This is a genomic window from Streptomyces sp. NPDC057877 (assembly GCF_042796855.1).
GTDB lineage: Bacteria > Actinomycetota > Actinomycetes > Streptomycetales > Streptomycetaceae > Streptomyces.
In genome coordinates, this window is sequence record NZ_JBHVMS010000007.1 from 56,747 (window position 1) to 112,635 (window position 55,889).

The window sequence follows — 55,889 nt, forward strand, 5'->3', positions numbered from 1 at the left end:
GGGCGCCTCGCGCACCGGCTGCTGGTGCACGAGCTGCCCGCCTCCGTCGACCGGGCCTTCGGCAGCGCCTCCTGCGCCCACGGCAGCCATGGGCCGTACGCGCCCGGTGGTCCCGGCGGCCCCGGTGCGCCGCTGCCGCCCGAGCCGCCGCGCCGGGGGCGGGGGCTGCTCGCGGGCTGCGCGGTGTGGGCGGGGCTGGCCTGCACGTGCCAGATGTGCTGCGGGGAGTACGACAGCCCGTGGACGGGGGAGCGCAAGGAGGGGCTGTGCCAGCGCCATGGCGACAACTGCTCCGACTGCTGCGAGTGCTGTGACTGCTGCGGGAAGTGCTGCGACGGCTGTGAGTGCTGCGGCTGTGACTGCTGACGCGGGCTCAGGCCTCGGAGCGCGGCGTCGGCCGACGTAGGAATACACCCGCTTTCCGGCGCGCTCACCCTGCCATGACCACGGACGCGTCCGAGGAGTGGCGGCGCTGGCACGAGCGCCGCAGGGAAGCGGTGTCCGCTCCCTACGGGCCGCTCGCGCTGACCGGCACGCACTGGCTGGCGGACCATCCGGAGGGGCAACTTCCGGACATCCCGGGGCGCTGGACGGCCGACGGTGACGCGGTCGCGCTCACGGCCGTCGAGGGGGACGGCCTGACGGTGGACGGGGCGCCCTTCGCCGGGCGGGTGCGGCTCACGGCCGACCGGGGACCGGTCGCCGGGGCCCGGGTGGCGTACGGGGCGCGGCGGCTGGCCGTGCTGGTCCGGGAAGGGCTGTGGGGCGTACGGGACTTCGACCCGGCAGCCGTGGCCCGGCGCCGGTTCGCCGGGATCGAGGTGACTCCGTACGACCCGCGCTGGTCGGTGCCGGGGCGCTTCGTGCCGTACGACGAGCACCGCACCGTGCGGGTGCCGAACGTGGACGGCCGGGTGCGGGGGCTGCCGCTCGGCGGGGAACTGGCCTTCACGCTCGACGGGCGGGAGTCGGCGCTTCAGGTGTCGGTGGAGGCGGACGGGTCGCTGTGGGCCGTGTTCGCCGACGCCAGCAGCGGGAGGGGCAGTTACCGCTTCCGGTTCCTGCTGCTCGGGGTGCCGGACGCGGACGGCCGTACGGCCGTGGACTTCAACCGGGCCATGCTGCCGCCGTGCGCCTTCGCGGACGCCTTCGTCTGCCCCCTCCCGCCGCCGGGGAACACGCTGGGCTTCGCGGTCATCGCGGGGGAACGCAGACCGGTCTGACGGGGTGACAGAGGGCAATTGCGGGCAGGTGTTCCTTAGGCGGTCACATCGCTACGACACAGGCCGGAGGCCGAAAGGCGCCCTTGCGCCGACCGGCCGTTCGGCCGAATACTCCCCCTCAGCGCTTGTCAGGGGCACGTCGTGTTCGGGATCCGGACACGCTGTCCCCGGCTGCGCCTCACGGGCCCCGACCCCACGCGGGCCCCCTACTTCCCATGTGGAGGAACGAAAAGTGAGGATCGAGCGCACCACCCCTCGCAGCGGCATATCGAGACGGTTCCGGCTGATCGCCGTGTCCACCGGACTCGTGGCCGCAGCCGCGATCGCGGTCCCCAGCGCGAACGCGAGCGACGCCACCACGTTCAGCGCCACCCAGCTCAACAAGGCGGGCGACGCGGTCATGCAGGCCGATGTCGCGGGTACCGCCTGGGCCGTCGACGCGAAGACCAACCGGGTCCTCGTCACCGTCGACAGCACGGTCTCCCAGGCCGAGATCGCCGAGATCAAGGACAAGGCCGGGGCCAACTCCGGGGCGATCACCATCAAGCGCACCCCGGGCAAGTTCAACAAGCTCATCCAGGGCGGCGACGCCATCTACGCGAGCAGCTGGCGCTGCTCCCTCGGCTTCAACGTCCAGAGCAGCAGCGGTACCCAGTACTTCCTGACCGCCGGTCACTGCACCGACGGCGCGGGCACCTGGTACTCCAACTCCGGCCGCACCACGGTCATCGGGTCCACCGCCGGTTCCAGCTTCCCCGGCAACGACTACGGCATCGTGCGCTACTCCGGGTCCGTCAGCCGCCCCGGCACCGCCAACGGTGTGGACATCACCCGCGCGGCCACGCCCGCCGTGGGTACCACCGTCATCCGCGACGGCTCCACCACCGGTACGCACAGCGGCCGGGTCACCGCCCTGAACGCGACCGTCAACTACGGCGGCGGCGACATCGTCTCCGGTCTGATCCAGACCACGGTCTGCGCCGAGCCCGGCGACTCCGGCGGCCCGCTCTACGGCAGCAACGGCACGGCGTACGGTCTGACCTCCGGCGGCAGCGGCAACTGCTCCTCCGGCGGCACGACCTTCTTCCAGCCCGTGACGGAGGCCCTGAGCGCCTACGGCGTCAGCGTCTACTAGGCCTGCCCCTCCCTCGGGCCCGGTCAACGGCAGTACAGGCGAGCCCCCGTACGTCAATGGCGTGCGGGGGTTCTCCCTTGCCCTCGCGGGGCCGCGTGCCCGAGCGCGTTTGCAGTGCGAACCACTCTCGCCGGGCGGGCGGAGTGGTGAAGGAGACGGGGGCGCACGGTGGTTACCGTGTGCGCGTACGGAAGTCGACCTTGTGTGCACCCTGTGCGGTTCGGAAGAGTGGGCGCTCGTCAACCAAGCCTTCCGGTCCCTGGCGGCCCCCACAGCCGTATGGACCGACCCCCCACAGGAGGACATGAGTTGAAGCACCGACGCATACCCAAGCGGCGGGCCGCCGTGGCAGGTGCGGGCATCGCCGCACTGGTCGCCGCGGGAGTCACTTTCCAGAGTGCGAACGCCAGCGAGCCCACCGAGCCGACGGCGCCGCACACCCTCTCGGCGCCCGCGGCCGGAAAGCTCGCCTCGATACTCGGCGCGGACCTCGGCGCCGACGCGGCGGGTACGTACTACGACGCGACGTCGAAGAACCTCGTGGTCAACGTCCTCGACGAGGCCGCCGCCCGGACCGCCGAGGAGGCGGGCGCCCGGGCCCGGATCGTCGAGCACTCCCTCACCGAACTGACGAGCGCCCGGACCACCCTGGGCGAGGACGCGGCCGTCCCCGGCACCTCCTGGGTGACCGACCCACGGACCAACAAGGTCGTCGTCACCGCCGACCGCACCGTCTCCAAGGCCGAGTGGGCGAGACTCACCAAGGTCGTCGACGGGCTCGGCACGGTCGCCGAACTGAAGCGCACCAAGGGTGAGTTCACCCCGTTCATCGCGGGCGGCGACGCCATCACCGGCGGGGGCGGGCGCTGCTCGCTCGGGTTCAACGTGGTCAAGGGCGGCGAGCCGTACTTCCTGACCGCGGGGCACTGCACCGAGTCCATCTCCACCTGGTCGGACTCCGCCGGCACGGTGATCGGCGAGAACGACACCTCCAGCTTCCCCGGCGACGACTACGGCCTGGTCAAGTACACGGCCGACGTCGACCACCCGAGCGAGGTGAACCTCTACGACGGCTCCACCCAGTCCATCACGGACGCCGCCGAGGCCACCGTGGGCATGCGGGTCGTCCGCAGCGGCTCCACGACCCAGGTGCACGACGGCACGGTCACCGGCCTGGACGCCACCGTGAACTACGGCAACGGCGACATCGTCAACGGCCTCATCCAGACCGACGTCTGCGCCGAACCCGGCGACAGCGGCGGCTCCCTCTTCTCCGGCAGCAGCGCGATCGGCCTCACCTCCGGCGGCAGCGGCGACTGCACCTCCGGCGGGCAGACGTTCTTCCAGCCGGTGACGGAGGCGCTGTCGGCGACCGGCACGCAGATCGGCTGATCCACCCCGGCACACCGTGAAGTCCCGCCCCGCGCGCGAGGGGCGGGACTTCACCGTCAGGAGGCCTGGGTGGGCAGCTCCGCCTCCGCCCGTCTGAGGCGCAGTACCGCCGCCAGCATGGTGATCGCGACGCCCGCGACCGCCCACGCCCACAGCACCAGCAGCGCCACGGTGGTGTCGTTGCCCTTGAAGTACGCGATCGAGCGGGCCGTCCAGGTCCCCGCGCCCGGCGGCAGCGCCGGGCCGATCGCCTTCCAGAACGGCGGCAGCATCGGCAGCGGGAAGGCACCGCCCGCGCTCGGATTGCCCGCGATCACCACGAGCAGGATCGCCAGCCCGATGCCGACGATCCCGAAGACGCCCTGAAGGGCGAGCGTGGCGGCGCCCACGGCGAAGGTGATCAGGGCACCGAGCCCCCACAGGTCCACCACACTGCCCGGCAGCGCGTCCAGGACCGGCCCGACGATCACCGCCCCGCCGAGGCCGCCGACGATCGCGACCAGGGCCATCACCAGCAGCCGGATGGCCGCGCGGCGCGGGTCCGCGGGCCGGGCCCCGGTGCTGATGGCGAGGATCGAGGCGCAGAGATAGCCGCCGACGCACCACCCCACGACCAGGTAGAAGGACGACAGCCCGTCGAAGTCCCGGGCCGAGGCCGGGGCCACGTCGACGGTCCGCACGGTCCGCCCCTCGGCCCGCTCCAGCTCGGTGACGAGGTCCTCGAGGGTGGTGGCGAGGGCGCTGCCGCCTCCCGTGGCGACCAGCAGGGTGTCCCGGTCGCCGCCGGGGTTCACGATCAGCGCGCCGTCGATGTCCCGGTCCAGGATCTGCCGCCGGGCCGTCGCCTCGTCGGCCACCGCGCGCGGGTCCAGCGGATCGCCGGGCAGCCGCTCCAGGCGGGTCACCGTCTGCTCCGCCGCGGCCCCTGGCGCGACCACCCCGAAGGGCACGTCCCGGGGCCTCGGGTCGTGCAGCGCCCCCACGTACGAGGCGATGAACAGCAGCTGGAGGGCGATCACACCGAGCACGAGCAGCGTGGCACGCGGAGTGACGGCGTCCCTCACCTCACGGAGGAACGGGGTCTGTGTCATGTCCCCACAGTCCGGGGCGGGGGGCGTTTACGCAGGTGGGAGGGGTCCGAACGGTTGTCGTACGGATGTTCGAGATTTGGTCTATGGTGGGGGTGAGCAGGTTGGGAACGGATGTTCGAAAGCGGTCGACGGTAGGAGGTGCGGATGCCGGGCTTCACGCATCTGCACACCGTCTCCGGGTTCTCCTCGCGCTACGGAGCCTCACACCCGGAGCGGCTGGCGGAGCGTGCCGGGGAGCGGGGCATGGACGCCCTCGCCCTCACCGACCGGGACACCGTCGCGGGCGCCGTCCGGTTCGCCAAGGCCTGCGCGAAGGCGGGCGTCCGCCCGCTGTTCGGCGCGGAACTGGCGGTGACGGCCCCCGAGCCGGACGCCGTACGGCCGGAGAAGCGCCGTCGGGCCCCGGTGCGCGGTGGTGCCTTCATCGACGAGTCGACACCCCGCGTGACCTTCCTCGCCCGGGACGGCGCCCGCGGCTGGGCCGATCTGTGCCGCCTGGTCACCGCCGCCCACCGGGCCCCCGACCTGCCCCTGCTGACCTGGCCCGACAACCACGCCGACGGCCTGACCGTGCTGCTCGGCCCCGACTCCGACGTGGGCCGCGCCCTCGCCGCGGGCCGCCCCGACCGCGCCGCCCGGCTGCTCGCGCCCTGGCGGGAGGTGTACGGCGACGCCCTGCGCCTGGAGGCCGTCTGGCACGGCCGCACCGGCACCGGGCCCGGCTCGCTGCGGCTGGCCGCCCGTACCGTCGGCTTCGCCGCCGAGCAGGGCGTCCGCCCGGTGCTCAGCAACGCCGTCCGCTACGCCGATCCCGGCATGGGCCCGGTCGCCGACGTGCTGGACGCCGCCCGCCGACTGGTCCCCGTCGACCCGGCCAAGGGTCTCGACTCCGGTGAGGCCTGGCTCAAGGACGCCGGGGCCATGCTGGGCGCCGCCGAGCGGGTCGTGGAGGCCGCGGGCTTCCGCCGCGAGGCCGCCCACCGGCTCCTCGAGCAGACCCGGGCGACCGCCGCCGAGTGCCTGGTCGACCCCGAGGACGACCTCGGCATCGGCACCGTCCACTTCCCCGAGCCGCACCTGGTCGGCGCCGGGCGGCGCACCGCCCAGCGGGTGCTCGCCTCCCGGGCGGCGGCGGGCATGGTGCGGTACGGGTACACCGGCCGCCGCGCCTACTGGGAGCGGATGCACCAGGAGCTGGACATCATCGCCCACCACGGCTTCGCCTCCTACTTCCTGACGGTCTCCCAGGTCGTCGACGACGTACGGGGGATGGGCGTCCGGGTCGCCGCGCGCGGCTCCGGCGCGGGCTCCCTGGTCAACCACCTCCTCGGCATCGCGCACGCCGACCCGGTGGAGCACGGGCTGCTGATGGAGCGGTTCCTGTCCAAGCGCCGCCTGGTGCTGCCGGACATCGACATCGACGTGGAGTCCGCGCGCCGCCTGGAGGTCTACCGCGCGATCATCGACCGGTTCGGCACCGAGCGGGTGGCGACGGTCGCGATGCCGGAGACGTACCGGGTGCGGCACGCGATCCGGGACGTCGGCGCGGCCCTGTCCATGGACCCGGCCGACATCGACCGGATCGCCAAGTCCTTCCCGCACATCCGCGCCCGCGACGCCCGCGCGGCCCTCGACGAACTGCCCGAGCTGCGCGAACTCGCCGGTCAGCGGGAGCGCTACGGCAGGCTCTGGGAGCTGGTCGAGGCGCTGGACGCGCTCCCGCGCGGGGTCGCGATGCACCCGTGCGGGGTGCTGCTCTCCGACGCCTCCCTGCTCTCCCGTACGCCGGTGATGCCGACCAGTGGCGAGGGCTTCCCCATGTCGCAGTTCGACAAGGACGACGTGGAGGACCTCGGGCTGCTCAAGCTGGACGTCCTCGGGGTGCGGATGCAGTCGGCGATGGCGCACGCGGTCGCCGAGGTGGAGCGGGCCTCGGGGGAGCGGGTCGACCTGGACGCGGTGCCGGACGGCGACCCGGCGACGTACCGGCTGATCCGGTCGGCCGAGACGCTGGGCTGCTTCCAGATCGAGTCGCCGGGCCAGCGGGACCTGGTGGGGCGGCTGCAGCCCGCCACCTTCCACGACCTGGTGGTGGACATCTCCCTCTTCCGGCCCGGGCCGGTCGCCGCGGACATGGTGCGGCCGTTCATCGAGTCCCGGCACGGGCGGGCGCCGGTGCGCTATCCGCACCCGGACCTGGAGGGGCCGCTGAAGGAGACGTACGGGGTCGTCGTCTTCCACGAGCAGATCATCCACATCGTCGACATCATGACCGGCTGCGGGCGCGGGGAGGCGGACCGGGTGCGGCGCGGGCTGTCCGACCCGGAGTCGCAGGGGCGGATCCGGGTGTGGTTCGCCCAGCACGCGGCGGCCCGGGGCTATGACGCAGAAACGATTCAGCGCACCTGGGAGATCATCGAGGCCTTCGGCTCCTACGGCTTCTGCAAGGCGCACGCGGTCGCGTTCGCCGTACCGACGTACCAGTCCGCGTGGCTGAAGGCGCATCACCCCGCCGCGTTCTACGCGGGGTTGCTCACGCACGACCCCGGGATGTACCCGAAGCGGCTGCTGCTGGCGGACGCGCGGCGGCGGGGGGTGCCGATCCTGCCGTTGGACGTGAACAAGTCGGGGGCCGCCCACAGGATCGAACTGGTGTCTGAATCCCCTTCTGTGGCAGGGGTGTGGGGGCTGCGCCTGGCCCTCTCCGACGTGCACGGCATCAGCGAGGCCGAGGCCGCCCGGATCGCCGGGGCGCAGCCGTACGCCTCCCTGCTCGACTTCTGGGAACGGGCCCGCCCGAGCCGCCCCATCGCCGGGCGGCTGGCGCAGGTCGGCGCGCTGGACGCGTTCGGCGCCAACCGGCGCGACCTCCAACTGCACCTGACCGAGCTGCACCGGGGCGCCCGCGGCGGACGCGGCGACCAGCTCCCCCTCTCCGGGGGCCGCCGTACCGCCTCCGCCGGGCTGCCCGACCTGTCCGAGGCGGAGCGGCTCAGCGCCGAGCTGGGCGTGCTGTCGATGGACGCCTCGCGCAATCTGATGGACGACCACCGGGTCTTCCTCGACGAGCTGGGCGTCATCTCCGCCCGGCGGCTGCGCGAGGCGCGGCACGGGGAGACGGTGCTGGTCGCGGGCGCCAAGGCGGCCACGCAGACGCCGCCGATCCGGTCCGGCAAGCGGGTCATCTTCTCCACCCTCGACGACGGCACCGGCCTGGTCGACCTCGCCTTCTTCGACGACTCCCACGACACCTGCGCGCACACCGTCTTCCACTCCTGGCTGCTGCTGGTGCGCGGGGTCGTGCAGCGCCGCGGCCCGCGCAGTTTCAGCGTGGTGGGCGCGGCGGCGTGGAACCTGGCCGAGCTGCTGGAGGTACGGCGGGAGGAAGGGCTGGAGGGGGTCGCGGCGCGGCTGGCCGAGCAGCCGTCCGGCGCCGGTCCCGGCGACGGCTCCGAGGCCGAGGAGCAGGGGGAGGACCGGAAGATCCGCATGTCCACGGGGTACGAGATGCACCCCTGGGCGGATCTGCGCCCCGCGGGCGAAGGGTCCGCGGTGGGAAGGAAGTTGTGGCACCAGAGTCCGGGGAGTGCGGGATGACGATCCTCTGCGTACGTTTCCAGCTGCCGCCGATGTACGAGGCCGCCCTGCCGGGGCTGCTCGGGCTGCTGGAGGAGTTCACACCCGTCGTCGAGGCGCTGCCACCCGACGGGGCGCTGGCCGATCTGCGGGGCGCCGAGCGGTACTTCGGGCGTACGGCCGTCGAACTGGCCGCCGTCATCCGCGTCCGCGCGCTCGCGCTGCACGGCGTGGACTGCGTGATCGGCGCCGGGCCCGGACCGATGCTGGCCCGGATGGCGCTGGGCACCGCCCGCCCCGGCGTCACCGGCGTGCTGCCCGCCGGACCGGAGGGCATCGCCGACCTGCCCGTCACCGCGCTCCCCGGCGTCGGCACCGCGACCGCCCGCACCCTGTGCGAGTACGGCCTCGACACCCTCGGCCGGGTCGCCGCCGCGCCCCTGTCCACGCTCCAGCGGCTGGTCGGCGCGAAGGCGGGCCGCGAACTGCAGGAGAAGGCGAACGGCGTCGACCGAGGCCGCGTGGTGCCGAACGGCGTCTCCCGGTCCCTGGTCGAGGAACGCCGCTTCGACCGCGACGAGCTGAACCCCGAACAGCACCGTCGCGCGCTCGTCTCCGCCGCCGAGGAACTGGGCGCCCGCCTGCGCGCCGTGGAGAAGGTCTCCCGCACCCTGACCCTGACCGTCCGCTACGCCGACCGCTCGGCCACCGCCCGCACCCGCACCCTCGCCGAGCCGACCGCGCACTCACCCGCCCTGACCGCGACGGCCTACGGCATGTACGACGCGCTCGGCCTCCAGCGCGCCCGGGTCCGTGCGATCGCCCTGCGCGCCGAGGGGCTGAGGCCCGTCGAACAGGCCTCCCACCAGCTCACCTTCGACCCCGTGGACGAGAAGGTCCGCCGTATCGAGGAGGTCGCCGACCGCGCGCGGGCGAGGTTCGGGCCACGGGCGGTGATGCCGGGGAGGCTCGCGGCGTAGGACGGGTCAGTGGGTCCAGGGCGGGGTGACGCGGGTGCCGTCGGCCAGTTCCGCCGTCATGCCGAGGGAGGTGGTGACCCAGGTGGTGGCGGTCCGGTCGGTGGGGTTCTCCACGGCGAAGACGGAACCGGCGTTGACGACCACCGTGTCACCTGCGGTGACGCGCTCGGTCTGCCCGTCGAGGGTGACCAGCAGTTCGCCGTCGAGCAGGTGCAGGACCTCCTCCCGGCTGACCGAGTGCGCGGGTGCCCGGGTGGCGGCCGGTATCTCACCGCGCCAGGCGCACAGTTCCTTGCCGCCGGTGCGGGGGGTGACGTACGAGACGAAGCGGGCGCCGTGCAGGTCGTGGGTGACGGCTTCGGAGGGGCGGATGACGGGCATGTGCGGTTGCCTTCCCTGGGGAGCTACTAGTCAAGTAGCTTGACTACTTCTCTCGCCTTCATGGTCAAGCTGCTTGACCAATTAGTCAAGGGTGTTTCAATGCCCTGGTGCAGAACTCCGATGCCCTGTCCCTGACCGTCACCCTGCTCGCCGCGGCGGGGGAGCTGACGCGCCGCATCAACGAGGGTGTCGTCGCCCGTGGGTTCGAGGGGCGGCCCGCCTACGGGTTCGCCTTCACCCGGCTGGCTCCGGACGGTGCCACCGTCACCGACCTCGCGGTGCACCTCGGGGTGACCAAGCAGGCCGCCAGTCAGCTCGTCGACGAGCTGGTGCGCAAGGGGTACGTCGAGCGGCGCGCGCACCCCGAGGACGCCCGGGCCCGGCTGGTCGTGCTGACCGGGCGGGGATGGGCGTGCGCGCGGGCCGCGGAGGAGGCGGCGGAGGAGGTCGTGGCGGAGTGGGGTGCGGTGCTGGGCGAGGGGGAAGTGCGGGCGCTGGCGGCGCGGTTGGGGCAGGTGGCGCCGGGTGGGCCGCTGAAGCCCGTGTGGTGAGGCGGGGCGGTGTTGTTCGGTATTGCCGGTTAGCGGTGGAAGTTTTTACTGGTACGTAGCTTCTCAAATATGGCTACTCGCCCGTAACTTGACGAGTGAACAGCATCCCGTGATCCGGATCACAGGGCGTACGGCAGTCCCCACTCCCTTGAGCCGCAAGGAGATCACTCGATGCTGCCCTGGAAACGAGCGACGAGATCCATCGCCGCGCTGCTGCTCACCGCCGCGGTCGCCGTCGTTCCCGCCGCCACCGCCGCGCACGCGACCGACGCCCCGTCATCGGGGTCCCCCCTGATCGAGCAAAGCCAAGAGCTCGGGGGAGGCTGGAACGACTACTCCTGCAAGCCGTCCGCCGCGCACCCCCGCCCCGTCGTCCTGGTGCACGGCACCTTCGGCAACTCCGTCGACAACTGGCTGGGCCTCGCGCCCTATCTGACCAAGCGCGGCTACTGCGTCTTCTCCCTCGACTACGGCCAGCTCCCGGGTGTGCCGTTCTTCCACGGCCTCGGGCCCATCGACAAGTCGGCGGAGCAACTGGACGCGTTCGTCGACAAGGTGCTCGACGCGACCGGCGCCGCCGAGGCCGACCTGGTCGGGCACTCGCAGGGCGGCATGATGCCGCGCCACTACCTCAGGTTCCTCGGCGGCGCCGACGAGGTCAACGCCCTGATCGGCATCGCCCCCAGCAACCACGGCGCCACCCTCAGCGGCCTGACCAACCTGCTGCCGTTCTTCCCCGGCGCCGAGGACCTGCTCTCCGCCACCACCCCGGCCCTGGCCGACCAGATACCCGGCTCCGCCTTCCTCACCAAGCTCAACGAAGGCGGCGACACCGTGCCCGGCGTCCGCTACACCGTCATCGCCACCCAGTACGACCAGGTGGTCACCCCCTGGCGCAGCCAGTACCTGGACGGGCCGGACGTACGCAACGTTTTGGTGCAGGACCTGTGCCCGGTGGACCTCTCCGAGCACCTGGCGATCGGGCTGCTGGACCGGATCGCCTTCCACGAGGTCGCCAACGCCCTCGACCCGGCACACGCCAGAACCACCACCTGCGCGTCGGTCTTCAACTGACGGCCCGTCCGGCCATGCCGCCGGGGTCCGACCGGCCTGAGCCGCCGGTCGGACCCCGCGCGGAGTCCCCTGAGGTCAGCGGCCGTGCCGTCCGCCGCCCACCGCGCGCCGCCGCACGGAGGCGAACAGGGCCGCCGCGCCGACGGCCAGCGCCGCGGCGCCGCCGACCGCGAGGTACGGGGTGGTGCTGTCGCCGCCGGTCTCGGCGAGGTTCGCCGTACTGCCCGCGGCCTTGGGCTGGTTGGCGGTCGCGGTCGCGGCCTCGGCCTCGGCCTCGGCCTCGGTCTCGGTCTCCGCGGTGGCCGGTTCGGCGGAGGTCTTCGGGTCGTCGTCGCCGTGGCCGTGGTTCTCTACGGTGGAGTGCTCGGCGGCTTCCTCTATCTGCTCGTCGGTGGGGGCGGTGGGGGCGGGGGCTTCCTGGGATGGGGTTTCTCCCTCGGAGGTGTCACCGCCTCCGCCGTTGTCGCCGCCGAAGGTGACGTCCGAGCAGGAGTAGAACGCCTCCGGGCTGTCCGAGCGCTGCCAGACCGCGTACAGCAGGTGCTGGCCGGAGCGCTCGGGCAGGGTGCCGGAGAACGTGTAGAAGCCGCCCGTCGCGGCCGGGTCGGTGGCGGTCGCCACCGGGTTGGCCAGATCGAGGTCGTCCCAGGCCAGCGGCTGCGACGGGTCGTAGCCGGGCTTGGTGAGGTAGACCTTGAAGGTGCCCCTGTGCGGGGCGGTGACACGGTACTTGAAGGTGTACGCGCCACTGCTGACGCCGGTCGAGGGCCAGTCGGCGCGGGCCAGGTCCAGCCCCTTGAACTGGTCGTTGTTCGCGCTGCACAGCCTGCCGTCGGGGATGAGCGTCTGGTGCTGTCCGGCGGCGTTGCCGATGCGGATGCCGTTCCAGTCGTAGAGCGCCTGGGTGCCGCCCGCCGCGACCGCCGCCTTGCACGCGTCGGAGCGCGGGTTCTCCGGACCCTCCGCGTGGCACTGCGAGACCCGGCTGACCGGGTCGCCCATCGAGCCGTGCGCCACGGCGGGGGCGGCGGTGAGCGCGGTCAGGGCGAGCGGGGTGATCCCGAGGGCGGCTGCGGCGGCTGCCTTGCGGCGTGCGGGCATGGGGGACTCCTGATCGGAACGGACGGGGTGGACGGGGGTCGAATCCCGTGGGGTGATCAGAAGCTAGCCCCAACGAGCGGCGGAATCGCCTGCTGGGAGCGGCGTGCGGAGATCCTTATGGTCGCTTTAAGGAAGTGCTCAGGCTGGGCTGAGGTAGTTACCGTGCGGGCATGGCAGATGACGTGATCCGGCTGGCCGAGGCCGCCGACGTACCGGCCGTGCGGGCCGTCACGGACGCGGCGTACCAGCCCTATGTCGCGCGGATCGGGGTGGTGCCGCAGCCCATGCGGGCGGACCACGCGGCGGACGTGGCGGCGGGGCGGGTGTTCGTGACGGGGGAGCCGGTGGTGGGCCTGGTCGTGCTCGAGGCGCACGCGGACCACCTGTTCCTGGACAGCATCGCCGTCCGTCCCGACGCGCACGGCACGGGCGTGGGACGGCGGCTGCTGCGGTTCGTGGACGCACGCGCGCGTGCGCTCGGTCTGACCGAGGTCAGGCTCCACACGAACGCGATGATGTGGGAGAACCAGCGGATCTACCCGAAGTACGGGTACGAGGTCGTGGAACGGCGCGTCGACGGGCCGTACGACCGTGTCCACTACCGCAAGCGGCTGGACCCCGGCGCGCGCTGAGGCCTATGGTCGCTCGCCGTCCGGCCACCAGGTGCGGGCGATGTCCTTGCGCACCTCGGGACGTCCCGCCGGGGACTCGTCCGCCTCTTCGCGGAGCCGACGGGCGTCCGTCTTCCTCGGGGGCTTGTGCACGGTCACTCGGCGCATGGCTGCCTCCTTCAGTGACTACCGTGTTCCGTGTTCGCACGGAGGTAGACACTTTCGGCGAGGGTTCCTCATCGGTGCGGGTCTGTCAGTGGCGGGTGTCACTCTTGGGCCATGACGGAACACGTGGACTGGGATGCGCAGGCCGCCGCCTTCGACGACGAGCCTGACCACGGGCTGCGCGATCTGGCGGTGCGCGGCGCCTGGGCGCAGCGGCTGCGCGGCTGGCTGCCCGAGCGGGGCTGTGACCTGCTCGACCTCGGTTGCGGCACCGGGAGCCTGGCACTCCTCGCGGCCGAGCAGGGACACCGGGTCACGGGCGTCGATCTCTCCCCGGCGATGGTGGAGCGGGCGCGCGCCAAGCTCGCCGGGCGTGACGCGGCGTTCCTGGTCGGTGACGCGGTGGCACCGCCCGTGGGCGAGCAGCGCTTCGACGCCGTGCTCGTCCGGCATGTGCTGTGGACCCTGCCCGACCCCGGCCGCGCCCTGCGGCACTGGCGGGGGCTGCTGCGGCCGGGTGGGCGCCTGGTGCTGGTCGAGGGCGTGTGGGGCACGGTCAGCCCCGTCGGCATCCCCGCCGAGCGGCTGACCGCGCTCCTGGCGCCCCTCGCCGAGCGGATGGAAGTGGAGCGGCTGTCCGACGATCCGCTGTTGTGGGGGAGGGAGGTCGACGACGAGCGGTACGTGGTCGTGGCGGGCGGGCAGGTCCGATGAGCGCGCGGTCGGAGGGACGGGCCTGGGTGTGCTGTCCCGGGACGTTGGTGGGTGACAGGCCCTAGCCGAGCAGGGCCTCGAAGTCGCCCCCACGCGCCCTGGACTCCAGCTCGTCCAGGGCCGCCGACGCCGCCCTCGCGGCCTCCGGGTCGCTCGTCAGCAGGCCGCTGGCGGTGAACTCGTCCTCGTCCAGGCGGCGTACGTCCGTGCCGTCGGCGGAGCGCCAGAGGTCGAGGTCGAGGTCTTCGACGAGGAGTCCGGTGTCGGTGAGGGTGGCGGGGCGGGTGATGTCGCAGTACCAGCCCTTCAGGGTGCCGGTGGCGGTGCGGACCTCCTTCACGGAGTACCAGCGGTCCCGCCAGTAGTACTCGGTGAAGACGTCACCCGGCTCGAAGCGTACGAAGCCGAAGTCGCGGGTGCCGGAGCCCGCCCAGGGGGCCCGGACGGTGACGCGGGTGCCGTCGTCGGACAGCAGCTCCGCCGGGTAACGGATCTTCGTGCGGCCCGCCTTGACCAGGACGACGTCCACCTGGGGCGGCCGGTCAGCCGAGTTCGCGGACATGGCGTACCTCCGTGGCGCAGATGTCGTAGCCGAACCACTTGTTGATCGCGAGCATCGGCTCGTTCCCGGCGTCGTTGCCGGTGAACGCCTCCGTGTACCCGGCGGCGCGGGCCCGGTGCAGGGAGTCGTTCTTGGCGAGCTTGGCCAGGCCGCGGCCCCGGAAGGCACGGGCCGTGCCGGTCATCGCGGTGGCGTAGCGCGAGCCGCCGTCCGTGTACGCCACGCTGAACGCGGCCGGGCGGCCGTCGACCACCGCGACCGAGGTCAGCTCGAGGTCGAGGAGCGGGTGCCGCCAGGTCTCCGTCAGCCAGGCCTCGTAGTCGGTGAACTCGACGTCGATGTCGCTCGGTTCGTCGGAGGACGTCTCCGCGTCCAGCTCGAACATCGGGCGGGGGTCGGACGCGTAGTCCGCGGCCGTGCGCAGCTCGACGCCGGGCGGCGGGTCCTGACGCGGCGGCAGGGTGCCGTGCGCCAGGTCCAGGCGCAGGAAGTGGGCCGAGCGGCTGGCGCGGTAGCCGTGCGCCTCCGCGAAGGCGCGGTTGCCCGGCGCGTCCAGCACCCAGCTGTGGAGCCTCGTCGCGCCGTACGCCGCCAGGTGCTCCTCCGCCGTGCGCACCAGCAGCGAGCCCGCGCCCCGCCGGGTGTGCTCCGGATGCACGTACACGTTGACGTAGCCCTGGCCCGGCTCCGGGCTCTCATGGGCCAGGCCCGCCTGCGCGGTGCCGATGACCTCGCCGTGCCGCTCGGCGACGAGGGCGAGGTAGTGGGCGTCCGGGTGGGCGTGGGTCACGCTGTGGGCCACGGAGGCCGGGGTGGACAGCATGTACGGGAGCGCGAGGTGCCGGACGTGGGTGAACCCCTCGACGTCGGCGGCGGCATCAGGGCGCAGGGCGCGCACGATCACTGTCATAGGGCGGCACGCTACGGGGCGACCTGCCGGGATGCCTCCCATTTTCCGGTGGTGCGGGACAATCGGGCCGTGACCTTGAAGATCGAGATCGATGAGAGTGCCACGGCGGGGCCGCCGTACGAGCAGGTGCGGGCGCAGATCTCCGCGCAGGCGCGGTCGGGGGCGCTCCCGGTGGGCTACCGGCTGCCGACCGTGCGGGGGCTGGCCGAGTCGCTGGGGCTGGCCGCGAACACCGTCGCCAAGGCGTATCGCACGCTGGAGACGGACGGGGTGGTCGAGACGCGGGGGCGCAACGGGACGTTCGTCGCCGCGGCGGGGTCGGCCGCGGAACGGGAGGTCGCCGGGGCGGCGCAGTCCTACGCTCAGCGGGCCCGGCGGTTGGGGGTGTCGGAGGAGGAGGCGTTGGGCGCCGTGCGGGATGCCCTGCGGGCCGCTTACGGGGAGTGAGGTGGTCATGCCGGGTGCGGGTGCGGGTGCGGGTGCGGGTGCGGGTGTGTCGTGGCTGGTCGCGCGGTTCCCCGCGCCCCTAGGCGGGTGGGTGTGACCGTCAGTCCCCGCGTCTCCGTCAGTCCGGCGAAGGTTGCCGCGTCCCTCACCGCTGCCGCGCCCGGGTCGTTGTTGAAGTACGCGTAGACGTCGCGGTGGTTCTCCGGGAACGCCGTCGCGACGCGTTCCGCCCAGGACAGGAGCGCCCGGCGTCCGTAGTGGGGCCATGGGTGGGCCCGGCCCTGGTGGAAGCGGACGTAGCCCCAGTCGGTGGTGCGCCACAGGGGGGTCACGGGGCGGGAGAGGACGTCGGCCCAGCACAGGGCGGCGCCACGGGACTCCAGTACGCGGCGCACCTCGGGTGTCCACCAGGAGTCGTGGCGGGGCTCGACCGCGACCCGGACGGCAGACGGGAAGCACGCCAGGCAGGTGTCCAGCAGGCCGGGGTCGGCGCGCAGGGTCGGGGGGAGCTGGAGGAGGACCGGGCCGAGCCGGTCGCCCAGGCCGTAGGCGTGGGTCAGCAGCCGGTCCACGGGTTCCCCGGGGTCCCTCAGCCGCTTGATGTGGGTCAGATAGCGGCTGGCCTTGACCGCGACGACGAAGTCCGGCGGCACCCGCTCCCGCCAGGCCTCGAAGTTCTCGCGGGTCGGCAGCCGGTAGAAGGCGTTGTTCAGCTCCACCGTCGCGAAGTGCGCCGCGTACTCCTCCAGCCACAGCCGCACGGGTACGTCGGCCGGGTACAGGACGCCCTTCCAGTCCTTGTACTGCCAGCCCGACGTGCCGACGAACAGGGTCATACCTCCAGGGTCACAGATACAGCCCCGCTTCCGCCCCGCCGCGCGGCTCCGGCAGCGACGTCGGCGAGGTGCCCCGGCGCAGCGCGTACAGCTCCGCCAGGGTGGCGCCCTCGCGGCCCAGGCCCTCCTCGGTGCCGAGCCAGTTCACCGCCTCCGCGCGGGTCAGCGGGCCGACCTCGATGCGGGCGAGACAGCGGCCGGGGCGGACGACGGCGGGGTGCAGGCGCTCCAGGTCCTCGTTGGTGGTGACGCCGACCAGGACGTTGCGGCCCTGGCCGAGCAGCCCGTCGGTGAGGTTCAGCAGCCGGGACAGGGCCTGGCCCGCGGTGTGCTTGGCCTCGCCGCGGATCAGTTCGTCGCAGTCCTCCAGGAGCAGCAGCCGCCAGCGGCCCTTGCCCGTGGAGTCGTCCTCGCCGATCGCGATGTCCATCAGATAGCCGACGTCGGAGAAAAGCCGCTCGGGGTCGAGGACGCAGTCGACCTGGCACCAGTCCCGCCAGGACCGGGCCAGCGTGCGCAGCGCGGACGTCTTGCCGGTGCCGGGCGGCCCGTGCAGCAGGAGCAGTCGGCCCGCGATGTCCTCCGGGGTGGTCTTCATCAGCCGGTCCATGGCGTTCGCGACCGGCGCGGTGTAGTTCGGCCGGACCTCGTCCCAGGTGCCCGCGGAGATCTGCCGGGTGGTGCGGTGCGGGCCGCGGCGCGGGGAGACGTACCAGAAGCCCATCGTCACGTTCTCCGGCTGCGGCTCGGGCTCGTCGGTCGCGCCCTCGGTGGCCTCGTCGAGCACCTTCGCGGCCAGTTCGGCGCTGGTCGCCGTGACGGTGACATCGGCGCCGCGGTTCCAGCGGGACACCAGCAGGGTCCAGCCGTCGCCCTCGGCGAGGGTGGCGCTGCGGTCGTCGTCGCGGGCCATGCGCAGCACGCGCGCGCTCTGCGGCAGCAGCGTCGCGCCGGAGCGGACGCGGTCGATGTTGGAGGAGTGCGAGTAGGGCTGCTCGCCCATGGCGAAGCGGCCGAGGAACAGCGCGTCGACGACATCGGCGGGTGAGTCGCTGTCGTCGACGTTGAGCCGGATCGGCAGCGCGTCGTGAGGGTTCGCAGACATGCCGCCATGATCGGGCACTGGGGCGCCGCCCGCACCCGGTTTCCGAGGTGCGCGGAAAGTGTCGGCATCTGTCCCGAACCCCGCACCCCCCGTTAGCGTTGCCCTCGATGGGACGACCTGGGTGGGTTTCGGGGGCCTGGCGGTGGCTGCTCGGCGTCGCGGCGGCGGTCGTGGCGCTGCTGGTGACCGTGCTGACCACGCTGCCCGGCGACGGCGCGGGCACCGGCGGCAAGGCGCACGGCACGCCCGCCACCTCGCCGGGAGACGTCGGCTGGGGCTTCACGCACACCCAATTCAGCGCCGACGCCGGTGCGCGGGACGCCACCGCGCGGGTCGAGCGAAGGCTCGCCCGGACGCCGGGCCTGCCGCAGAACCAGCACATCATGGGCTGGGGCGCCGACAACCCCGAGCCGGTGCCGGGGCGCTACGACTTCGCGGCCCTGGACCGCCGTATCGACTTCGCCCGCGCCTCCGGGGGCACCCCGGTGATCACCCTGTGCTGCGCGCCGGACTGGATGAAGGGCGGCGAGCCGGGCGCCGGGAGGACCGACTGGAGCCGGGCCGCCCTGGAGACGGCGCCGGAGCCCGGGCACTACGCGGACTTCGCCGACCTCGCCGCGACCGTCGCCCGGCGCTATCCCGACGTACGCCACTTCGTCGTCTGGAACGAGTTCAAGGGCTTCTGGAACGACGCCGAGGGCCGCTGGGACCACGAGGGCTACACCCGCCTGTACAACCTGGTCCACCGGGCGCTGAAGGAGGTCGATCCGGACATCATGGTCGGGGGCCCGTATCTGGTGATGGACAGCCTCGACCCGCGCCGGACGGAGAACGCCTCCCGGAGCCTCAAGGGCCCCTGGGGCGCCATGGACCAGCGGGTCCTGGACGCCTTCGCCTACTGGAACGAGCACAAGGCGGGCGCCGACTTCGTCGTGGTGGACGGCTCCAGCTACACCAAGGACGGCGCGCTGCTGCCCGACGAGTTCGCCGCCACCGGGAAGCTGACGGCCGTCAGCCGGTGGGTGCGGGAGCAGGTCGGCGACGAACTGCCGCTGTGGTGGGCGGAGTACTACGTTGAACCGGACGCGTCCGCCGACGGTGACGACGACCGCGCGGGCTGGTCCGAGGAACGGCGCGTCGCCGTGCAGGCCACCGGCATGATCGCCCTGGCCGAGGGCGGCACCACCTCCGGCTTCTACTGGAACCCCGAGGAGGAGAGCGGCCCCGACTGCCCCGGCTGCCTGTGGACGCCGACGTCCACCGCGCACGGCGGTGCCGCCCTGCCCGTGTACGACCTGCTCTCCCGCTTCCACGCGGCCTTCCCGCCGGGCACCTCCTACGACACCGTCGCCGCCGACGACGTACCCGGCGTCCGGGTGCTGGCCGACGACGAGGACGTCCTGGTCGTCAACACGCTCGACCGGGCGGTCGGCGCGCGGGTCGACGGGAGGCGGTTCGACATGGCGGCGTACGAGGTGCGGTGGCTCAGGCGCTAGCTGATCGTCAGGAACCGCTGCACCAGCGCCGCGAACAGCAGCGCCAGCAGCGGCAGCGCGCACCGGAAGCTGCCCCGGAGCCACCGCAGCCGCCGCACCCCCGGCCGGACCGCGACCCGCACCACCTCACGGGCCGTCAGCAGCACGACCAGCGCACCGGCCGCCAGCGCCCCGGCCACCGACCAGGGCGTCCAGGTCACCCGCGGCCCGACCGGCCCCGGGTCGGCCTGCGGAACGGGGCCGGGCGGCTGCTCGCGCAGGGCGTACAGGGTCACGTCCTCGTTGACGAGGACCCTGCCCAGCTCCGGCCGCCGGTTCAGGTTCCGGATCAGCCGCGACTCCCAGGCGGGCGGATAGCCCGCGTCCATCGTCAGATACGTGACCTGACCGCGGTTGACCATCAGATACGAGTTCGGGCCCGCGTCCTGCAGCGCCTCCACCAGGCCCGACACCAGCACCGGGTCGACCGGCGCGAGCGTCGGCACGTACCGCACCCTCTCCATGTCCCGCGCGCCCCACGGCATCGCCGGTGTCACGGTGACCAGCGGGTCGTCGCTCAGCCACAGCAGCCGTACGGTCGGCTCGTCGTGGGCGTACACGTACTCCATGGCGGCGACCTCACCGGGGCGCACCCGTTCGAACGGCTCGTTGCCCCAGCGCGCCACCAGGAACCCGCCGACGAGGACCAGCCCGGCGAGCAGCGCGGCCAGTGGGGCGAGGCTCACCCGGTCGCGGTCGCGCTCCCCGGCGGTGACGCCGGTGCGCGGGAACAGCGCGAGCCCGGCCAGCAGGGCGGCGCCGGGCAGCGCGAACAGGAAGACGCGCAGCGCCATCTCACCGCCGTAGGACTGCATGCCGAAGCCGAGGAACGGCACGAAGGCGAGGACCGGCAGGGAGCGTTCGCGGTACCGGTAACGGCGGCGCCGCCACCAGCCCCAGCAGGCCAGCGCCAGCACGGTCCCGGCGAGCAGCACGCGCGCGTAGAGGACGAGTTGGTGGGTCGAGCTGCCGCCCTCGATGCGGCCGGACACCGACGACGACACATTGCCGCCGATCCCGCCGACCCCGCCGAACAGCTCGTCGAAGTGCCCGGACCAGTACGGCTCGGCCATGAACCCCACCCAGCTCGCCACCAGCACGCCGCACAGCAACGGCAGCCCGCGTAGCTCGCACCGGCCGACGACGACCAGCGCCGCCGACACGCCCAGCATCACGAACGGGGTGAGCTGGTGCGCGGGGACGGTGGCCGCGAAGAGGCCGATCAGTACGGCCAGCAGGACCGCCTTCTGGCGGCGGTCGGCCGGTTCGACCTCCGCCTCACCGGGGCGCAGCCGCCTCCGGATGACGTGCGGGGCGCGGAACCAGACGAGCAGGATCGCCACGAAGGCCAGGTGGAGGAGGTAGGTGAAGCCCTGCGGGGAGAAGTAGTCCTGGCCGACCCAGCCACCGAGGACGAAGATCCACACGCCGGTCCACTTCGCCCGCCAGCTGGCCCGCATCGAGCGGGCCAGCAGGAACACCGGCCCCAGGCAGAGCAGTTGGACCGTCAGCGGCCACCAGCGGATGACCTCGGTGAGGTTGTCGACCCCACAGGCCTCGGAGACGAACTCGGCCGCCGCGAAGAAGCCCGGCCAGCTCCAGCGGGCGTCCAGGTCGGGTACGGCGGAGCCGGTGCGGTCGATGTGGTCCAGGAAGCCGAGGTGCTGCCAGGCGGTCGCGAACCGTGGCTCGGCCTCGAGCACCGCGGGCAGCGCGTGCAGCGAGACCAGGGTCGCGAGGAGGGTCGTGAGCAGCAGCGCCCGGGGCTCGCGGCGCGGCCACAGCAGCGAGGTGAAGACCACCACCAGCAGTCCCGCCCCCAGCAGGGTGGCCCGGGGCAGCACCGAGACCAGCCCCAGCCCGCCCATCGCGTCCAGGTCGGCCTCACCGAGCCCGGCCACGGGCACCCAGTACAGCAGCAGCGCGACGGCCAGCAGACAGCCGAGGACGAGGGGGAGGCGGGGGCGGGCGGGTTCGGTACCGCCCAGGTCGGAGAGGTCCCCGTCGGGGGCGGTGGCGTCGGGGACGGGCGGCGCCGGGCGCACCGTCCGGTACAGCCGGGGCGCGGCGATCGCCACGATCACCGTGAGGCTGGCGATCTCGGCGACCCCCGCGCCGGTCAGCCCCATCCGGGGGAGCAGCAGCAGTGTCAGCCCGAGCACCAGCGCGCACAGCAGCCCCTGGAGCCAGGCCAGCCCGGCGGTGCGGCTCTGGGCGCGCAGCACCGCGAAGTACGTCTCCATGACCACCCGCAGCACCGCGCCCACCGCGAACCAGCGCAGCAGCGCGGTGGCCGCGTCCGCGTAGCCGGAGCCGAAGACGCCGAGGATCCAGGGCGCGCCGAAGAACAGCGCGGCGGCGACCGGCAGCATGATCCGGGCCATCCGCCGCAGCGCGGCACGCGTGTTGGCGGCCAGCCGCGCCGGGTCGTGGCTGCCCTCGACGGTGAGCGAGGCGCCCATGTTGAGGGCGAGGAGGTTGACCGTGCCGCCGATGGTGGCGGTGACGTAGAAGTAGGCGTTGTCGGCGGCGCCGACCTGGGAGGCGACGATCACCGGCACCAGATAGACCACCGCGAGCGAGAACAGCGACCCGGTGCAGTCGCCCGCGAGGAAGCGTCCGACCTGTCGCGGCCCCGGCGGCTCGGACCGCCCCTCGGTCGCCCGCACATGCCGGGGCACCAGCCGACGGAACACCAGCCAGCCCAGCGGCAGCACGGACACGGCGATCGCCGCGCCCCAGGACACGAAGACCCCGGCCGTCGGGACCGCCGCCGCGCAGACGACCAGCAGCCCCAGCTTCACCACGGAGAACGCCGTGTTGCCGACCGGCACCCACAGCGCGCTGCGCAGCCCGGTCAGCACCCCGTCCTGGAGGGTGAGCACATTCCAGGCGACGACCGCGACGACGAACCCGGCGGCGGGCAGCGGCCCGTCCAGGAAGCGGTACGACGGCCCCCACCGGTCCAGCGTCAGCAGGAACCCCCCGGCCGCGACCGCCACCACCAGCGAACTGCCCGCGTAGGTACGCAGGATCAGTCGCCCGGTGGTGCGGCCCGCCACCGGGATGAACCGGGCCAGGGCGCCGGTCAGGGTCACCGCCGTCAGCCCGGCCAGCAGCTTCATCGCGGCGATCGCGGCGGAGCCCTGGCCGACCGCGGACTCGGAGTAGTAGCGGGCGGCGGCCAGCCAGAAGCCGAGGCCCAGTACGGCGGAGATGCCGGTGTTGAGCATCAGGGCGTAGGCGTTGCGCAGCAGCGGACCGGCCCGCCGCTCCGGCGCCCGCGCCCCGGCGGTCGCCTGCCGCGTCCTGGCGGTCGTCTCAGACACGGGTACGGGTGGCCTTCCGGCGGACCTGCCGGGCGCGGCGGACGAGGGCGTACCCCCGGGTGAGGGCACGGTCCCGGGCGAACGTTCGGGTGAGGCGGCGGCCGGTGAGCAGCCGCTCGAAGGTGTCGAGGCCGGTGGACCGGCGCACGGTGACCCGTCTGAGGGCGTACGGCCCCTGCGCGCGCCGGGCCGGACCGTTTCCGACGGCGAGCGCCTGGGTGAACCCCGCCGCGCGCACCGCCTGGCGCACCCGGCGGCTGGAGTAGCCGTACGGGTAGGCGAACGACACCGGCAGCGCGGCCAGCTCGTCGGCCACCCGGTCCCGGCAGCGGGTCAGCTCCCGGCGCAGAGGGGTGTCGTCGAGCTGGTCGAGCTGGGGGTGGGTGTGGCTGTGGCCGCCGATCTCGACGCCCGCCGCGGCCAGTTCGCGCACCTGGCCCCAGTCGAGCATGGTGTCCGGGCCCGCGCCCGCGATCCAGCCGGTGGCGACGAACAGGGTCGCCGGGAAGCCGTGCTCGGCCAGTACGGGCAGGGCGTGCCGGTGCACCCCCTCGTATCCGTCGTCGAAGGTGATCAGCACCGGGCGGCCGGGCAGCGGACGCCCCGACCGCCAGCGCGCGGCCAGCTCCGCCGTGGTCAGCGGGGTCAGCCCCAGCTCGGCGACCAGCGCGAGCTGCTCCGCGAACGCCTCCGGGGCGACGGACAGGGCGCGGGTGGCGGCGTTCGGGTCGGTGGCGACGGAGTGGTACATCAGGATCGGCACGCCGGTCTCAGTCATCGCCCACCGCCTCGGTACCCCCGGTCTCAGTCATCGCCCACCGCCTCGGTACCCCCGGTCTCAGTCATCGCCCACCGCCTCGGCACCCCCGGTCTCAGTCATCGCCCACCGCCTCGGCACCCCCGGTCTCAGTCATCGCCCACCGCCTGGATCGGCCCCCACGCGAACGTCGTGCCGCCCCGGTGTGCCCGTACGCGTCCGACGACGTATCCCCCCGCCGCCGTGAGCACGCCCGCGACGATCGCGCCCGCCCGGCCCGCGCCGCCGGGTCGGGCCAGGGCGGCGTCGCGCAGCCCGCGGGCGATTCCGGCGGGCAGGACGCGGGTGGCGTACCGGCGTTCGGACTCCAGCCCCTTGCCCGCGCCCACGCTCCGCGCCACCAGTGCCTTGGACAGGCCCTCGGCGTAGGCGCGGGTGCGGAAGTAGGCGAAGCGCTCGCGCGGGGCGGGCACCCGGTGGTGGACCACCGCGCGGTCGTCGAGGAGGAGCACCGCGTCGGGCCGGGCGCGGCTGAGCCGGATGCACAGCTCCGTCTCCTCGCCGCCCAGGGGGCGTCTGCCGTCGTCGCGGCCGATGCCGGTGGCGAAGCCGCCCGCCGCGTCGAAGGCGGTACGGCGGAAGGAGGCGTTGCCGCCGAGGACGTTGCGCACCCGGGCCCGGCCGGGCGGCAGGCCACGGTAGGTGCAGCCCACCACCCAGTCGAACTCCTCCGGGAACCAGACGGGCCGCCGCCCCGACGCCCAGACCGGCACCGTACGGCCGCCGACGGCCAGGACGCGCGGGTCGGCGTACGCCTCGGCGAGGTGGCGCAGCCAGTCGCGTTCGGCCACGGCGTCGTCGTCGAGGAAGGCGATGACGTCGCCGTGGGAGGCGGCGACGCCGGTGTTGCGGCCGGAGGACAGCCCGCGCGGGCCCGCGTTGGCGAGGACCCGCACGTCCGCCGCATGCCGGTACTCCCCCGCCAGCCGGTCCAGCAGCGGGGGATGGTGGTCGACGACGAGGAGGGTCTCCAGGGCGGGGCGGGACTGCGCCCGTACCGAGGCGACCGCCGCGAGGATGTCGTCCCAGCGGTCCTCGGTGTACACGCAGATCACGACGGAGATCACGACGGGGCTGCCGGGACCGCTCAAGACGCCTCTCCCCGCACCGCGTCGACCAGGGGCGACGGGTGCGCACGGCGGCGCAGCGCACGCCGGTTGGAGCGCTCCCCGAGGATCACCCTCAGCACCCGCAGCCCGTCCCGGACCGCGCGCAGGTTGCTGGTGCCGTGGATGCGGAGGTACTCGTGGCTCGGTATCTCCTGCACCCGCAGTCCCGCCTTCACCACCCGGATGTTCATCAGGGTCTCCACCTCGAAGCCGGTGCAGTCGAGGTCGATGTGGTCCAGGCAGTGCCGCCAGAAGGCGTTGTAGCCGTAGCAGAGGTCGGTGTAGCGGGCGCCGAACTTCCGGTTGACCACCGCGCACAGGGCGCGGTTGCCGAGTTTGCGGACGAAGGTCATGTCGTCGGTGCCGCCGCCGTTGGCGAAGCGGGAGCCCTTGGCGAAGTCCGCGCCCGAGACCAGGGCGGAGACATAGCTGACGATCTCACCGCCGTCGGCGGAGCCGTCCGCGTCGACCATCACGATGATGTCTCCGGTGCACGCGGCGAACCCGCTGATCAGCGCGTCGCCCTTGCCCTTGCCCCGCTGGGGGACGACCCTCACCTCCGGCCACAGCTCACGGGCCACCTCCACGGTGCCGTCGGTGGAGTCGCCGTCCACCAGGACCACTTCGTGTATCCAGCCGGGCAGTGACTTGAAGACGTAGGGAAGGTTCTCGGCCTCGTTCATGGCGGGGATCACCACGCTCACCGGCGGCGCGATGGCCAGGTGAGAGGAGACGGGCCGGTAGGCGGCGGCCGTTCGCGGGTTCTGTGGCGAAGCGGCCGGGGGCAGAACGGAACTCATGGGTCTGGTCCCTCTCGTCCGGTGGACCGCCCGCCCCCTGGCTGGACGGCCCGGCTCTTGGTCCGGTTCGAAAGGGGGGTTGTTGGCACTGGCAAGCTCCGGCCCCCGCAGAACGGCGGCCGGTCGCGCGGCTCGTCCCGGCCGCCGCACCGCGCGCCGACCGGGCACGGCACCCCCCTGCCGCGCGCGCCCTGGAAAAGGGCCTCACAGGTGTGTTGGTCTGACCGTCACCGTCGGCCCGTTCGGACCTTGCCCACTTTCTTCAGTATCTTGTCCGCCGGTTCGAACAGCCCCGGTCGGGACACCACCGCGTTCCGCAGGGCGCGCACCGGCGCACGACGTGCCCGATGTCCGACCGCGACGGGATGACGTCTGGTCACCCACCCCTCCGACACCAGGATTTCCCGTGTCTTGAGGGAATCCTTGTATTCCTTCTGACCCCGGCCCAGGTCGAGATGGGCGATCCCCTCGGCGGCGGCCGCCTCGGCCATCCGCAGATGCAGAATCAGCCCGGGCGAATACTTCGCGTACGCCGGGTCGTACGCCGGGAACCAGCAGGCGAGCACCCGCTCACCGCGCAGTCCGAAGTGCGCCGCCACCGGACGGCCGCCCGCGGAGAGCACCGACAGGACCCCCGCGAACCGGTCGGCGCGGGTGTGGAACAACTGCCGTACCAACTGGGTGATCCAGTCGTGGGCGAAGCGGTCGCTGCGTCCGGTCCTGCGGTACTGCGCGGACTTCCACTCCATCAGCGTGTGCAGCACGGCCGGGTCGCGCTCGTCGTGGACGTACGCCACCTCGCCCGCGTCCCGGCCCAGCCTGCGCTCCTTGGCGAGGGTGGTCCGGGTGAACTTCGGGGAGCGGGCGCGCAGGTGCGCGAGATAGGTCTCGTATCCCCGCTCGACGTCCATGACCGGGGACGGGAAGGTGCCGGAGGCGCCCGCCTCGAACGGCCGCTGGCCCGCCACCAGGTGGTCGAACTCCCAGACGGACAGCCCGCAGGCCCGCAGCAGCTCCCGGGCGTCCCACTCGAAGCCGGGCCGGTGCACCACGCCCTGGGCGTCGGAGACCCCGAGCCCGACGGCCCGGCCGACCCCGGCGGCGGAGCGCTGGAACGGGAAGAAGGCGACCGGATCGCCGTCCTCCCGTACGACCGCGATCCGCACCCCGCGTCGACAGCGGCCCACGGCGAGGGTGAACTCGGGGGACAGGAACGGGTTCGCCAGCGGCGAGCCGTGCGGAGGGGCCCCGGCCTGCAGCGCCGTCCACGCCGTCCGGTCGGCGCCGGTCAGTTCGCCGGGGCGGTACACGTCGATGTCCACGTCACTCGCCCCGTCTTCTCGCGGCCCGGTCGCGCAGCCGCAGCAGCAGGACCAGCAGGAGGATCAGGGCGCTGACCACGGTCACGGCCATGAGTCCGCCGGTCACCGACCACCGGTGCACGGTGAGCAGGGTCTGCGCCACCAGCATGTCGACGACGACCGCGCCCGCCAGCGCGACGAGCAGTCTGCCCATGGGGTCGAGGCCGCGCAGGGCGGCACCGATCGCCGTGGCCGGGGCGGCGAACAGGAAGAACAGGGTGAACGGGCCGCGCAGCGGCGAGCCGGAGTCGCGGAAGGCGAGAGCCGCGCCGATGCCCCCCACGGCCGTCGCGGCGCCCGCGAGCAGCGGCACCAGGTCCCTGCCCGGTCCGGTCCGTGCCCGCTCGGCGTCGTCCACTGCCGGTGTGCCTCTGCTGGGTGGGTCGGTTGATGGTGACTTGATGCGTATCGTCTGCATTGGCGACTTTGCCCCCCGAAGCGCCGGATGCCGGGCTTCAATGTGGCGCAGGGCGGCAAGGGCCGTCAAGGACGTGATGGGGGCGCTCCGAGGCAACTCACCGCGCAGTCAGGGGAGTTCCCCGGAGGCGCCGTGCCGCCTCCGGGGAACCCTTCCGTCACCTACCGCTCAGCGGTGTCACGGGACGATGCGCAGGAGCCGGTTCGGCGAGCCGCTGCCGGGGCTGGTCACCTTGCCGGTGGTCGCGCCCGCGATGAGCGCCGAGGCGACCTGGGCCGGGGTGGCCGAGGTGTGGCCCGCGAGGTAGACCGCCGCCGCACCGGCGACGTGCGGGGTCGCCATCGACGTACCGGAGATGGTGTTCGTCGCGGTGTCGCTGGTGTGCCAGCCCGCCGTGATGGACGAGCCGGGGGCGAAGATGTCCAGGACGGAGCCGTAGTTGGAGTAGCTCGCGCGGGCGTCCGTGCTGGTGGTGGCGCCGACCGTGATCGCCTCGGAGACCCGGGCGGGGGAGAAGGAGGACGCGTTGGCGCTGCTGTTGCCCGCGGCGACCGCGTAGGTCACCCCGCTGGCGATGGAGTTGCGCACCGCGTTGTCCAGGGTGGTGGAGACGCCGCCGCCGAGGGACATGTTCGCCACCGACGGGCCCGAGTGGTTGGCCGTCACCCAGTCGATGCCCGCGATGACGCCCGCCGTGGTGCCGGAGCCGCTGTTGTTCAGCACCCGGACCGCCACGATCTTCGCCTTCTTGGCGACGCCGTACGTCGTCCCCGCGACCGTCGTGGCCACATGGGTGCCGTGGCCGTTGCCGTCCTGGGCGACGTTGTCGCCGTCGACGGCGTCGTAGCCGTTGACGGCCCGGCCGCTGAGCTGGGAGTGGCTGATCCGTACGCCGGTGTCGATGACGTATACGGTCACGCCGCCGCCCGCGCTGTCCGGGTAGGTGTAGGTGCCCGACAGCGGCAGCGAGGCCTGGTCGATGCGGTCCAGGCCCCAGGGCGCGTTGGTCTGGGTGGCGTTGAGCTGGACGCGCTGGTTCTGCTCGACGGAGGCCACGGCCGGGTCGGCGGCGAGTCTCCGTGCCTCGGACGCGGAGAGGGTGGCGGTGTAGCCGTTCAGCGCCTTGCCGAACGTCTTGTCCACCGTGCCGCCGTACTCCTTGACGAGGCTCTTGCCCGCGCTCGAGGAGGCCTTGAGCCCGGCTGAGTTCTTCAGGGTGACGATGTAGCTGTCCTTGACGGCGGTGGGGGAGTCGGCCGCGAGCACGGTGCCCTGGGCCGGTGCGGCCTGGGCGGGAAGGGAGGTGAGCCCGCCCACGAGGGCGGCGGTCGCCAGGCCGGTTATCGCGGCGAGCCGCACTTTCTTGCTCCGCAGTTGTGCCATTACGAGGGAGTCCTCCTCAAGGCGGCGCACGCCGGGGTGGGGCGGGCGCGTGTGGGGGGTGCACGCGTCTTCGCGCGCACGGCCGGGAGCGTCGCGTTCCACTCGGGGCCGGGATCAAGACTGAGGCCGTTACCCGCTGGGAACAAGAGACTTGAACGCCTGTCAACAAATCTGTCATGAGCACGTAATCGAACGAGCGGTGAACGGGTTGGGCCAGAGGGGGGCAGGCGGGAAAATTTTTGGCATGGACACTACCAGTCAACACGCGTAGCTGGTACCAAAGTCAAGGCAGAGATCCTGCTAAAGGGAGGTTCCATGAGACGTTCCCGACTTGTCGCATTCCTGACCTCGACACTCCTCGCGGTCGCCGCGGTTCTCACCGGAGCCACGGCCGCGCAGGCCTCCGAATCCGCCGCGACCGGCTATGTCGCGCTCGGTGACTCCTACTCCTCCGGCGTCGGCGCGGGCAGCTACATCAGCTCCAGCGGCGACTGCAAGCGCAGCACGAACGCGTACCCCTACCTGTGGGCCGCGGCCAACTCACCCTCGTCGTTCAACTTCACCGCCTGCTCGGGCGCCCGAACGGATGAAGTTCTCGCCGGACAGCTCACCCCGCTCAACTCCGGCACCGGCCTGGTCTCGATCAGCGTCGGCGGCAACGACGCGGGCTTCGCCGACGTCATGACGACCTGTGTGCTCCAGTCCGACAGCAACTGCATCTCCCGCATCAACACCGCGCGGGCGTACATCGACTCCACCCTGCCCGGCAAGCTCAACAACGTGTACTCGGCGATCCGCAGCCGGGCCCCGTCCGCCCACGTCGTCGTGCTCGGCTACCCCCGCTTCTACAAGCTCGGCACCACGTGCCTCGGCCTGTCGGAGACCAAGCGCAGCGCCATCAACCAGGCCTCCGACCACCTGAACAGCGTCATCGCCCAGCGCGCCGCCGCCTACGGCTACACCTTCGGCGACGTGCGCACCACCTTCACCGGCCATGAACTGTGCTCCGGCGCCGCCTGGCTGCACAGCGTCGACTGGCTCAACATCGGCAACTCGTACCACCCGACCGCCAACGGCCAGTCGGGTGGTTATCTGCCCGTCTTCCGCAACGCCGCCTGATCCTCCGGGCCGTTCGAAGCCCCTCAGGGGCTGTATGACGCGGAGGCCCCGTCCGTCGGGGTCTCCGTCATGCACGTCACCGAGAAGGCGACCGCGTTCGACGTCGCCTCCACCGGTTCGCGCACCTCGACGGTGATCTCGTTCTCAAACGTCCCGCTGTCGGTGTGCGTCGTCACGACCACCTGGTCCTGCCGGGTCCGCTCACCGCCCGCCGGGAACGACAGCGTCCGCCACCCCGGGTCGGAGACCTCGCCGTCGGACGTCACCCACCGGTAGTCGACCTCCGCGGGCAGCCGCCCCACCGTGAACGTCGCCGTGAACGCGGGCGCCTCCGCCTCGGGCGGCGGACAGGGCCCGGAGTACTCGGTGTTCCCTCCCACGACACTGACGTGCACCGACTGCGGCGGGGCCGCGGTGGTGGGGTCCTCGGCGCTGGGGCTCGGCGTCGGCGTCGGGGTCGGCTCCTCGCTCACCTCGCCACCGCCGCCCGCCTCGTCGTCGGTGGTCGCGGACGGCGACGCCTGCCGCCCCGTCTGCGTGCTCGCCCCCTCCCGCCCCCCGCCGTCGTCGTCACCGCGGTTCAGCAGCGCGTACGACAGCCCGCCGATCGCCAGCGCGAGCGCGACCACGCCCGCGATCAGCACGGCGGCGGTACGACGGTCACGGCCGGGCGGAGTCGTGGTCGTGGCCGTCGCCGGGGTGGGCGTGGTCGGCGCGGGTGAGGGCGTGGGCCGCGTCGGCGCCGTCGGCTGCTGATGGGCGACGACGGTCGGGGCGTACGCCGTCGCGCCCGCCGTGTCCGCACGGGGCGTCCCGCCCGCGCCGATCAGCCGCAGATCCTGCTCGGCCCGGTCGGCGGACAGCCGCTCCGCCGGATCCTTGCGCAGCAGCCCCGCGATGACACCGGCCAGCGGACCGGCCCGGTGCGGCGGCGGCAACTCGTCGTCCACGATCGCGCGCAGGGTGTTCAGCGGGGTGTTCTGGCGGAACGGGGAGTTGCCCTCGACGGCCGCGTACAGCAGCACCCCGAGCGACCAGAGATCCGACTCGGGGCCCGGCTTGCGCCCCAACGCCCGCTCCGGGGCCAGGAATTCCGGCGAGCCGATCACCTCGCCGGTCATCGTCAGCGCCGAACTGCCCTCCACCGTGGCGATACCGAAGTCCGTGAGCACCACCCGGCCGTCGTTCGCCAGCAGCACGTTCGCGGGCTTCACATCCCGGTGCAGCACCCCGGCCTCGTGCGCGGCCCGCAGCGCGGCCAGCACCTCGGCGCCGACGTGCGCCGCCCGCCGCGGCGGCAACGGGCCCTCCGCCTCCAGGAGTTCGGCCAGCGAGATCCCGCGGACCAGCTCCATCACGATCCAGGGGCGCCCCTCCTCCGTGGCGACGTCGTACACCGTCACCACGTTGGGGTGCGAGACCCGGGCCGCGGCCCACGCCTCGCGCTCCAGCCGGGCGTACATCCGCTCCACGTCGGCGGTGGGCAGCCCATGGGGCGCACGGACCTCCTTGACGGCGACCTCACGGGCCAGCACCTCGTCACGGGCGCGCCACACGGTGCCCATCCCGCCCTCGCCGAGCGGGGACAGCAGACGGTAGCGTCCCGCGATCACACGTGCACCGCCCGGGGTCTCGGTCACGGGCACCCCCCTTCGCATCGGCATCGGCCGCATGGCGCGAATCTCCCTTTCCTCACAAAGTAGCTCAGCCGAGTGCGGATGCCGCCCCCCTGAGCACCAATCCAGCCCCCAGGGCGACGACGACGAACGCGGAACCGAGCGGCGCCGCCCGGCGTACCAGGGCGGCGACCGGACCGGCGGTCCAGCGCGGGCGCCGGTTCAGTGCGCGGGTCACGCCCCCGCCGACCTTGACCACCGCGAACCCGGCCGCGGTGAGGGTGAGGGCGAGACCGGCGCCGTACGCCACGACCAGCAGCAGCCCGAACCAGGCGTGCCCGAGCGCCGCCGCGCCGACGAGCACCACCACGGCCGACGGGCTGGGCACGAGCCCGCCCGCGAAGCCGAGGAGGAGCGTGCCGCGGAGGGTGGGGGTGGTGGGGTGGGTGTGGGTGTGGCCGCCGTGGGTGTGGGTGTGGCCGTGTTCGTGCTCGTGCTCGTGCTCGTGTTCGTGCTCGTGCGGGTGCGGGTGCGGGTGCGGGTCGTGTCGGTTGCGCAGGGCCCGGCGTACGAGGGCGGCGCCCGCGACGGTCACCAGGGTGCCGCTCGCGATGCCCAGCCAGGCGAGCACCGAGGGGGCCGCGGCGGAGCCCGCCGTGACCAGGAGGCCGAGGGCGACCACGCCCAGGGTGTGGGTGACCGTCACCGACGCGGCCAGCGGCAGGACGTGCCGCGGCCGGGCCCGCCCGCCGTGGGCCGCCGCGGTCGCCGCCATCAGGGTCTTGCCGTGGCCCGGGGCGAGCGCGTGCATCGCGCCGAGGCCGGTCGCGACGACCAGGGCGAGGGCGGCGAAGCCGACGGTGAGGTCCTGGCGGGCGACCAGGGAGTCCAGGGCGCGGGTCCAGCGGTCGGCACCGCGCGGGAGGACGGAGGCGGCGGGGGCGTCCCCCGCGTCCGGCTGCTCGGCGAGGGGCGGGCCGCCGGGGCGCACCCGCAGGGACGCGGTGGCGGTGTCGGCGGGGGAGGACAGCAACTCCGCCGGGTAGGCGGACAGTTCACGGGACACCGACCGCGTCGGCACGTCCGACGCCGTGAGCGTCATACGGTCCCCCCGCGCCGTGATCTCGCGCCAGCCGGGCCCGGAGCGGTCGCCCGCGGCGCGGAAGCCGACGTCGGTCACGGTGTCGCCCTCGGGGAGCGGGGCGCGCAGCGCGCACCGCACCCGCAGGGTGTCGAGCCCCGCCTGACCGGGCCGCACGCGCGCGTGGCTGGCGGTCACGGTGAGCGGGACCGTCCGCCCGCCGACGGAGACGGAGCTGTCCCGCGCGGCCGTCGCACACCGCCGCCGCGCCCACTCGGCGAGACCCAGTCGCTCGACGTCCGGTGCGGCCTGGGTCGCGGGTATCTCGGCGAGGTCCTCGACGTGCCGGACGCGCAGGGCGCCGGGGGCGGCCACCAGGCCGTCGTAGCGGTTGACGGTGAAGTTGCCCAGGGGGTGGGCGCTCGCGGCGGGGGCGGGCACCAGGAGGAGCGCGACGAGCGCGGTGAGCAGGGCGGTGGCGGTGGCGCAGGCGCGACGGGGGCTCATCGGGCGGCCTCCTTCAGCGCCTCACGGGCCTCGCGGGCGCCCAGCGGGGAGAAGCCGGGGTTCAGCTCCAGGGCCGCCGTGAGGGAGGCGCGGGCCCGCTCCCGCTGACCGGCGGCGCGTTCGATCATGCCGCGGTGGTAGAGGAAGGTGGCGTTGCGGTAGCCGGTCGCCGTGGCCCGGCGGGCGTACCGCAGGGCCTCCTCGTGCCGTCCGTCGCGGTGCAGGGCCCAGCCGAGGGCGTCCGCGGTGTGCACGGTGCGGCGGCGTTCCCACTCGGCGCGGGCGGCGCGCAGGGCGGCCTTGGGGTCGCCGTGGTCGGCGGCGGCGAGCGCGGTGTCCAGGTCGGCGTTGACACCGCCCGCCCGCGCGAGCGCCGTCCAGGCCTCGACGAGCGCGTACTGCTCACGCGCCCGCGCCCGGTCGCCGCCCGCCTCGTACAACTCGCCCAGCGCGACCAGCGGCCCGGGCAGGGGCGCCCGCGCGACGACCCGCTCGAGCCCCTTCACGGCCGCCGCCCGGTCGCCGCTCGCGGCCTGGGCCCGCGCCCGCCCCTCCAGCGCGGGCAGATAGGCGTCGTCGGCGGCCAGGGCACGGGCGTAGTGGGTGAGGGCCGTGTCGTGGTCGCCCTGGCCGAAGGCGAGCTGGCCGAGGGCGGTCGCCACGTACGCGATGTCCCCCGGTGACCTCGCCGAGCCGAGCGCCTGCTCCAGGACCCGCCGGGCGGTGCCCACGTCACCGCGCAGTTCCCGCACGTACGCGTACCGCGTGAAGACCGGGATGCCGGGGCGCCGGTCGTCGGCGGTGTCGGCGGCCTTCGCCGCGTCGTCGTAGCGGCCGAGTTCCACCAGGGCGTCGATACGCGTGGCCAGCGCGCGTTCGCTGTACGGGTTTTGCGCCAGCGCCCGGTCGGCGTACCGCAGCGCGCCCGGGAAGTCGTGCCGGGCCGCGGCGAGGGCGGCGTGCCCGGCCAGCGCCTGGTCGTTGTCCGGCCGCAACTCCAGGGACCGGTCGAGGGCCCGCCGCGCCCGCGGGTAGCGGGCGGGGTCGCCGTCCGTCCTGGCCTGCTCGACGTAGGCCAGACCGAGGGTGGCCCAGCCGGTGAAGTCCTTGGGCTGCGCCTTCAACCGCGCCTGCAGCGCGGCGACGCTCGCGTCCAGATCGTCACCGGTGGCAAGCTGCGCCGCCAGCGCCCCCGGCAGGGCGGCCGGACTGGCACCCCGCACGTCGTCCTCGAGATTGCCGACAGCGAGCGACCCGGCGGTCAACGCCACCGCCAGCAGCACCCCACACCCCGCCAGCCACCCGACCCGCTCTCTCAACCCTGCCTCCGCGGGCATGCCCTCTCTCCTCGCTTCGTCGAAAGATGACCCGCGCCCCCGAAGGGGCGCGGGGAACTGCGCGACCAGCCACGACGGCGCCGCACTGGCTCGACGGCACCGCCCGGCTTCAAGCGGAGTGCCTACGCATCCGGCGCCACCACAGCAGCCCGGTGCCGATGAGCAGCACACCCAGCGCGCCCGCGCCCGCGGAGGCGGCGACCAGGGTGGTGTCCTCGGAGGAACCCCCGGACCTCGCGACCGGGCTCAGCGCGTCGCCGAGTTCGTTGCGGACGTCGTTGCCGCCGGAGGTGCCCTTGGCGAGCGGCCCGCGGGAGCCCTCGGTCGGCAGGGCGACGTAGGGGAAGGCCTTCTCGAACTTCTTGTCGTTCTTGTCGACCGCGTCGCCCAGGTCGTTCTTCTGGCCGAGCAGCTCGCCCTCGACGACCTGGAGCGCCGCGTCGAGCACGTCGTCGGTCAGCCGACGGCCGTTCGGGAAGCCCGCGTTGTCGCCGTCGAGCACACCGAGCCGCTTGGGCTTGGCGGTCGGCTTGACGGAGGTGTTCAGGCGCAGTTGCTCCGACGGGCGGACGTGGGGCGGCTGGTTGAGGCCCTCGACGCCCTTGAGGAAGACGTCGACGAGGTCGTTACGGGGCTCCGCGGGCGCCGGGATCTTGTAGATCGCCTCGATGAGCTTCGGCAGCTCCGGGTGGGTGACGTTCTTGAGGAACTGGCCGTCGTTCCACGGCGCGTCCGCGTTGAAGGTGTCCTTGTCCTTCAGCGGGTTGACGACCTCGTTCACCAGCGGGTTGCCCAGCCGCGACACCTGCGTGAAGTGACCCTGCGCGTTCTTGCGCTGGGTGGTCGACCAGATCCCGACGATCGGCTGCTCGGCCGACTCGGCGATCATGTGGGTCGGTATCTGGAGGGCGATCGAGTTGACGTTGTAGCCCTTGAGGGTGTCGTTGCCGACCTCGCTGAGGTTCCCGCCGTACAGCAGGTCGAAGACGCGCAGGTCCAGGAAGAACGGGTCGTCGGCCTGCCCCGCGAAGGCCGTGACGCCGCCCCCGATCTCGTGCACCGCCTGCTTGCGCAGCGTGGCGTAGTCCGGCATGGACGCCTTGCCGACGTTGGACGGCGCCACCGCCACGTCGTCGGCGATCTTCGTCCGGGACACCAGCCGCTGCTCCTTCAGCTTGAGCAGTTCGAGGTCGTAGGTCTGGGTGATGTTGAGGTCGGGATCGTCCAGACTCTCGACCGGACCGGTGTTGTAGAGGAACGTCTTCTCGTTCTTGACGTGCGTGTCGAAGGTGAAGCGGTACAGCAGCTCGCCCTGCGCGTCACCGTTGTTGTCGATGTGCAGGTCGTACTGCGCGTCCTCGGCGAACGGGTAGAAGTTCGGTCCGCCCGCCGGTTCCTCGAAGGGGGTCCAGTTCGCGACGATCGTCGTCGTGTCCGGCTTGTCCGGGCTGACGAACGCGTACACGTCCGTGTTGTCGTACTGGGGTGTCCCCGAGATCAGCGGTGCCTCCCGGTGGCTGGAGGCGTTCGCCGCCCCCGGCTCGAGCGCGGTCACGCCGGCGGCTGCGAGCCCCCCGGCGGCCAGCGCACCGCACACGAGGGTCGCGAGGCCCTTGCGTCCCGCCCCACTCCTGGAATTAGGTGTCATGCCGTCCGTCCTCCGTGCCAACTTGCCTGACGCACAGGGGTTCGGAGCCCGGGGGGAGGCGGATTGGTCCGGCCGGAAATTGATTTGGCCTCCGCCGGACTCGCGTTTTGCGCGCGCCGATCCGTAACCCCATCCGGAGGTGTGTTCGGTGCGAATGCCTGGTGTGACGGGACCGAGCCGGTGCGGCCGGGGTGAGGGGGAGCGGGTGGAGGCCGAGGAACTGCTGCGGCGGGTCGCCGGGGGCGACCAGCGGGCGTTCGAGGAACTGTACGGCCTGGTGTCCGGACCGGTGTTCGGGCTGGTGCGCCGGGTGGTGCGGGACCCGGCGCAGTCGGAGGAGGTGGCCCAGGAGGTGCTCCTGGAACTGTGGCGGTCCGCCGCCCGGTTCGACCCGGGCCGGGGCAGCGCGCTCGCCTGGATCCTCACCGTCGCCCACCGCCGGGCCGTGGACCGCGTGCGCAGCGCCCGCGCCGCAGGTGAGCGCGAACAGCGTGACGCCCTGCGCTCCGAACCCCGCGCCTTCGACCAGGTCTCCGAAGAGGTGGAGGCCGGGCTCGAACGGGAGTGGGTACGCCGCTGTCTGGACCGGCTGACGGCGCTGCAGCGCCAGTCCGTCACCCTCGCCTACTACGACGGCTACACCTACCGCGAGGTGGCCGAACGGCTCTCCCTGCCGCTCGGTACCGTCAAGACCCGGATGCGCGACGGACTCACCCGTCTGCGGGAGTGCCTGGGGGGTGCCGCATGAGCCTGATCGACCGGCTGCTGCGCCGCGGGGACGCGCACTCGTTGGCCGCGCCCTACGCGCTCGACGCCCTGGAACCCGCCGAACGGGTCCGCTTCGAGAAGCACCTCGCCCGGTGCCCCCGGTGTGCCGCCGAGGTACGGGCGCTGTCCGAGGACGCGGTGCGCCTGGCCTGGTCCACGGCCGCACCGGCGCCGCCCGCCCTGCGCGACCGGGTCCTGGCCGCCGTACGCACCACTCCGCAGGAACCGGCACCGGCGGTGGGACGGGACCGGGCCGCCGGGCAGTTGCCGCCGCATGTGTGGGGCACCGAACCGCCCCCGGCACGCGCGCGTGCGCCCCGGGCGCGCCCCCTGTTCGTGCCGTTCGCCGCCGCCACCGCCGCCGCGGCGCTGGTCGTCGCCGCGCTTTTCGCGGTCCAGGCGAACCGCACCCAGGACCGGCTCAGCGCCGAGCGGGACCGGGCGCGTGAGATCGCCCACGTTCTCGCCGCGCCGGACGCGCGGGCCGACACCGGACGGGACGACCGGGGACGCCGTATCGGAGTGATCGCTTCCGCGTCGGAGGGGCGTGCGGTGGTGACCTTGAGCGGATACGGTGCTCCGCCGGGCGGCCGAGTGCATCAGCTGTGGCTCATGCGCCCGGGCGTGCAACCACGCTCCCTCGGCCTCTTCGACGGCGACACGCCCCTGGTCGCCTCCGGCCTGGAACGGTCCGCGACCTCACTCGCCGTGACCGTCGAACCGGACGGGGGGTCACCTCAGCCCACCAGCCAGCCGGTTGTCCAACTCGCCCTGGAATCGGTCGGATTCGGAGAGTAATCGGCGGGGAGTCGTCAACACCCTTGTGGGGAAGGTGAATCCTGTGACCGCGATACACGGGTGCCCGGGCGGGGCGATAGGGTTACCCTGCCCGGGCCGGGTGGACTCGTACGGGTGGGGAGTGACATGGAACAGATAACAGTGCGCAGCAGGGCGAGGGTCCCTGCGATCACGTGCGGGAGCAGCGCGACCAGTTCGCGGCTCGACCGCCATCTCGCGGTGCTGGCGGGTCCCGCCATACCGCAGCAGGAGGCGGCCGAGGCGACTTCGCTGATGCGGGAGATCACCGCCCGTGACACCGCTCAGCGGCGCAGTGACCGGGGTGCGCGCGTGCGGCGGGTCTCGCTGTTCGCACCGCTGCGCCGACTGCGCCGTTCACTGTTCGGAGGCCGCTGACCGCGCTCAGGCCACCACGCCGTCCCGGCGCAGCGCTGCGATCTCCTCGTCCGTCATCCCCACGGCACGCAGCAGGGCCCCGGTGTGCTGCCCGAGCGCGGGCACATCCCCCATCCGTGCCGACTCCCCGCCCGGCAGCGTGACCGGCGGCAGCGGCGCCCGCAGCGGGCCCACCGGCGTCCCCACCTCCCGCCACCGCTCGCGGGCCGCCAGCTGCGGGTGCTCCGCCACCTCCCACAGGTCGCGCAGCCGGGCGCAGGCGATGCCCGCGCCCTCCAGCCGGGCCTGCGCCTCGTCGGCCGTCAGGGCGCCCAGCGCGTCCGCCACCAGCCGGTCGGTGCGCTCCCGGTTCGCCACCCGCGCCGCGTTCGTCGCGAACGCCGGATCCGTCCCCAGCTCCGGGCGCCCGACGACCTGCTCGGCCAGCCGCCGCCATTCCCGGTCGTTCTGCACCGACAGCAGCACCCGCCCGCCGTCCGCCGTCGCATAGGCGTCGTACGGCGCGATCACGGCGTGCGCGAGCCCCGTGCGCGCCGGGGCGGTGCCTCCGTGCATCGCGTGATGCAACGGATGCCCCATCCACTCCACCAGCGCCTCCAGCATCGACACCTCCACCACGCCGCCCCGGCCCGTCGTGCCCCGCCGCAGCAGCGCCGCGAGCACCCCCGAGAAGGCGTACATCGCCGCCGCGATGTCGGCCGCCGGGATCCCCGCCTTCACCGGCCCCTCGGGTGTCCCGGTCACCGACACCAGGCCCGCCTCGCACTGCACGAGCATGTCGTAGGCCCGCTTGTCCGCGTACGGCCCCGACGAGCCGTACCCGGAGATGTCCACGGCGACCAGCCGGGGATGCGCCGCGCACAGCGTCGCCGCGTCGAGGCCGAGGCGGGCCGCCGCCCCGTGGGCGAGGTTCTGCACGAAGACGTCCGCGTCCGCCACCAGCCGCCGTACGATCCCCAGCCCGCGCGGGTCCTTCAGGTCGAGGGCGATCGACTCCTTGCCGCGGTTGCACCACACGAAGTGCGAGGCGAGACCGCGCGCCGCGGTGTCGTAGCCGCGGGCGAAGTCCCCGCCGTCGACCCGCTCGACCTTGATCACCCGGGCGCCGAGATCGGCGAGCTGCCGGGTGGCGAAGGGGGCGGCGACGGCCTGTTCGACGGCGACGACGGTGATGCCGTCCAGGGGCAGCGGCTGGGTAGTCATGCCGGGGATCATGACCCGAGGTCCGGGTTCCTGTCATGACCGCCGCCTCACAGCAGCGCGAACTGGCCCTCCGGCCCCTCCTCGTGGTGGTCCAGGACCGAGGCGGGGCGGCGCGCGGACTCCGGCACCGGCAGGACGCCCGCCGTGCGCAGCTCGGCCGCGGTGATGGGCGCGCTGACGGTCAGCGCCGCCCGCTGGGGCAGCAGTTCCGCCAGCAGCGCCAGTACGGTGATCAGCTCCAGCAGCTCCGAGGTCCAGGCCTGGGGCCAGGTCGCCGGGCGGATCGCCGCCAGGGTGCCGGGCTCGGCGGGGCCGGGGGCGCGGGCCGTGAACCACTGCTCCAGGACCCGGACGCCGTCCACCTGGAAGTCCCAGGCCTCGGGCGGCACGGGGGAGATACGGCCCTCGTCGAGCTGGAGGGCCTCCTCGTCGCGGTCGTACGCCAGGGCCAGCGGGCGGGACGGCAGCGGGGCGCGGACGTACGGGCGGCGGCCACCGGGCAGCTTGGGGCGGTCACCGTCGCGGCGCGTCAGCCACAGCAGCCGGTGGCCCAGCTCGGTGCCGTGCGCCCACAGCACGGGGTCCGCGGTGAGCGGCACGGTGAGGTCCGGGCGGGCGACGGCGACCGTCCACGCCAGGACGTCCAGCGGGGCGGGCGCCTGGCCCAGGCGGGCGGCGAGATGATCGAGCAGGCCCGGGGCCAGATTGGGCTCCGTGCCGCCGGGGCGGCGGTGCAGCGGGCGGACCCGGCCGGGGCGCAGCAGGGGCAGCCGGGACGTCGCGAGCACCTGCTCCGCCGTCTCGACCAGGAACACCTGCTGTGCGTCCGCGACCCGCCACAGCTCCGGGCGGGCCGCGTCGATCAGCCGGTGGTCGGGGATCAGCCACTGCTCGTCGAACGGCGCGGCCAGCACCCGTACCGGCTCCGGGCACGGTCCGTCGGCGCGCAGCAGCTTCCGGGTGCCGCTGGACTGGCCGGGCAGTTGCCCGACGGCCGAGTGCAGCGTCCGCGAGCGCGTCGGCTCGAACAGCGCCTCCCGTTCCGGGCCGTCCGCCTTCACCAGCGCGTCCCAGCGGGCCCGCAGGCTGGCCGCGTCGGGACCCACCGGCCAGCCCCGGCCCAGGCGCGGCGGTGCGACGGACCACGGCATGAGGTCCGCGAGCGGCGGAGCGTCGTCGTCGGGCGTCACGGTGGGCATCGTACGACGGCACCACGACAGCGGGGTCAGGTGGCGTCCAGGGTCACCGTGAAGGAGAAGCGGTCGCCGCGGTACTGGATGACGGCCACGTCCAGGGCGCGGCCGGAGGTGTCGTAGGTGACGCCCGTGTAGTGCAGGATCGGGCTGAGCAGGGGGACTTGGAGGAGCTGGGCCGTCTCCGGGTCGGCGAGGCGGGCCTGCACCGTGTCCGTGATGCGGCTGATGTCCGCCCCGACCACGTCGCGCAGCACCTTGGTCATCGGCCAGCGGACCAGGTCGTCGAGGTCGACGCGCTCGGCCAGTTCGGGGCGGACGTGGTTGCGGGCGTGGTTGGTGGGCTCGCCGGTCTTCTCGTCGCCGCGCAGCCGGTGGTACGTCGCCACCTCGGCGAGGTCCGGGAAGTACTCGGCGAGTTCGGCGGGGACCGGGGCGGGCCCGTGGTCCAGCAGTTCGGTCGTCATGCCGGACTGCTGGGCCACGATGGCGTCCACCGAGCCGAGCAGCCGCACCGGGGCGCCCCGGCGGGCGTCCGGCTCGATGAAGGTGCCGCGCCTGCGGTGCCGGGTGATCAACCCCTCGTCCTCCAGCTCCTTCAGCGCCTGCCGCATGGTCAGCACGCTCACGCCGTAGTGCGCGGCCAGCTGCTCCTCGGTGGGCAGGCGCAGCGGGTCGCGCGGGGAGCGGCCGAGTATCGAGGCGCGCAGGGACTGCGACACCTGGTACCAGAGCGGCAGCTTGCGGTTCAGGACGATCGAGTCCGGGGCGAAGGAGGTCACGGGGCCCATCCGTACCGGCAGGGGATTGATCAGTGCAACACCAGTGAGCCGCACAGGCGCGCCGGTGTCGAGGGGCCGGGCGCGCGGAGGCCCGAAGGGGTGAGCACGATCGGGCTCCCGACACCGGCTGGAGCGCCTCGGAGGCGAGCGGCTAACGAGGCGTGCGGTAGTGGCGTTCGAGACCCCGCCACACGTCGTCGTAGCCCCGCTGGAGGTGGTCCGCGCGCGACGCCCGCTCCGTGAGCGTCACCGGCCAGCGGGTCTCGAACATGAACGCCAGTCCGTCGTCGATCTTCTGCGGCTTCAGCTCGGCGGCGCTCGCGCGGTCGAACGTCTCCCGGTCCGGGCCGTGCGCCGACATCATGTTGTGCAGCGAGCCGCCGCCGGGCACGAACCCTCCCTCCCCGGCCGTCTTCGCGTCGTACGCGCCCTCGATCAGGCCCATGTACTCGCTCATCACGTTCCGGTGGAAGTACGGCGGCCGGAAGGTGTCCTCGCCCACCAGCCAGCGCGGTGCGAAGACCACGAAGTCGATGCCCGCGAGGCCCGGGGTGTCGGACGGGGAGGTCAGCACCGTGAAGACGGACGGGTCGGGGTGGTCGTAGGAGATCGTGCCGATGACGTTGAAGCGGCGCAGGTCGTAGACGTACGGCAGGTGGTTGCCGTGCCAGGCGACGACGTCCAGCGGGGAGTGGTCGTAGACGGCCGTCCAGAGGTTGCCGCAGAACTTGTTCACCACCTCCACCTCGCCCTCGACGTCCTCGTACGCGGCGACCGGGGCGCGGAAGTCGCGCGGGTTGGCCAGTCCGTTGGCGCCGATCGGGCCGAGGTCGGGGAGGCGGAAGGGGGTGCCGTAGTTCTCGCAGACGTACCCGCGCGCGGTGTCGTCCAGCAGGTCGACGCGGAACCGCACCCCGCGCGGGACCAGCGCCACCTCGCCCGGCTCGGCGCGCAGCAGCCCGAACTCGGTGCGCAGCAGCAGCCCGCCGCGCTCCGGCACGATCAGCAGCTCGCCGTCGGCGTCGCTGAAGACGCGGCTCATGGAGGCGTTGGCGTGGTAGAGGTGCACGGCCATGCCGGTGCGCTGGGTCGCGTCGCCGTTGCCGCCCAGGGTCCACAGGCCCGCGAGGAAGTCGGTGCCCTCGGCGGGCGCCGGGAGCGGGTTCCAGCGCAGCCGGTTGGGGTCGGGGACGGTGTCGGTGAAGGGGGCCGTGCCCAGCGCGCCGTTGTCCGTGCGGGTGAACGCCGGGTGCGCGGCCGAGGGGCGGACGCGGTACAGCCACGAGCGGCGGTTGTGCGCCCGGGGCTCGGTGAACGCCGTACCGCTGAGCTGTTCCGCGTACAGGCCGAGAGGGGCCCGCTGGGGGGAGTTGCGGCCCTCGGGGAGGGCGCCCGGGACGGCCTCGGAGCTGTGTTCGTTGCCGAAGCCGGAGAGGTAGGTCAGGCCTTCCGCGGTCTTCCGCGCGTCCCCACTCATGATCGCATCGCTCCCTTGCGCCACTGATTCCTATGGGACACCGTAGGATTGCGTTTTCTCGTGCGCAAGAGGGCGGATGACCTCCTCTGGAGGGATGACCGGAACCCGACTCCAGGGGGATTCGAGGCATCGCACCGTTGTTCTACGCTCGCCGACATGTCGTGGATACGGGGACTTCTCGCGGCGTTCGCGGTCGGCGTCCTGGTGGTGGTCGGGGCCGCGGGCTGCGGTACGGGCGGGGCGGACGGGGAGGCGGCCGTCGAGTCGCCCTCGCCGGTGGGCAGGCTGCTCGACGACACGGACGAGGCCGGGCGCGCCTACCGCGAGGTCGACGAGGACGATGCGCCCGAGGTCGACATCGAGGTGCAGCCCGGCGGCTCCGGCGACGGCTGGGACGTCACGCTGATCCCCGACGGCTTCCGCTTCTCAGCGGACGGCGCGGCGAAGAAGGCGGTGGCGGGTCGCGGGTTCGCCCGCCTGTTCCTCGACGGCCGGTTCATCACCGAACTGCGCGCCCCCGAGTACCGCCTCGCCACCCGGCTCGTCCCACGCGGCACCCACCAGGTCACCGCGCGCCTGTACGCCGACGACGGCACCGTGTGGGCGGTGGACGGCAAGCCCGTCGAGTGCACCGCCGACATCACGGCGTCGGGGGAGGAGGGCACGAAGGGCGCTCAGGGAGCCGGACCGGGCGACGGCGCCGACGCGGTCGCGGTCGCCCTTACCCTGGGCCCCGGTTCACCCGTCCCCGGCGGAAAGGCATCATGAACTACGTGTCCCCTGCCCCCTCCGGTGCCACCCCCGCTGCCGCACCCCCTGCCGCGTCCCCCGCCGCACCGCCCGCCACACCCCCCACTGCCACCCTCCGCCGCGCCCCCGTGCAGCGCCGCAGTGCCGAACGGCTCACCAGGATCCTCGACGCCTGCGCCGATCTCCTCGACGAGGTCGGCTACGACGACCTGAGCACCCGCGCGGTGGCCGTGCGGGCCGGGGTCCCGATCGGCTCCGTCTACCGCTTCTTCGGCAACAAGCGGGAGATGGCCGACGCGCTCGCCCGGCGCAACCTGGAGCGCTACACGGAACGGGTCGCGGAGCGCCTGAAGGGCCAGCCGGGCGGTGCCGACTGGCGGGCGGCGCTGGACGCCGTGCTCGACGAGTACCTGGCCATGAAGCGCACCGCGCCGGGCTTCTCCCTGGTCGACTTCGGCAACCAGATCCCGGTCGGCGCCCGGCACGGCGAACCCAACCACCGCGTCGCCGACCGCCTCACCGACCTGCTCTCCGGCCATCTGCCCCGGGACCCCGACGACGACCTGCGCCGCACCTTCCTGGTCGCCGTGGAGACCGCCGACACGCTCGTCCAACTGGCGTTCCGGGTGGACCCGGCGGGGGACGAGCGGATCATCGCGGAGATGCGGGAGCTGTTGCGGGCGTATCTGGGGCGGGTCCTGGACTGACGGCGCCGGTCCGTCACGGCCCGCTCCCGACCCCTCCCGGACATGCGTACCGGTCGGTATGCTCGGCGTCAGTCCGCGCGTCACCGCCGTCGCACGCCCCAGGAGGACCCGTGTCCCGCACCGCCCTGCGTATCTGTCCCCTGTGCGAGGCCACCTGCGGCCTGACCCTGACCATCGAGGGCACCCGCGTCACCGGTGCCCGCGGCGACCGCGACGACGTGTTCAGCCGCGGGTTCATCTGCCCCAAGGGTGCCTCCTTCGGAGCCGTCGACGGCGACCCCGACCGGCTGCGCGCGCCGCTGGTCCGCCGGGACGGGGAGCTGCGGGAGGCCACCTGGGAGGAGGCCTTCGACGCCGTCGCCGCCGGGATCCGCCCGGTCGTGGAGCGGTACGGCCCGCACGCGGTCGGTGTCGTCCTCGGCAACCCCAACGTGCACACCATGGCGGGGGGCCTCTATCCGCCCGTCCTGCTCGGCGCCCTCGGCACCCGCAGCGTCTTCAGCGCCTCCACCGTCGACCAGATGCCCAAGCACGTCTCCAGCGGCCTGCTCTACGGCGACGCCAACGCGATCCCCGTGCCCGACCTCGACCACACCGACCACCTGCTGCTCATCGGCGCCAACCCGCTGGAGTCCAACGGCAGTCTGTGCACCGCCGCGGACTTCCCCGGCAAGCTGAAGGCGCTGAAGGCCCGCGGCGGCACCCTCACCGTCGTCGACCCGCGCCGCACCCGCACCGCCAGGCTCGCCGACCGGCACGTGGCCGTCCGCCCGGGCACCGACGCGCTCCTGCTCGCGGCGATGGCGTACGTCCTGTTCGACGAGGACCTGGCCGACCTCGGCGACCTCGCGCCGCACGTCCAGGGCGTCGATGAACTCCGCGCCGCCCTGCGGGAGTTCACCCCGGAGGCGGTCGCCGCGGCCTGCGACGTCGAGGCGCCGCTGATCCACGCCCTGGCCCGCGAGCTGGCCGCCGCCCGCACCGCCGCCGTGTACGCCCGCATCGGCAGCTGCACGGTCCCGCACGGCACCCTCGCCAGCTGGCTCGTCGACGTCCTCAACATCCTCACCGGCAACCTCGACCGGCCCGGCGGCGCCCTCTTCCCGCAGGCCGCCACGGACAGGACGCCGCGCCCCGCCGGGCCCGGCCGCGGCTTCGCGCTCGGCCGCTGGCGCTCACGGGTCAGCGGGCACCCCGAGGCCAAGAGCGAACTGCCCATCGCCGCCCTGGCGGAGGAGATCGACACCGCCACCGACGAGGGCGAACCGATCCGCGCGGTCATCTCCATCGCCGCGAACCCGGTGCTGTCCACCCCCGACGGCGACCGCCTCGACAAGGCACTCGGCGCGCTCGACTTCATGGTCAGCGTCGACCCCTACCTCAACGAGACCTCCCGCCACGCCGACGTCGTGCTCCCGCCGCCCCCGCCCGCCCAGAGCGCCCACCACGACTTCGCCTTCAACACCCTCGCCGTCCGCAACCAGGTCCGCTACACCCGCCCGGCCGTGCCCCTGGAGCCCGGCCGGATGGCGGAGACGGAGATCCACGCCCGCCTGATCCTCGCCGTCACCGATTGGGGTCTCCCGCGCTCGAGCGAAGCCGAGAGCTTGGGGAAGCGCGGCACCGATCCGGCCGCCGTGGACGCCCTGGTCGTCGACCAGACCCTCGGCAAGGCCGTCAAGGAACCGCACTCACCGGTGTACGGGCGCGACCCGCGCGCCCTCGCCGCCCAGCTCACCGGCGACAACGGCCCCGAGCGGCGGCTGGACCTGATGCTGCGCCTCGGCCCCTACGGCGACGGCTTCGGCGTACGGCCCGACGGGCTGAGCCTGGAGCGGCTGCTCGCGCACCCGCACGGCATCGACCTCGGACCGCTCGCCGCCCGGCTGCCGCAGCCGTTGCGGACCCGCAGCGGCAAGGTGGAGCTGCTGCCCGAGCCGATCGCGGGCGATCTGCCGCGCCTCGCGCGGGCGATGGCCGAGCGGCCCGCCGGGCTCGTCCTCGTCGGCCGCCGTCACCTGCGCTCCAACAACAGCTGGATGCACAACGTCCCGGCCCTCACCGGCGGCTCCAACCGCTGCACCCTGCACCTGCACCCCGAGGACGCCGACCGCCTGGGGGTGCGCGACGGGCAGCCCGTACGGATCAAGGGCGCCGGGGGAGAGGTGACCGCTCCCGTCGAGGTCACCGCCGACATCCGGCAGGGCGTGGTCAGCCTGCCGCACGGCTGGGGCCACGACCGCCCCGGCACCCGGCTCAGCCATGCCGCCGCCGACCCCGGGGCCAACGTCAACCAGCTCCTCGACGGCAGCCTGCTCGACCCGCTGTCCGGCAACGCGGTGCTCAACGGAGTGCCCGTCGAGGTCGTCGTACCGTCCTGACCTGGAGTTTTGCGCTTATTGCTCGCGTGTCAACGTCTTGTTAACGCCGTGGAGCGGGTCCTAACGTCCTTCGCACCGCCGGCCCTGGTGGGAGTTCAAGGGCGAACGTTAGGTATCCACTCATGCTGACCATCCTCGGCTTCGCCATGATCGCGACATTCCTTGTCCTGATCATGATGAAGAAGATGTCCCCCATCGCGGCGCTCGTGCTGATCCCCGCGCTGTTCTGCGTGTTCGTAGGCAAGGGCGCCCACCTGGGGGACTACGTCATCGACGGCGTCACCAGCCTCGCGCCGACCGCCGCGATGCTCATGTTCGCGATCGTCTACTTCGGCCTGATGATCGACGTCGGCCTCTTCGACCCGATCGTGCGCGGCATCCTCAGGTTCTGCAAGGCCGACCCGATGCGGATCGTGGTCGGTACCGCCCTGCTCGCCGCGATCGTCTCCCTGGACGGCGACGGCTCCACCACCTTCATGATCACCGTCTCGGCCCTGTACCCGCTCTACAAGCGGCTGAAGATGAGCCTGGTCATCCTCACCGGCGTCGCCGCCATGGCCAACGGCGTGATGAACACCCTCCCCTGGGGCGGCCCCACCGCCCGCGCCGCCACCGCGCTCAAGCTGGACGCCAGCGACATCTTCGTACCGATGATCCCGGCGCTCGCGGTCGGCCTGGTGTTCGTGATCGCGCTGTCGTACGTGCTCGGCGTGCGCGAGCGCAGGCGGCTGGGCACGCTCTCGCTGGACGAGGTGCTGGTGGAGGAGAAGGAGACCGTGCTGGTGGGCGCGGGCGGCACCGGTGGCCGCACCACGGTGAGCGGCGGCGGTACGGCCGACGCGGACGACGACGCCGCCTTCCAGGTCCTCGACCCCGCGCGGCCCACCCTGCGGCCGGGGCTGTACTGGTTCAACGCGCTGCTCACCCTCGCGCTGCTGACCGCCATGATCATGGAGTGGCTGCCGATCCCGGTGCTGTTCCTGCTCGGCGCCGCGCTCGCGCTCACCGTCAACTTCCCCAAGCCCGCCGACCAGAAGGCCCGGCTCGCCGCCCACGCCGACAACGTCCTCAACGTCTCCGGCATGGTCTTCGCCGCCGCCGTCTTCACCGGCGTCCTCCAGGGCACCGGCATGGTCGACTCCATGGCCAAGTGGATGGTGGACGTCATCCCCGAGGGCATGGGCCCGCACATGGCCCTGGTCACCGGCCTGCTGAGCCTGCCGCTGACCTACTTCATGTCCAACGACGGCTTCTACTTCGGCGTCCTGCCGGTGCTCGCCGAGGCCGGTGCCGCGCACGGCGTCTCGCCGCTGGAGATGGCCCGCGCCTCCCTCGTCGGCCAGCCGCTGCACATGTCCAGCCCGCTGGTGCCCGCCGTCTACGTGCTGGTCGGCATGGCCAAGGTCGAGTTCGGCGACCACACCCGGTTCGTGGTGAAGTGGGCGGCGCTCACCTGCCTGGTCATCCTCGGCGCGGGCATGCTCTTCGGCATCATCTGACCTGCCACGCCATCCGACTTCAGGGAGGACGTCATCGTGAGGCCCGGTGGGAACCGCGGCTGGCTGCTCCGCCTCGTCATCGCCTTCAGCTTCGCGCAGGGGGCGGTGTCGATGGCCCGGCCCGCCGTCTCCTACCGGGCCCTCGCGCTCGGCGCCGACGAGCGGGCGGTCGGCGTCATCGCGGGCGTGTACGCGCTGCTGCCGCTGTTCGCCGCCGTACCGCTCGGCCGCCGCACCGACCACGGCCGCTGCGCGCCCCTGCTGCCCGCCGGGGTGGTCCTGATATCCGGCGCCTGCGCGCTGAGCGGACTGGCGGACTCCCTGTGGACGATGGCCCTGTGGAGCGGGGTGATGGGTCTCGGCCACCTCTCCTTCGTCATCGGCGCGCAGTCCCTGGTCGCCCGCCAGTCCGCCCCGCACGAACAGGACCGCAACTTCGGCCACTTCACCATCGGCGCCTCCCTCGGCCAACTGGTCGGCCCGATCGCCGCCGGGGCCCTCATCGGCGGCCACGACATGGCGCGCGGCAGCGCCCTCGCCCTGCTGGTGGCGGGTGCGGGCTGCGCCGTCGCCGTCACCTCGCTGTGGCGCGTCGAGCACGCCGGTACGACGTCCAGGTCCCGTACCCCCGGCGGCGACCGCGTCCCCGTCCACCGCATCCTGCGCGCCCGGGGCGTGCCCGCGGGCATGCTCATCAGCCTCTCCGTGCTCTCCGCGACCGACATCCTCACCGCCTACCTGCCGGTGGTGGGCGAGCACCGGGGTATCGCCCCCTCGGTGATCGGGGTGCTGCTCAGCCTGCGGGCGGCGGCCACCATCGCCTGTCGTCTGGTGCTCACGCCCCTGCTGCGGCTGCTCGGCCGCACCCTGCTGCTCACCCTGAGCTGTCTGCTGGGCGCCGTGCTGTGCGCGGGCGTCGCGCTGGAGGTGCCGCTGTGGGCGCTGGGGCTGATGCTGGCCGCGCTGGGCTTCTGCCTCGGGGTGGGGCAGCCGCTGTCCATGACGACGGTCGTGCGGGCCGCCCCCGCCGAGGCCCGCTCCACCGCCCTCGCGCTGCGGCTGACCGGCAACCGGCTCGGGCAGGTCGCCGCCCCGGCCGCGGCCGGACTGGTCGCCGGGGTGGCGGGGGTGGCCGCGCCTTTCGTGATGCTGGGCGGGTTGCTGTTGCTGTCCTCGGGGGTCGCGCTGCGGTCGCCCGGGAGGCCGTCCGGGGAGCCCGTGACGGACACGGCGACTCGTCCCCCGCGCTCTCGTCTGCGGCGAAAGAGTGGAATCTGACGGCGTGTGAGGCGTTGCTCCCCGCAGACGGGTGCGGATGTGACAGAGAGTCGGGTCAAGCGATTCGTATGACAATCGCACGACTCGGAGGAACAGCGCATGCCCACCCTGCCCCGTCCCGGCCGCCGTACGGGCGCCCGCACCACCGTCCTCGCGGCCCTCACAATCGCGGGCACCACCGCGCTCGGTGCGCCCGCCGCCGTCGCCCAGCCACCCGGTGACAACGGGGACGTCAAGATCCACAAGATGGGGACGCCCTTCGCCGACCAGCGCAACGAGCCCAAGGTCTGCGACTTCTACCTCGCCGCGTTCAACTTCGACGCGGGCGAGGCGGTCCACTGGGAGATCGACAAGCAGCCCCGGCCCGACCCGGAGCCGGAACTGGAGGGTGACATCACGGTCGAGCCCGACGGCACGGCCCAGAGCGTGCCGCTCGGACTGCCCAACGGGATGTACAAGCTCACCTGGCGGACCGACCTCGGCCATGGCGCGGGGAAGTTCAAGGTGTTCCAGGTCGACTGCGCCTCGCCCAAGCCGATGCCGAGCACCCCGGGACCCAACGGCGGGCCACCGGCCGGGGGCGGCGGACTCGCCCGCGACGCCGCCTACGCGCCGGTCGCCGGAGCCGCCGCGGTGGGCCTGGCCGCGGTGAGCGGAGTGGTCTGGTTCCGGCTCCGCCGCCGTCCGCATGGCTCCCACTAGCGGGCGCCCGAGGCCCTGGCGCCGGACGCGCGCCTACCGCCTGGCGAGGACGTGCGCACTGACCGTCTCGCTGGTGGTGGGCGCCGTCTGGTGGAACCAGGCCGACGAGGACCCCTCCGGCGCCCCCGCCCCGGCCGCCGGACCCCGCGCGGACACGGCGGCGGAGGCCCGGGGGACGCCTGACGGCGTACGGGGTGAGGGTCCCGTGGGCCGGACGCGGTCCCCCGTGCCGGAACGCACGCCGCGGGGGACCGCGAGCCCCGCGGCGCCGTTCCCCGCGCGGCCCACTGCCCCGGCGAGTCCGGCCCGCTCGCCGAGCCCGGCACTCCCCACCAGGCCCGCCGGTCCCAGCAGACCCGCCCGCCCCTCCGCCACGCGACCGTCCGCTCGACCGTCCCCCACGCCCACCCCCCTCCGCCCACTGTCCCGCTCCCGCCCCGCCCGCCTCCTCGTCCCCTACATCGGCGTCGACGCCCCGGTGATGGGCCTGCGGCTGGACCAGGAGGGGCGGCTCACCGCGCCGCCGGAGGAGAAGCCGGAGCTGGTGGGGTGGTACGAGGGCGGGGTGTCGCCGGGGGAGCGGGGCACGGCGGTCGTCGTCGGGCACCTGGACACCATGTCCGGCCCGGCCGTCTTCGCCGGGCTCGACGAGCTGAAGCGGGGCAACCGGGTCGAGGTGCGGCGCGCGGACGGGCGGACGGCCGTGTACAGCGTCGACACGGTGCGGTCGTACGAGAAGGAGGACTTTCCGAACGACGAGGTGTACGGCGCCCGGGGCCGTCCCGAGCTACGGCTGATCACCTGCGGCGGCAGCTACCGGCCGAGGACCGGATACAGCGGCAACGTGGTCGTCTTCGCGCACCTGACCGACGTCCGCGAGCCCGGGAAGCGCCCCGGCCCGAGGCGCTGAATCTGGCCGTCCACTTTCTCGCCAAACGGACGGACGTCTCTCACTAACCGGACGGCGGCGACCGATCCCGGCAGGTGTCTTCCCACGGCCGCACACATTCCGTTAACTTCCGTGACTCACCCGCACCAGCGCACCAGTGAGCCCCCGGGGGCACCCTCATGACACGCGCCATCTCCCTGCACGATGTGAGCAAGGCCTACACGCGAGGCGTCCGCGTGGTGGACCGGCTGTCGTTGGACATCTCGCCCGGCGAGTTCCTCGTCCTGCTCGGGCCCTCGGGCTGCGGCAAGTCCACCGTGCTCAGAATGATCGCCGGGCTGGAGGAGATCGACGAGGGCGAGCTGCACCTCGACGGCGCGTGGGCCAACGAACTGCCGCCGTCCGGCCGGGACATGGCGATGGTGTTCCAGAACTTCGCCCTCTACCCGAACATGTCCAGTCGCGACAACATCGGCTTCCCGCTGCGCATAGAGTCCCCGGGCGCCGACCACCGGCCGCAGATCGACGCCACCGCCCGGATGCTGGGCATCGAGGACCTGCTCGACCGGCTCCCGGCCCAGCTCTCCGGCGGCGAACGCCAGCGGGTCGCGATGGGCCGGGCCATCGCCCGGCGCCCGTCCGCGTTCCTGATGGACGAGCCGCTGTCCAACCTGGACGCCAAGCTCCGCAACCATCTGCGCGCCGAGATCTTCCGGCTCACCCGGGAACTGGGCGTCACCACGGTGTACGTCACCCACGACCAGTCCGAGGCGATGTCCCTCGGCGACCGGGTCGCCGTGCTGCGCGGCGGCGTGCTCCAGCAGGTGGGCACCCCGCGCGAGGTCTACGCGCTGCCCAGCAACGTCTTCGTCGCCGCCTTCATCGGCACCCCGCGCATCAATCTGCTGCGCGGCCTCGTCCGCGCCCCGCTGGGCGGCGCGATGACGATCAGCCTGGGCAAGCAGTACCTGCGGCTGCCCGAACCGCTCTCCCTCGACCACCAGCTGCTGCGGGTGCAGCAGGGCCGGGAGGTGATCGTCGGCCTGCGTTCGGAGGCCGTGCGCATCGCCAAGCCCGCCTCCGCCCGGCCCGGGGAGGTGCCGCTGCACGGTCTGGTGGAGCACCTGGAGTTCCAGGGCCACGAGGTGCTGGTCCACTTCAACACCGGCTCGCGCCCCGCCGTCGTGCCCGAACTGGAGGCCCCGCGCCCCGCCGCCCGCCCGGCCCGGCGCCGCCGCCGGGAGAACGGCACGGTGCTGGAGCGGCTGCGGGAGCGGGCGGGCGCCCTGCGCGGCGCGCCCGTGGGGGTGCTGGAGCGCGCGGAACCCGGCCCCGCCCCGGCCGAGCCCCGGCTGCCCGGCGACCTCATCGTCCGCACCACCCCAGACATCGGGCTGCGCTACGGCATGCAGGTGCCGCTCCTCGTCGACCTCGCCCATCTGTTCGTCTTCGACCAGCAGGGCCAGCGCATCTGCCCCGCTCCGACCCGGCTGCCCGGCCTGGAGGAGTGAGACCCGAGCCTCTCGGGCAGGGTGAGGCGTGCCATGGCGGATGCCCCTGGTGCCAGAAAACTAACGGCGCTAGTTTGGGGTCCGGACGACGAGGCCCGCCCGGAGGGAAGACGATGAAGGCACATGACGGCATGTACATCGACGGCGCCTGGCGCCCCGCCGAGGGACGGGACACCATCGACGTCGTGAACCCGGCCGACGAGCAGGTGATCGGCCAGGTCCCCGCGGGCACCGCCCTGGACGTCGACACCGCCGTACGCGCCGCCCGCGCCGCCTTCCCCGGCTGGGCCGCCGCCCCGCCCGCCGAGCGCGCCGCCCGCCTGGCCGCCTTGCGGGACGTGCTCGTCGCCCGCAAGGACGAGATCGCCGAGACGGTGACCGCGGAACTCGGCGCGCCGCTGAAGTTCTCGCAGAACGTCCACGCGGGCGCCCCGATCGCCGTCGCGGGCTCCTACGCCGAACTGGCGGCGACGTACTCCTTCGAGGAGAAGGTCGGCAACTCCACCGTCCGCCAGGAGCCGGTCGGCGTGGTCGCCGCGATCACTCCCTGGAACTACCCGCTCCACCAGATCGTCGCCAAGGTCGCCCCGGCGCTGGCGGCGGGCTGCACGGTCGTCCTCAAGCCCGCCGAGGACACCCCGCTCGTCGCCCAGCTGTTCGCGGAGGCCGTGCACGAGGCGGGCTTCCCGGCCGGGGTCTTCAACCTCGTCACCGGCCTCGGCCCGGTCGCGGGCCAGGCGCTCGCCGAGCACCCGGACACCGACCTGGTCTCCTTCACCGGCTCCACCGCCGTCGGCCGCCGCATCGGCGCCCTCGCCTCCGGCGCCCTGAAGCGGGTCGCCCTGGAGCTGGGCGGCAAGTCCGCCAACGTCATCCTGCCCAGCGCCGACCTCGCCAAGGCGGTCAACGTCGGCGTCGCCAACGTCATGTCCAACTCCGGCCAGACGTGCAGCGCCTGGACCCGGATGCTGGTCCACCGCGACCAGTACGACGAGGCGGTGGAACTGGCCGCGCAGGCCGCCGCCAAGTACGGCGACCGGATCGGCCCCGTCGTCAACGCCAAGCAGCGGGAGCGGGTGCGCGGCTACATCGAGAAGGGCGTCGCCGAGGGCGCCCGGCTGGTCGTGGGCGGCCCCGAGGCACCGCGCGAGCGGGGCTACTACGTCAGCCCGACCGTCTTCGCCGACGTCACACCGGACATGACCATCGCCCAGGAGGAGATCTTCGGCCCCGTCCTGTCGATCCTGCGCTACGCGGACGAGGACGACGCCCTGCGCATCGCCAACGGCACGGTGTACGGCCTCGCGGGCGCCGTCTGGGCGGGCGACGAGGCCGAGGCGGTGGCCTTCGCGCTGCGGATGGACACCGGGCAGGTCGACATCAACGGCGGACGCTTCAACCCGCTCGCGCCGTTCGGCGGCTACAAGCAGTCCGGGGTCGGCCGCGAACTCGGCGTGCACGGCCTCACCGAGTTCCTGCAGACCAAGTCCCTGCAGTTCTAGGCACGTCAAGCCCCTTCGGCACGTCCCCCAGCCTCAGGAGAGTTGCGTAAACCATGGTTGTCCGCGCCGCCGTCGTGCCCGCCGTCGGAGCCCCACTGGAGATCACCGAGATCGAGCTGCCCGCCCCGGGCCCCGGGCAGCTACGGGTACGGCTCGCCGCCGCCGGGGTCTGCCACTCCGACCTGTCCCTGTCCAACGGCACCCTCAGCGTGCCCCTCCCGGCCGTCCTCGGTCATGAGGGCGCGGGCACGGTGACCGCGGTCGGGGAGGGCGTCACCGAGTACGCCCCCGGCGACCCCGTCGTCCTCAACTGGGCGCCGTCGTGCGGCAGTTGCCCCGCCTGTGTGCGCGGTGAGGTGTGGCTGTGCGCCGACGCCCTCAGCGGCGCCGCCAACGTGCACGCCCACCGCGCCTCCGACGGCGCCGCACTGCACCCCGGCCTGAACGTCGCCGCGTTCGCCGAGGAGACGGTGGTCCCCCTCAGGTGCGCGCTGCCCGTCCCGGCCGGGGTCCCGCTGACCGACGCGGCCCTGCTCGGCTGCGCGGTCCTCACCGGCTACGGCGCCGTCCACAACTCCGCGAAGGTGCGGCCCGGGGAGACGGTCGCCGTGTTCGGGGTCGGCGGCGTCGGGCTTGCCGCCCTCCAGGCCGCGCGGATCGCCCAGGCGTCGAAGATCATCGCCGTCGACGTCTCCCCCGAGAAGGAGGAACTGGCCCGCGCCGCGGGCGCGACCGACTACGTCGTCGCCTCCGACACCACGCCCCGTCAGATCCGCGCGCTCACCGGCAAGCAGGGTGTCGACGTCGCCGTGGAGTGCGTGGGGCGCGCGGTCACCATCCGGGCGGCGTGGGAGTCCACCCGGCGGGGCGGGCGGGCGGTCGTCGTCGGTATCGGCGGCAAGGACCAGCAGGTCACCTTCAACGCGCTGGAGATCTTCCACTGGGGGCGGACCCTGACGGGATGCGTCTACGGCGACTCCGACCCGGCCCGGGACCTGCCGGTCATCGGGGAGCACATTCGCGGTGGGCGGTTCGACCTGAGCGCGCTGGTCACCGAGCGGATCGCGTTGGACGGGATTCCGGCGGCGTTCGAGAACATGGTGGCGGGGAAGGGCGGGCGGGCGTTGGTGCTGTTCTGACCGGTCAGGAGTGTGTGGGGGTGGTGCGTCGTCGTTCGGCCGCGGGTTCGTCGTGGCCGGGCGCGCGGTTCCCCGCGCCCCTGGGGGTGCTGGTCCGCTGTCGGGACCGTGATACCGCCACCCCCGCCAGGCACAGCGCGCCGCCCACCAGCGTCAGCGCCCCCGGCACCTCGCCCAGCGCCAGCCACGACATCAGGACGACCAGTGCGGGCACGGCGTACGTCGTCGCGCCCATGCGGCTGGCGGTCGTACGGGCGAGGGCGTACGCCCAGGTGGTGAAGGCGAGGGCGAGCGGGAAGACGCCCAGGTACACCATGTTCAGCGTGGCCGTGACCGGGGCGTCGGCCGCCTCCTGGAGCAGTTGTCCGGCGAACGGCAGACAGCACACGGCGCCGACCAGACAGCCGTACGTCGTCACCTGGAGCGCGCTGGCCTGCCCGAGCGTGGGCTTCTGGGCGACCACACCGCCCGCGTAGGCGATCGCGGCGAGCAGGCACAGCACCACGCCGAGCACCGAGGCGCCCCCGTCGCCCGACATCGACAGCCCGACCGTCACCGCACCGGCGAACGACACCGCCATGCCCGCGAGCAGCCGCGGCGGCATCGGGTCGCCGAGCAGCCGGGCGCCGAGCAGGGCGATGAGGACGGGGCCGATGTTCACCACCAGGGCGGCGGTGCCCGCGTCCACCTGCTGTTCGCCCCAGTTCAGGGCCACGCTGTAGAAGCCGAACCACAGGACGCCGGATATCGCGATCCCACGCCAGGCACCCCGCGGCGGCAGCCCCTCCCGCCGGACCAGACAGATCACCCCGAGCACCAGCGCCCCGGCCAGCAGCCGCCCCAGCGCCAGCGCGCCCGGCGAGTACACCTCGCCCGCGCTGCGGATGGAGACGAAGGCCGAGGCCCACAGGACGACGGTGACCGCGGCGGCGCCGGTGGCGAGGAGCCGGGCGCGGGAGGGCCGGGACGGGGCGGGGTTCATCATGCTCCAGAGGTTAGG

50 protein-coding genes (1 of these 50 cut by a window edge) are annotated in these 55,889 nt (G+C 73.4%); 26 read left to right on the top strand and 24 right to left on the bottom strand.

The genetic code is table 11. The features are described from left to right. The 4 genes from ACFVQG_RS21825 to ACFVQG_RS21840 form a co-directional block, all read left to right on the top strand. Window positions 1-366, top strand: the final stretch of a protein-coding gene (locus ACFVQG_RS21825) for a DUF5685 family protein (RefSeq protein ID WP_383385765.1). It extends 786 nt beyond the left edge of the window; only the last 366 of its 1,152 coding nucleotides appear in the window; its start codon lies off the left edge, out of view; its stop codon occupies window positions 364-366. Between the two features lie 74 nt (window positions 367-440). After that, on the top strand, window positions 441-1,223 hold the full coding sequence (locus tag ACFVQG_RS21830) for a DUF1684 domain-containing protein (protein WP_383385768.1): 783 nt from the start codon (window positions 441-443) through the stop codon (window positions 1,221-1,223). Between the two features lie 232 nt (window positions 1,224-1,455). Next, complete coding sequence (locus ACFVQG_RS21835; RefSeq protein ID WP_383385770.1) at window positions 1,456-2,358, top strand: S1 family peptidase; 903 nt, start codon at window positions 1,456-1,458, stop codon at window positions 2,356-2,358. A 309-nt stretch (window positions 2,359-2,667) separates the two neighbouring features. Continuing rightward, complete coding sequence (locus tag ACFVQG_RS21840; protein ID WP_383385773.1) at window positions 2,668-3,750, top strand: S1 family peptidase; 1,083 nt, start codon at window positions 2,668-2,670, stop codon at window positions 3,748-3,750. Window positions 3,751-3,806: 56 nt separating this feature from the next. Here ACFVQG_RS21840 and ACFVQG_RS21845 read toward each other — a convergent pair whose 3' ends face one another. Beyond that, on the bottom strand, window positions 3,807-4,841 hold the full coding sequence (locus ACFVQG_RS21845; RefSeq protein ID WP_383385776.1) for a DUF3533 domain-containing protein: 1,035 nt from the start codon (window positions 4,839-4,841) through the stop codon (window positions 3,807-3,809). A gap of 144 nt (window positions 4,842-4,985) precedes the next feature. Between ACFVQG_RS21845 and ACFVQG_RS21850 the strand changes: the two genes are divergently transcribed. Continuing rightward, on the top strand, window positions 4,986-8,438 hold the full coding sequence (locus tag ACFVQG_RS21850; protein ID WP_383385779.1) for a DNA polymerase III subunit alpha: 3,453 nt from the start codon (window positions 4,986-4,988) through the stop codon (window positions 8,436-8,438). Continuing rightward, on the top strand, window positions 8,435-9,397 hold the full coding sequence (locus tag ACFVQG_RS21855; RefSeq protein ID WP_383385782.1) for a hypothetical protein: 963 nt from the start codon (window positions 8,435-8,437) through the stop codon (window positions 9,395-9,397). The genes ACFVQG_RS21850 and ACFVQG_RS21855 overlap by 4 nt, the downstream gene beginning before the upstream one ends. 6 nt (window positions 9,398-9,403) lie before the next feature. On the opposite strand, the gene ACFVQG_RS21860 is transcribed toward ACFVQG_RS21855, so the two are convergent. Next, on the bottom strand, window positions 9,404-9,778 hold the full coding sequence (locus ACFVQG_RS21860; RefSeq protein WP_383385785.1) for a cupin domain-containing protein: 375 nt from the start codon (window positions 9,776-9,778) through the stop codon (window positions 9,404-9,406). A gap of 107 nt (window positions 9,779-9,885) precedes the next feature. On the opposite strand from ACFVQG_RS21860, the gene ACFVQG_RS21865 reads away from it, so the two are divergent. Beyond that, the gene (locus tag ACFVQG_RS21865; protein ID WP_383385788.1) at window positions 9,886-10,329 is read left to right on the top strand and encodes a MarR family winged helix-turn-helix transcriptional regulator; all 444 of its coding nucleotides are present in this window, start codon (window positions 9,886-9,888) and stop codon (window positions 10,327-10,329) included. A 171-nt stretch (window positions 10,330-10,500) separates the two neighbouring features. After that, on the top strand, window positions 10,501-11,403 hold the full coding sequence (locus ACFVQG_RS21870) for an esterase/lipase family protein (RefSeq protein ID WP_383385791.1): 903 nt from the start codon (window positions 10,501-10,503) through the stop codon (window positions 11,401-11,403). 75 nt (window positions 11,404-11,478) lie between these two features. Here ACFVQG_RS21870 and ACFVQG_RS21875 read toward each other — a convergent pair whose 3' ends face one another. Further along, window positions 11,479-12,504, bottom strand: coding sequence for a lytic polysaccharide monooxygenase (locus tag ACFVQG_RS21875; protein ID WP_383385794.1), 1,026 nt, complete (start codon window positions 12,502-12,504; stop codon window positions 11,479-11,481). 170 nt (window positions 12,505-12,674) lie between these two features. Between ACFVQG_RS21875 and ACFVQG_RS21880 the strand changes: the two genes are divergently transcribed. After that, on the top strand, window positions 12,675-13,136 hold the full coding sequence (locus ACFVQG_RS21880; RefSeq protein WP_383385799.1) for a GNAT family N-acetyltransferase: 462 nt from the start codon (window positions 12,675-12,677) through the stop codon (window positions 13,134-13,136). A 3-nt stretch (window positions 13,137-13,139) separates the two neighbouring features. Here ACFVQG_RS21880 and ACFVQG_RS21885 read toward each other — a convergent pair whose 3' ends face one another. Then, the gene (locus ACFVQG_RS21885; RefSeq protein WP_383385802.1) at window positions 13,140-13,283 is read right to left on the bottom strand and encodes a hypothetical protein; all 144 of its coding nucleotides are present in this window, start codon (window positions 13,281-13,283) and stop codon (window positions 13,140-13,142) included. 111 nt (window positions 13,284-13,394) lie between these two features. Between ACFVQG_RS21885 and ACFVQG_RS21890 the strand changes: the two genes are divergently transcribed. Next, window positions 13,395-13,994 (top strand): class I SAM-dependent methyltransferase, encoded by a 600-nt coding sequence (locus ACFVQG_RS21890; protein WP_383385805.1) that lies wholly within the window; start codon window positions 13,395-13,397, stop codon window positions 13,992-13,994. Between the two features lie 61 nt (window positions 13,995-14,055). On the opposite strand, the gene ACFVQG_RS21895 is transcribed toward ACFVQG_RS21890, so the two are convergent. Together ACFVQG_RS21895 and ACFVQG_RS21900 are read right to left on the bottom strand one after the other, a co-directional pair. Next, window positions 14,056-14,556, bottom strand: a complete 501-nt coding sequence (locus ACFVQG_RS21895) for a DUF402 domain-containing protein (RefSeq protein ID WP_383385808.1) — start codon at window positions 14,554-14,556, stop codon at window positions 14,056-14,058. Continuing rightward, the gene (locus ACFVQG_RS21900) at window positions 14,537-15,466 is read right to left on the bottom strand and encodes a GNAT family N-acetyltransferase (protein ID WP_383385810.1); all 930 of its coding nucleotides are present in this window, start codon (window positions 15,464-15,466) and stop codon (window positions 14,537-14,539) included. The genes ACFVQG_RS21895 and ACFVQG_RS21900 overlap by 20 nt, the downstream gene beginning before the upstream one ends. A 69-nt stretch (window positions 15,467-15,535) precedes the next feature. Here ACFVQG_RS21900 and ACFVQG_RS21905 point away from each other — a divergent pair, with 69 nt between their 5' ends. After that, on the top strand, window positions 15,536-15,913 hold the full coding sequence (locus ACFVQG_RS21905) for a GntR family transcriptional regulator (protein ID WP_383385815.1): 378 nt from the start codon (window positions 15,536-15,538) through the stop codon (window positions 15,911-15,913). A 5-nt stretch (window positions 15,914-15,918) separates the two neighbouring features. On the opposite strand, the gene ACFVQG_RS21910 is transcribed toward ACFVQG_RS21905, so the two are convergent. Both ACFVQG_RS21910 and ACFVQG_RS21915 read right to left on the bottom strand, forming a co-directional pair. Next, complete coding sequence (locus ACFVQG_RS21910; RefSeq protein ID WP_383385817.1) at window positions 15,919-16,749, bottom strand: DUF72 domain-containing protein; 831 nt, start codon at window positions 16,747-16,749, stop codon at window positions 15,919-15,921. A 10-nt stretch (window positions 16,750-16,759) separates the two neighbouring features. After that, window positions 16,760-17,854: a DUF5925 domain-containing protein gene (locus tag ACFVQG_RS21915; RefSeq protein WP_383385820.1), complete on the bottom strand. Its 1,095-nt coding sequence runs from the start codon at window positions 17,852-17,854 to the stop codon at window positions 16,760-16,762. 107 nt (window positions 17,855-17,961) lie between these two features. Here ACFVQG_RS21915 and ACFVQG_RS21920 point away from each other — a divergent pair, with 107 nt between their 5' ends. After that, window positions 17,962-19,350, top strand: coding sequence for a xylan 1,4-beta-xylosidase (locus tag ACFVQG_RS21920; RefSeq protein WP_383385823.1), 1,389 nt, complete (start codon window positions 17,962-17,964; stop codon window positions 19,348-19,350). Here ACFVQG_RS21920 and ACFVQG_RS21925 read toward each other — a convergent pair. The 7 genes from ACFVQG_RS21925 to ACFVQG_RS21955 all read right to left on the bottom strand — a co-directional run bounded on the left by ACFVQG_RS21925 (window position 19,347) and on the right by ACFVQG_RS21955 (window position 28,606). After that, entirely contained in the window at window positions 19,347-22,718 is a 3,372-nt protein-coding gene (locus ACFVQG_RS21925; RefSeq protein ID WP_383385826.1) for a lipopolysaccharide biosynthesis protein, read from the bottom strand. The two genes, ACFVQG_RS21920 and ACFVQG_RS21925, sit on opposite strands and share 4 nt — an antisense overlap. Further along, the gene (locus ACFVQG_RS21930) at window positions 22,711-23,496 is read right to left on the bottom strand and encodes a polysaccharide deacetylase family protein (RefSeq protein ID WP_383385833.1); all 786 of its coding nucleotides are present in this window, start codon (window positions 23,494-23,496) and stop codon (window positions 22,711-22,713) included. Before ACFVQG_RS21930 ends, ACFVQG_RS21925 begins: the two co-directional genes overlap by 8 nt. A 128-nt stretch (window positions 23,497-23,624) precedes the next feature. After that, window positions 23,625-24,626, bottom strand: coding sequence for a glycosyltransferase family 2 protein (locus ACFVQG_RS21935; protein WP_383385839.1), 1,002 nt, complete (start codon window positions 24,624-24,626; stop codon window positions 23,625-23,627). After that, complete coding sequence (locus ACFVQG_RS21940; RefSeq protein ID WP_383385842.1) at window positions 24,623-25,444, bottom strand: glycosyltransferase family 2 protein; 822 nt, start codon at window positions 25,442-25,444, stop codon at window positions 24,623-24,625. Before ACFVQG_RS21940 ends, ACFVQG_RS21935 begins: the two co-directional genes overlap by 4 nt. 227 nt (window positions 25,445-25,671) lie before the next feature. Beyond that, a complete protein-coding gene (locus ACFVQG_RS21945) occupies window positions 25,672-26,766 on the bottom strand; it encodes a GNAT family N-acetyltransferase (RefSeq protein ID WP_383385845.1) in 1,095 nt (364 codons plus the stop codon). Window position 26,767: 1 nt separating this feature from the next. After that, complete coding sequence (locus tag ACFVQG_RS21950; RefSeq protein ID WP_383385848.1) at window positions 26,768-27,163, bottom strand: hypothetical protein; 396 nt, start codon at window positions 27,161-27,163, stop codon at window positions 26,768-26,770. A 237-nt stretch (window positions 27,164-27,400) separates the two neighbouring features. Next, window positions 27,401-28,606 (bottom strand): S8 family peptidase, encoded by a 1,206-nt coding sequence (locus tag ACFVQG_RS21955; RefSeq protein WP_383385851.1) that lies wholly within the window; start codon window positions 28,604-28,606, stop codon window positions 27,401-27,403. Between the two features lie 315 nt (window positions 28,607-28,921). Here ACFVQG_RS21955 and ACFVQG_RS21960 point away from each other — a divergent pair, with 315 nt between their 5' ends. Beyond that, window positions 28,922-29,725 (top strand): SGNH/GDSL hydrolase family protein, encoded by an 804-nt coding sequence (locus ACFVQG_RS21960; RefSeq protein ID WP_383385854.1) that lies wholly within the window; start codon window positions 28,922-28,924, stop codon window positions 29,723-29,725. Window positions 29,726-29,748: 23 nt separating this feature from the next. On the opposite strand, the gene ACFVQG_RS21965 is transcribed toward ACFVQG_RS21960, so the two are convergent. From ACFVQG_RS21965 to ACFVQG_RS21980, 4 genes are all read right to left on the bottom strand, one after another. Then, on the bottom strand, window positions 29,749-31,383 hold the full coding sequence (locus tag ACFVQG_RS21965) for a serine/threonine-protein kinase (protein ID WP_383387029.1): 1,635 nt from the start codon (window positions 31,381-31,383) through the stop codon (window positions 29,749-29,751). A 46-nt stretch (window positions 31,384-31,429) separates the two neighbouring features. Next, on the bottom strand, window positions 31,430-32,929 hold the full coding sequence (locus ACFVQG_RS21970) for a nickel transporter (protein ID WP_383385856.1): 1,500 nt from the start codon (window positions 32,927-32,929) through the stop codon (window positions 31,430-31,432). After that, window positions 32,926-34,266 (bottom strand): tetratricopeptide repeat protein, encoded by a 1,341-nt coding sequence (locus ACFVQG_RS21975; RefSeq protein WP_383385860.1) that lies wholly within the window; start codon window positions 34,264-34,266, stop codon window positions 32,926-32,928. Before ACFVQG_RS21975 ends, ACFVQG_RS21970 begins: the two co-directional genes overlap by 4 nt. Before the next feature lie 109 nt (window positions 34,267-34,375). Further along, window positions 34,376-35,914, bottom strand: a complete 1,539-nt coding sequence (locus ACFVQG_RS21980) for a DUF4331 domain-containing protein (RefSeq protein ID WP_383385863.1) — start codon at window positions 35,912-35,914, stop codon at window positions 34,376-34,378. 205 nt (window positions 35,915-36,119) lie between these two features. Here ACFVQG_RS21980 and ACFVQG_RS21985 point away from each other — a divergent pair, with 205 nt between their 5' ends. The 3 genes from ACFVQG_RS21985 to ACFVQG_RS21995 all read left to right on the top strand — a co-directional run bounded on the left by ACFVQG_RS21985 (window position 36,120) and on the right by ACFVQG_RS21995 (window position 37,876). Then, window positions 36,120-36,662, top strand: a complete 543-nt coding sequence (locus ACFVQG_RS21985) for a sigma-70 family RNA polymerase sigma factor (protein ID WP_383387032.1) — start codon at window positions 36,120-36,122, stop codon at window positions 36,660-36,662. Beyond that, the gene (locus ACFVQG_RS21990; protein WP_383385866.1) at window positions 36,659-37,480 is read left to right on the top strand and encodes an anti-sigma factor domain-containing protein; all 822 of its coding nucleotides are present in this window, start codon (window positions 36,659-36,661) and stop codon (window positions 37,478-37,480) included. The genes ACFVQG_RS21985 and ACFVQG_RS21990 overlap by 4 nt, the downstream gene beginning before the upstream one ends. 126 nt (window positions 37,481-37,606) lie before the next feature. Continuing rightward, a complete protein-coding gene (locus ACFVQG_RS21995; protein ID WP_383385869.1) occupies window positions 37,607-37,876 on the top strand; it encodes a hypothetical protein in 270 nt (89 codons plus the stop codon). Window positions 37,877-37,882: 6 nt separating this feature from the next. Here ACFVQG_RS21995 and ACFVQG_RS22000 read toward each other — a convergent pair whose 3' ends face one another. The 4 genes from ACFVQG_RS22000 to hmgA all read right to left on the bottom strand — a co-directional run bounded on the left by ACFVQG_RS22000 (window position 37,883) and on the right by hmgA (window position 42,531). Then, the gene (locus ACFVQG_RS22000) at window positions 37,883-39,079 is read right to left on the bottom strand and encodes a CaiB/BaiF CoA transferase family protein (protein WP_383385872.1); all 1,197 of its coding nucleotides are present in this window, start codon (window positions 39,077-39,079) and stop codon (window positions 37,883-37,885) included. A 47-nt stretch (window positions 39,080-39,126) separates the two neighbouring features. After that, window positions 39,127-40,278, bottom strand: a complete 1,152-nt coding sequence (locus tag ACFVQG_RS22005) for a type ISP restriction/modification enzyme (RefSeq protein WP_383385874.1) — start codon at window positions 40,276-40,278, stop codon at window positions 39,127-39,129. A 26-nt stretch (window positions 40,279-40,304) separates the two neighbouring features. Continuing rightward, window positions 40,305-41,054 carry a GntR family transcriptional regulator gene (locus ACFVQG_RS22010; RefSeq protein ID WP_383385877.1) on the bottom strand — a complete coding sequence of 250 codons (750 nt, stop codon included), beginning with the start codon at window positions 41,052-41,054 and terminating at the stop codon, window positions 40,305-40,307. A 151-nt stretch (window positions 41,055-41,205) separates the two neighbouring features. Continuing rightward, window positions 41,206-42,531 (bottom strand): homogentisate 1,2-dioxygenase, encoded by a 1,326-nt coding sequence (gene hmgA / locus ACFVQG_RS22015; protein WP_383385881.1) that lies wholly within the window; start codon window positions 42,529-42,531, stop codon window positions 41,206-41,208. Between the two features lie 156 nt (window positions 42,532-42,687). On the opposite strand from hmgA, the gene ACFVQG_RS22020 reads away from it, so the two are divergent. The 10 genes from ACFVQG_RS22020 to ACFVQG_RS22065 all read left to right on the top strand — a co-directional run bounded on the left by ACFVQG_RS22020 (window position 42,688) and on the right by ACFVQG_RS22065 (window position 54,889). Continuing rightward, window positions 42,688-43,299: a hypothetical protein gene (locus ACFVQG_RS22020; protein WP_383385884.1), complete on the top strand. Its 612-nt coding sequence runs from the start codon at window positions 42,688-42,690 to the stop codon at window positions 43,297-43,299. Between the two features lie 110 nt (window positions 43,300-43,409). After that, window positions 43,410-43,988, top strand: coding sequence for a TetR family transcriptional regulator (locus ACFVQG_RS22025; RefSeq protein WP_383385887.1), 579 nt, complete (start codon window positions 43,410-43,412; stop codon window positions 43,986-43,988). A 110-nt stretch (window positions 43,989-44,098) separates the two neighbouring features. Beyond that, complete coding sequence (locus ACFVQG_RS22030) at window positions 44,099-46,369, top strand: molybdopterin oxidoreductase family protein (protein ID WP_383385890.1); 2,271 nt, start codon at window positions 44,099-44,101, stop codon at window positions 46,367-46,369. A 122-nt stretch (window positions 46,370-46,491) separates the two neighbouring features. After that, complete coding sequence (locus tag ACFVQG_RS22035) at window positions 46,492-47,868, top strand: CitMHS family transporter (RefSeq protein ID WP_383385893.1); 1,377 nt, start codon at window positions 46,492-46,494, stop codon at window positions 47,866-47,868. Between the two features lie 36 nt (window positions 47,869-47,904). Beyond that, the gene (locus ACFVQG_RS22040) at window positions 47,905-49,146 is read left to right on the top strand and encodes an MFS transporter (protein WP_383385895.1); all 1,242 of its coding nucleotides are present in this window, start codon (window positions 47,905-47,907) and stop codon (window positions 49,144-49,146) included. A gap of 99 nt (window positions 49,147-49,245) precedes the next feature. Then, on the top strand, window positions 49,246-49,848 hold the full coding sequence (locus ACFVQG_RS22045) for a hypothetical protein (protein ID WP_383385898.1): 603 nt from the start codon (window positions 49,246-49,248) through the stop codon (window positions 49,846-49,848). Continuing rightward, window positions 49,835-50,758, top strand: a complete 924-nt coding sequence (locus ACFVQG_RS22050) for a class F sortase (protein ID WP_383385901.1) — start codon at window positions 49,835-49,837, stop codon at window positions 50,756-50,758. The genes ACFVQG_RS22045 and ACFVQG_RS22050 overlap by 14 nt, the downstream gene beginning before the upstream one ends. Window positions 50,759-50,916: 158 nt before the next feature. Beyond that, window positions 50,917-52,248 (top strand): ABC transporter ATP-binding protein, encoded by a 1,332-nt coding sequence (locus ACFVQG_RS22055; protein WP_383385904.1) that lies wholly within the window; start codon window positions 50,917-50,919, stop codon window positions 52,246-52,248. 113 nt (window positions 52,249-52,361) lie between these two features. Then, a complete protein-coding gene (locus ACFVQG_RS22060) occupies window positions 52,362-53,750 on the top strand; it encodes an aldehyde dehydrogenase family protein (RefSeq protein WP_383385907.1) in 1,389 nt (462 codons plus the stop codon). 53 nt (window positions 53,751-53,803) lie between these two features. Then, window positions 53,804-54,889, top strand: a complete 1,086-nt coding sequence (locus tag ACFVQG_RS22065; protein ID WP_383385910.1) for a zinc-binding dehydrogenase — start codon at window positions 53,804-53,806, stop codon at window positions 54,887-54,889. A gap of 4 nt (window positions 54,890-54,893) precedes the next feature. Here the strand turns inward: ACFVQG_RS22065 and ACFVQG_RS22070 are convergent, their stop codons facing one another. After that, entirely contained in the window at window positions 54,894-55,871 is a 978-nt protein-coding gene (locus ACFVQG_RS22070) for a DMT family transporter (RefSeq protein ID WP_383387035.1), read from the bottom strand. Window positions 55,872-55,889 lie beyond the last annotated feature (18 nt).

Bases quoted from the DNA above. Each gene is read 5' to 3' on its own strand.
- ACFVQG_RS21830 (WP_383385768.1), top strand. From the start codon at position 441: ATGACCACGGACGCGTCCGAGGAGTGGCGGCGCTGGCACGAGCGCCGC.
- ACFVQG_RS21845 (WP_383385776.1), bottom strand. From the start codon at position 4,841: ATGACACAGACCCCGTTCCTCCGTGAGGTGAGGGACGCCGTCACTCCG.
- ACFVQG_RS21850 (WP_383385779.1), top strand. From the start codon at position 4,986: ATGCCGGGCTTCACGCATCTGCACACCGTCTCCGGGTTCTCCTCGCGC.
- ACFVQG_RS21855 (WP_383385782.1), top strand. From the start codon at position 8,435: ATGACGATCCTCTGCGTACGTTTCCAGCTGCCGCCGATGTACGAGGCC.
- ACFVQG_RS21860 (WP_383385785.1), bottom strand. From the start codon at position 9,778: ATGCCCGTCATCCGCCCCTCCGAAGCCGTCACCCACGACCTGCACGGC.
- ACFVQG_RS21870 (WP_383385791.1), top strand. From the start codon at position 10,501: ATGCTGCCCTGGAAACGAGCGACGAGATCCATCGCCGCGCTGCTGCTC.
- ACFVQG_RS21875 (WP_383385794.1), bottom strand. From the start codon at position 12,504: ATGCCCGCACGCCGCAAGGCAGCCGCCGCAGCCGCCCTCGGGATCACC.
- ACFVQG_RS21880 (WP_383385799.1), top strand. From the start codon at position 12,675: ATGGCAGATGACGTGATCCGGCTGGCCGAGGCCGCCGACGTACCGGCC.
- ACFVQG_RS21885 (WP_383385802.1), bottom strand. From the start codon at position 13,283: ATGCGCCGAGTGACCGTGCACAAGCCCCCGAGGAAGACGGACGCCCGT.
- ACFVQG_RS21890 (WP_383385805.1), top strand. From the start codon at position 13,395: ATGACGGAACACGTGGACTGGGATGCGCAGGCCGCCGCCTTCGACGAC.
- ACFVQG_RS21895 (WP_383385808.1), bottom strand. From the start codon at position 14,556: ATGTCCGCGAACTCGGCTGACCGGCCGCCCCAGGTGGACGTCGTCCTG.
- ACFVQG_RS21900 (WP_383385810.1), bottom strand. From the start codon at position 15,466: ATGACAGTGATCGTGCGCGCCCTGCGCCCTGATGCCGCCGCCGACGTC.
- ACFVQG_RS21910 (WP_383385817.1), bottom strand. From the start codon at position 16,749: ATGACCCTGTTCGTCGGCACGTCGGGCTGGCAGTACAAGGACTGGAAG.
- ACFVQG_RS21915 (WP_383385820.1), bottom strand. From the start codon at position 17,854: ATGTCTGCGAACCCTCACGACGCGCTGCCGATCCGGCTCAACGTCGAC.
- ACFVQG_RS21920 (WP_383385823.1), top strand. From the start codon at position 17,962: ATGGGACGACCTGGGTGGGTTTCGGGGGCCTGGCGGTGGCTGCTCGGC.
- ACFVQG_RS21930 (WP_383385833.1), bottom strand. From the start codon at position 23,496: ATGACTGAGACCGGCGTGCCGATCCTGATGTACCACTCCGTCGCCACC.
- ACFVQG_RS21940 (WP_383385842.1), bottom strand. From the start codon at position 25,444: ATGAGTTCCGTTCTGCCCCCGGCCGCTTCGCCACAGAACCCGCGAACG.
- ACFVQG_RS21955 (WP_383385851.1), bottom strand. From the start codon at position 28,606: ATGGCACAACTGCGGAGCAAGAAAGTGCGGCTCGCCGCGATAACCGGC.
- ACFVQG_RS21960 (WP_383385854.1), top strand. From the start codon at position 28,922: ATGAGACGTTCCCGACTTGTCGCATTCCTGACCTCGACACTCCTCGCG.
- ACFVQG_RS21965 (WP_383387029.1), bottom strand. From the start codon at position 31,383: ATGCGAAGGGGGGTGCCCGTGACCGAGACCCCGGGCGGTGCACGTGTG.
- ACFVQG_RS21970 (WP_383385856.1), bottom strand. From the start codon at position 32,929: ATGAGCCCCCGTCGCGCCTGCGCCACCGCCACCGCCCTGCTCACCGCG.
- ACFVQG_RS21975 (WP_383385860.1), bottom strand. From the start codon at position 34,266: ATGCCCGCGGAGGCAGGGTTGAGAGAGCGGGTCGGGTGGCTGGCGGGG.
- ACFVQG_RS21980 (WP_383385863.1), bottom strand. From the start codon at position 35,914: ATGACACCTAATTCCAGGAGTGGGGCGGGACGCAAGGGCCTCGCGACC.
- ACFVQG_RS21990 (WP_383385866.1), top strand. From the start codon at position 36,659: ATGAGCCTGATCGACCGGCTGCTGCGCCGCGGGGACGCGCACTCGTTG.
- ACFVQG_RS21995 (WP_383385869.1), top strand. From the start codon at position 37,607: ATGGAACAGATAACAGTGCGCAGCAGGGCGAGGGTCCCTGCGATCACG.
- ACFVQG_RS22000 (WP_383385872.1), bottom strand. From the start codon at position 39,079: ATGACTACCCAGCCGCTGCCCCTGGACGGCATCACCGTCGTCGCCGTC.
- ACFVQG_RS22005 (WP_383385874.1), bottom strand. From the start codon at position 40,278: ATGCCCACCGTGACGCCCGACGACGACGCTCCGCCGCTCGCGGACCTC.
- hmgA (WP_383385881.1), bottom strand. From the start codon at position 42,531: ATGAGTGGGGACGCGCGGAAGACCGCGGAAGGCCTGACCTACCTCTCC.
- ACFVQG_RS22020 (WP_383385884.1), top strand. From the start codon at position 42,688: ATGTCGTGGATACGGGGACTTCTCGCGGCGTTCGCGGTCGGCGTCCTG.
- ACFVQG_RS22035 (WP_383385893.1), top strand. From the start codon at position 46,492: ATGCTGACCATCCTCGGCTTCGCCATGATCGCGACATTCCTTGTCCTG.
- ACFVQG_RS22045 (WP_383385898.1), top strand. From the start codon at position 49,246: ATGCCCACCCTGCCCCGTCCCGGCCGCCGTACGGGCGCCCGCACCACC.
- ACFVQG_RS22050 (WP_383385901.1), top strand. From the start codon at position 49,835: ATGGCTCCCACTAGCGGGCGCCCGAGGCCCTGGCGCCGGACGCGCGCC.
- ACFVQG_RS22055 (WP_383385904.1), top strand. From the start codon at position 50,917: ATGACACGCGCCATCTCCCTGCACGATGTGAGCAAGGCCTACACGCGA.
- ACFVQG_RS22060 (WP_383385907.1), top strand. From the start codon at position 52,362: ATGAAGGCACATGACGGCATGTACATCGACGGCGCCTGGCGCCCCGCC.
- ACFVQG_RS22065 (WP_383385910.1), top strand. From the start codon at position 53,804: ATGGTTGTCCGCGCCGCCGTCGTGCCCGCCGTCGGAGCCCCACTGGAG.
- ACFVQG_RS22070 (WP_383387035.1), bottom strand. From the start codon at position 55,871: ATGAACCCCGCCCCGTCCCGGCCCTCCCGCGCCCGGCTCCTCGCCACC.